At 48.2% G+C, this 57,671-nt stretch carries 43 protein-coding genes and 1 tRNA gene (2 of these 44 cut by a window edge); 14 read left to right on the top strand and 30 right to left on the bottom strand.

Features of this window, described 5'->3' with window-relative positions:
• The 9 genes from ACTTHR_RS02425 to ACTTHR_RS02385 form a co-directional block, all read right to left on the bottom strand.
• On the bottom strand, positions 1 to 778 hold the 5' portion of the coding sequence (locus tag ACTTHR_RS02425) for an FKBP-type peptidyl-prolyl cis-trans isomerase (RefSeq protein WP_442605057.1). 86 nt of this gene lie to the left of the window's left edge; the window shows 778 of its 864 coding nt (coding positions 1-778); it begins with the start codon at positions 776 to 778; its stop codon lies off the left edge, out of view.
• Between the two features lie 20 nt (positions 779 to 798).
• Positions 799 to 1,614: an FKBP-type peptidyl-prolyl cis-trans isomerase gene (locus ACTTHR_RS02420; protein WP_442605056.1), complete on the bottom strand. Its 816-nt coding sequence runs from the start codon at positions 1,612 to 1,614 to the stop codon at positions 799 to 801.
• A gap of 20 nt (positions 1,615 to 1,634) precedes the next feature.
• Complete coding sequence (locus ACTTHR_RS02415) at positions 1,635 to 2,231, bottom strand: FKBP-type peptidyl-prolyl cis-trans isomerase (RefSeq protein WP_311140491.1); 597 nt, start codon at positions 2,229 to 2,231, stop codon at positions 1,635 to 1,637.
• A 312-nt stretch (positions 2,232 to 2,543) separates the two neighbouring features.
• Entirely contained in the window at positions 2,544 to 4,532 is a 1,989-nt protein-coding gene (locus tag ACTTHR_RS02410) for a DUF4954 family protein (RefSeq protein ID WP_442605055.1), read from the bottom strand.
• Positions 4,533 to 4,558: 26 nt separating this feature from the next.
• Entirely contained in the window at positions 4,559 to 5,533 is a 975-nt protein-coding gene (gene miaA, locus ACTTHR_RS02405; RefSeq protein ID WP_442605054.1) for a tRNA (adenosine(37)-N6)-dimethylallyltransferase MiaA, read from the bottom strand.
• 45 nt (positions 5,534 to 5,578) lie between these two features.
• A complete protein-coding gene (locus ACTTHR_RS02400; RefSeq protein WP_442605053.1) occupies positions 5,579 to 7,075 on the bottom strand; it encodes an IMP dehydrogenase in 1,497 nt (498 codons plus the stop codon).
• 66 nt (positions 7,076 to 7,141) lie between these two features.
• Positions 7,142 to 7,615, bottom strand: coding sequence for a DUF4293 domain-containing protein (locus ACTTHR_RS02395; RefSeq protein WP_004332932.1), 474 nt, complete (start codon positions 7,613 to 7,615; stop codon positions 7,142 to 7,144).
• Positions 7,616 to 7,659: 44 nt separating this feature from the next.
• Positions 7,660 to 7,995 carry a DNA-directed RNA polymerase subunit omega gene (locus tag ACTTHR_RS02390; protein ID WP_281676720.1) on the bottom strand — a complete coding sequence of 112 codons (336 nt, stop codon included), beginning with the start codon at positions 7,993 to 7,995 and terminating at the stop codon, positions 7,660 to 7,662.
• A 39-nt stretch (positions 7,996 to 8,034) separates the two neighbouring features.
• A complete protein-coding gene (locus ACTTHR_RS02385; RefSeq protein ID WP_442605052.1) occupies positions 8,035 to 8,865 on the bottom strand; it encodes an outer membrane protein assembly factor BamD in 831 nt (276 codons plus the stop codon).
• A 516-nt stretch (positions 8,866 to 9,381) separates the two neighbouring features.
• Between ACTTHR_RS02385 and ACTTHR_RS02380 the strand changes: the two genes are divergently transcribed.
• The 10 genes from ACTTHR_RS02380 (at position 9,382) to ACTTHR_RS02335 (ending at position 20,425) form a co-directional block, all read left to right on the top strand.
• On the top strand, positions 9,382 to 9,819 hold the full coding sequence (locus ACTTHR_RS02380) for a DUF4494 domain-containing protein (RefSeq protein ID WP_004332793.1): 438 nt from the start codon (positions 9,382 to 9,384) through the stop codon (positions 9,817 to 9,819).
• A gap of 26 nt (positions 9,820 to 9,845) precedes the next feature.
• A complete protein-coding gene (locus ACTTHR_RS02375) occupies positions 9,846 to 10,526 on the top strand; it encodes a YggS family pyridoxal phosphate-dependent enzyme (protein ID WP_442605051.1) in 681 nt (226 codons plus the stop codon).
• Between the two features lie 58 nt (positions 10,527 to 10,584).
• The gene (locus tag ACTTHR_RS02370) at positions 10,585 to 11,562 is read left to right on the top strand and encodes a dihydroorotate dehydrogenase-like protein (protein WP_004332807.1); all 978 of its coding nucleotides are present in this window, start codon (positions 10,585 to 10,587) and stop codon (positions 11,560 to 11,562) included.
• Positions 11,563 to 11,737: 175 nt separating this feature from the next.
• The gene (locus ACTTHR_RS02365) at positions 11,738 to 12,706 is read left to right on the top strand and encodes a DUF5106 domain-containing protein (protein WP_442605050.1); all 969 of its coding nucleotides are present in this window, start codon (positions 11,738 to 11,740) and stop codon (positions 12,704 to 12,706) included.
• A 228-nt stretch (positions 12,707 to 12,934) separates the two neighbouring features.
• A complete protein-coding gene (locus ACTTHR_RS02360; RefSeq protein WP_442605099.1) occupies positions 12,935 to 14,134 on the top strand; it encodes an OmpA family protein in 1,200 nt (399 codons plus the stop codon).
• Positions 14,135 to 14,167: 33 nt separating this feature from the next.
• A complete protein-coding gene (locus ACTTHR_RS02355; protein ID WP_424777088.1) occupies positions 14,168 to 15,370 on the top strand; it encodes an OmpA family protein in 1,203 nt (400 codons plus the stop codon).
• 472 nt (positions 15,371 to 15,842) lie between these two features.
• Positions 15,843 to 16,907 carry a hypothetical protein gene (locus ACTTHR_RS02350; RefSeq protein ID WP_442605049.1) on the top strand — a complete coding sequence of 355 codons (1,065 nt, stop codon included), beginning with the start codon at positions 15,843 to 15,845 and terminating at the stop codon, positions 16,905 to 16,907.
• 15 nt (positions 16,908 to 16,922) lie between these two features.
• The gene (locus ACTTHR_RS02345; RefSeq protein ID WP_442605048.1) at positions 16,923 to 17,870 is read left to right on the top strand and encodes a hypothetical protein; all 948 of its coding nucleotides are present in this window, start codon (positions 16,923 to 16,925) and stop codon (positions 17,868 to 17,870) included.
• 11 nt (positions 17,871 to 17,881) lie between these two features.
• The gene (locus tag ACTTHR_RS02340; RefSeq protein WP_442605047.1) at positions 17,882 to 19,096 is read left to right on the top strand and encodes a hypothetical protein; all 1,215 of its coding nucleotides are present in this window, start codon (positions 17,882 to 17,884) and stop codon (positions 19,094 to 19,096) included.
• A 48-nt stretch (positions 19,097 to 19,144) separates the two neighbouring features.
• Positions 19,145 to 20,425, top strand: a complete 1,281-nt coding sequence (locus ACTTHR_RS02335; RefSeq protein ID WP_442605046.1) for a hypothetical protein — start codon at positions 19,145 to 19,147, stop codon at positions 20,423 to 20,425.
• A gap of 73 nt (positions 20,426 to 20,498) precedes the next feature.
• Here the strand turns inward: ACTTHR_RS02335 and ACTTHR_RS02330 are convergent, their stop codons facing one another.
• From ACTTHR_RS02330 to ACTTHR_RS02310, 5 genes are all read right to left on the bottom strand, one after another.
• Positions 20,499 to 20,696 carry a FeoB-associated Cys-rich membrane protein gene (locus tag ACTTHR_RS02330; RefSeq protein WP_442605045.1) on the bottom strand — a complete coding sequence of 66 codons (198 nt, stop codon included), beginning with the start codon at positions 20,694 to 20,696 and terminating at the stop codon, positions 20,499 to 20,501.
• A 39-nt stretch (positions 20,697 to 20,735) separates the two neighbouring features.
• On the bottom strand, positions 20,736 to 23,261 hold the full coding sequence (gene feoB, locus ACTTHR_RS02325) for a ferrous iron transport protein B (protein WP_442605044.1): 2,526 nt from the start codon (positions 23,259 to 23,261) through the stop codon (positions 20,736 to 20,738).
• 215 nt (positions 23,262 to 23,476) lie between these two features.
• Positions 23,477 to 26,062: a TonB-dependent receptor gene (locus ACTTHR_RS02320; RefSeq protein WP_442605043.1), complete on the bottom strand. Its 2,586-nt coding sequence runs from the start codon at positions 26,060 to 26,062 to the stop codon at positions 23,477 to 23,479.
• A gap of 265 nt (positions 26,063 to 26,327) precedes the next feature.
• Positions 26,328 to 27,608 carry a phosphopyruvate hydratase gene (gene eno, locus ACTTHR_RS02315; protein ID WP_424777096.1) on the bottom strand — a complete coding sequence of 427 codons (1,281 nt, stop codon included), beginning with the start codon at positions 27,606 to 27,608 and terminating at the stop codon, positions 26,328 to 26,330.
• 269 nt (positions 27,609 to 27,877) lie between these two features.
• A complete protein-coding gene (locus tag ACTTHR_RS02310) occupies positions 27,878 to 28,081 on the bottom strand; it encodes a hypothetical protein (RefSeq protein ID WP_004332892.1) in 204 nt (67 codons plus the stop codon).
• Between the two features lie 313 nt (positions 28,082 to 28,394).
• Between ACTTHR_RS02310 and ACTTHR_RS02305 the strand changes: the two genes are divergently transcribed.
• The 4 genes from ACTTHR_RS02305 (at position 28,395) to ACTTHR_RS02290 (ending at position 36,718) form a co-directional block, all read left to right on the top strand.
• On the top strand, positions 28,395 to 31,175 hold the full coding sequence (locus tag ACTTHR_RS02305; RefSeq protein ID WP_442605042.1) for a carboxypeptidase-like regulatory domain-containing protein: 2,781 nt from the start codon (positions 28,395 to 28,397) through the stop codon (positions 31,173 to 31,175).
• 32 nt (positions 31,176 to 31,207) lie between these two features.
• Positions 31,208 to 32,443: a DUF4876 domain-containing protein gene (locus ACTTHR_RS02300; RefSeq protein ID WP_314813400.1), complete on the top strand. Its 1,236-nt coding sequence runs from the start codon at positions 31,208 to 31,210 to the stop codon at positions 32,441 to 32,443.
• A gap of 13 nt (positions 32,444 to 32,456) precedes the next feature.
• Positions 32,457 to 34,064, top strand: a complete 1,608-nt coding sequence (locus ACTTHR_RS02295; RefSeq protein WP_442605041.1) for a DUF6850 family outer membrane beta-barrel protein — start codon at positions 32,457 to 32,459, stop codon at positions 34,062 to 34,064.
• Positions 34,065 to 34,153: 89 nt separating this feature from the next.
• Positions 34,154 to 36,718 carry a leucine-rich repeat protein gene (locus tag ACTTHR_RS02290; RefSeq protein ID WP_442605040.1) on the top strand — a complete coding sequence of 855 codons (2,565 nt, stop codon included), beginning with the start codon at positions 34,154 to 34,156 and terminating at the stop codon, positions 36,716 to 36,718.
• A gap of 1,127 nt (positions 36,719 to 37,845) precedes the next feature.
• On the opposite strand, the gene uvrA is transcribed toward ACTTHR_RS02290, so the two are convergent.
• From uvrA to ACTTHR_RS02210, 16 genes are all read right to left on the bottom strand, one after another.
• Positions 37,846 to 40,713: an excinuclease ABC subunit UvrA gene (gene uvrA, locus ACTTHR_RS02285; RefSeq protein WP_442605039.1), complete on the bottom strand. Its 2,868-nt coding sequence runs from the start codon at positions 40,711 to 40,713 to the stop codon at positions 37,846 to 37,848.
• Between the two features lie 301 nt (positions 40,714 to 41,014).
• Positions 41,015 to 41,719: a phosphatase PAP2 family protein gene (locus ACTTHR_RS02280; protein ID WP_442605038.1), complete on the bottom strand. Its 705-nt coding sequence runs from the start codon at positions 41,717 to 41,719 to the stop codon at positions 41,015 to 41,017.
• A gap of 14 nt (positions 41,720 to 41,733) precedes the next feature.
• Entirely contained in the window at positions 41,734 to 42,525 is a 792-nt protein-coding gene (locus ACTTHR_RS02275) for a tetratricopeptide repeat protein (RefSeq protein WP_442605037.1), read from the bottom strand.
• Entirely contained in the window at positions 42,522 to 44,324 is a 1,803-nt protein-coding gene (locus ACTTHR_RS02270) for a BatD family protein (RefSeq protein WP_442605036.1), read from the bottom strand. Before ACTTHR_RS02270 ends, ACTTHR_RS02275 begins: the two co-directional genes overlap by 4 nt.
• On the bottom strand, positions 44,318 to 45,019 hold the full coding sequence (locus tag ACTTHR_RS02265; RefSeq protein ID WP_442605035.1) for a tetratricopeptide repeat protein: 702 nt from the start codon (positions 45,017 to 45,019) through the stop codon (positions 44,318 to 44,320). Before ACTTHR_RS02265 ends, ACTTHR_RS02270 begins: the two co-directional genes overlap by 7 nt.
• Positions 45,016 to 46,032 carry a vWA domain-containing protein gene (locus ACTTHR_RS02260; protein WP_281676743.1) on the bottom strand — a complete coding sequence of 339 codons (1,017 nt, stop codon included), beginning with the start codon at positions 46,030 to 46,032 and terminating at the stop codon, positions 45,016 to 45,018. Before ACTTHR_RS02260 ends, ACTTHR_RS02265 begins: the two co-directional genes overlap by 4 nt.
• A 20-nt stretch (positions 46,033 to 46,052) precedes the next feature.
• On the bottom strand, positions 46,053 to 47,030 hold the full coding sequence (locus tag ACTTHR_RS02255) for a vWA domain-containing protein (protein WP_442605034.1): 978 nt from the start codon (positions 47,028 to 47,030) through the stop codon (positions 46,053 to 46,055).
• Complete coding sequence (locus tag ACTTHR_RS02250; RefSeq protein WP_442605033.1) at positions 47,027 to 48,034, bottom strand: hypothetical protein; 1,008 nt, start codon at positions 48,032 to 48,034, stop codon at positions 47,027 to 47,029. The genes ACTTHR_RS02255 and ACTTHR_RS02250 overlap by 4 nt, the downstream gene beginning before the upstream one ends.
• Positions 48,035 to 48,071: 37 nt before the next feature.
• Complete coding sequence (locus ACTTHR_RS02245; RefSeq protein WP_004332889.1) at positions 48,072 to 48,974, bottom strand: DUF58 domain-containing protein; 903 nt, start codon at positions 48,972 to 48,974, stop codon at positions 48,072 to 48,074.
• 18 nt (positions 48,975 to 48,992) lie between these two features.
• Positions 48,993 to 49,985 (bottom strand): AAA family ATPase, encoded by a 993-nt coding sequence (locus ACTTHR_RS02240; protein ID WP_004332781.1) that lies wholly within the window; start codon positions 49,983 to 49,985, stop codon positions 48,993 to 48,995.
• Positions 49,986 to 50,294: 309 nt separating this feature from the next.
• Positions 50,295 to 50,367, bottom strand: a tRNA-Lys gene (locus ACTTHR_RS02235).
• A gap of 358 nt (positions 50,368 to 50,725) precedes the next feature.
• Positions 50,726 to 52,939, bottom strand: coding sequence for a polyribonucleotide nucleotidyltransferase (gene pnp, locus ACTTHR_RS02230; RefSeq protein WP_276773876.1), 2,214 nt, complete (start codon positions 52,937 to 52,939; stop codon positions 50,726 to 50,728).
• Between the two features lie 412 nt (positions 52,940 to 53,351).
• On the bottom strand, positions 53,352 to 54,323 hold the full coding sequence (gene ribF, locus ACTTHR_RS02225) for a riboflavin biosynthesis protein RibF (RefSeq protein WP_442605032.1): 972 nt from the start codon (positions 54,321 to 54,323) through the stop codon (positions 53,352 to 53,354).
• A complete protein-coding gene (locus tag ACTTHR_RS02220) occupies positions 54,311 to 55,609 on the bottom strand; it encodes a murein hydrolase activator EnvC family protein (RefSeq protein ID WP_276773880.1) in 1,299 nt (432 codons plus the stop codon). The genes ribF and ACTTHR_RS02220 overlap by 13 nt, the downstream gene beginning before the upstream one ends.
• 12 nt (positions 55,610 to 55,621) lie before the next feature.
• Positions 55,622 to 56,443: a DUF4292 domain-containing protein gene (locus tag ACTTHR_RS02215; RefSeq protein ID WP_442605031.1), complete on the bottom strand. Its 822-nt coding sequence runs from the start codon at positions 56,441 to 56,443 to the stop codon at positions 55,622 to 55,624.
• Positions 56,444 to 56,452: 9 nt separating this feature from the next.
• Positions 56,453 to 57,671, bottom strand: the 3' portion of a protein-coding gene (locus tag ACTTHR_RS02210) for a tetratricopeptide repeat protein (RefSeq protein ID WP_442605030.1). The gene runs 533 nt beyond the window's last position; the window shows 1,219 of its 1,752 coding nt (coding positions 534-1,752); the start codon falls outside the window, past its right edge — the gene reads right to left on this strand; the stop codon is at positions 56,453 to 56,455.

Genomic DNA, 57,671 nt, shown 5'->3' with positions numbered 1-57,671 from the left:
CTTGCTCGCCGTATGCGAGTTCGTAGGGGATAACAACCTTTACTTTTTCACCTTCGGCCATGAGGAGGAGCATCTCTGTCCAGCCTGGGATTACTTGAGTTACACCAAACTCTACAGGTTCTCCGTTGCTAGCGTCGAACTCGGTACCATCAACAAGAGTTCCCTTATATTCAACCTTTACGCGGTCTTGGGGTTGGGGCTTCTTAGCTCCCTCTTTGGCAGGGGTGAGCACCTTGTATGCAAGACCCGTAGCTGTGGTTTGTACGCCGGCTTCTTTCTTAAACTCTTCGATGAACTTGAGTCCCTTTTCCTTATTAGCTCCGAACTTTTCTTCCATCTTCTTAGCTTGGAGTTTCTGTTCGGCTTCTTGCATGTAGGTTTGCATGTCTTCTTGAGACCATCCTTTGAGGAATGCAGTGTCCCCCATGATACCGGCCTCAAAAGCCTTTAGGAAAGGACCGGTAGCGATCTTGTCTTCATTAAGGCTTTGACCGATTTGGAATCCTGTAAGCATACCGGCAAGATAGGCATACTGAGCAGAGTCTGCACTCTTACTCATACCATCTTTTACCCCTTTGAGGAACATGGTGGTATCCATAGCCATCCCTTGCGCATTTGCCATGGCAAGTTGCTGTGCCATTTGCATACCAATCATGTAACCACGAGCCATACCTAGGCTGTCGTTTGCAGGATCAGCGTTTTTGGAGGTACCACCATTGCAGGCAACCATACCCAACATCATTGCCGTACCTAGTACAGCAGAAAAAATCTTTTTCATATTACGTTATCAGAAAGTTTTTATTTCTTCTTGAGTTTTGTTTTTGAGGTCGCTTTGGCCTCTTTGGAGTCTGCTTTTGGGGCAGCTCCCTTATCGTCTACTTTAGAAATATCCGATACAGGTATGGGTTCTCCCTTGATTACATCAAGCATCTCAATCTCGAAAATGAGTACAGAGTGTGGGGGAATCTTGTTGCCGGCACCACGATCGCCATAGGCAAGAGAAGCCGGGATGTATAGCTCCGCTTTGGCACCTTTGCGCAAGAGGCAAAGCCCTTCTGTCCAACCCGGGATTACTTGTAGGGGTGAGAACTTGATAGGCTCACCGTGGCTATAAGAGCTGTCGAACTCGGTGCCATCGATAAGTCGCCCACGATAGTGTACCTGCACGGTATCTTCTACAGTGGGTTTGATACCCTTACCTTCTACCAAGATCTTGTATTGTAGACCACTCTCTGTTACCTTCACTCCCTTTTTCTTCGCATTCTCGGCAAGAAACTTTTCGCCCTCAGCCTTTCTTGCTTCAGCCTCGGCTATTTGTGCAGCTTCAAAGTAACTATTGAGCTGGTTACCGGCATCTTCGGGGGAGAGTTGTGAGTTGCCCGAGAAATATTCGGTAATAGACTTGAGTATGATTGCTTTGTCGAGGTTTTTACCTCCGGGCGCACCCTTGAGGGTCTCTTCGATAGAGCGACCCACCATAGTGCCTAAAGCATACGAGGCCTGCTCTGCAGTTACCTTTTTCCCTTCTGTAGTTGTAGCCGTCTGAGCCCAAGAGTGGGTGTGTACTGCAGCCAAAAGGAGAGCGGCAGTGGACAGCGTACGATAGAGTTTCATAGTCGTTTTATTTTGAGGAGTTACTGTTTGTCTTCGATACGAAGGAGCTGAATTGTGAAGATCAGGGTCATGTTCGGCTCGATCATTTGTCCTGCACCGCGCTCTCCATAGGCGAGTTCGGCTGGGATTACCACACGCCACTTAGAGCCTACCGGCATCATTTGGAGTATTTGCGTCCAACCGGGAATAACGGCGGTAACCGGGAAAGAAGCAGGTTCGCCCCGGCGGATAGAACTATCGAATATCGAACCATCAATAAGGGTTCCTTCGTAGTGAACCTCTACCGTATCGGTGCTCTTGGGGAGAGCGCCTTCGCCCTTCTCTAAGATCTCATATTGCAGCCCGTTGGGGAGGGTCGTTACCCCTGCTTTCTGCTTATTGATCTCTTGGAATTCCTTACCGGCTTTGAGGTTTAGTTCCTTCTTTTCGTTTTGTATTCTCTGGAAAAACTCGTTGAGTACTCCCTGAGCCTCTTCGTAGGTCATCGAGGGTTCTTTCCCTTCAAAAACCGTATTCATAGCTTCGGAGAAATCTTCCATCGAGATGCTGTGAATACCCGTGCTTCTGAAGTTATTGGCCATGCTGAGACCTAGTGCGTAGCTTACTTTATCTTTCATTGCTTTATCCTTTTAGAAAAGTCCTAGGGCTCTTATTGCCCCACAAATCTCTGCAAAGTTACCCATTCTTTGTATATGAGCAACTTGTAGCAGAGTAAAATTGTATCGATTGGTAATTCCCTATCTACAAAACCTCAAAATATTACTGCCTAAATCTTTTTTGATTCTAGGGCTAAATCAAAAATTTTTCCATCCTAAAACTCCGAGAAAATTGCCTGTGGGGGAATAAAAAAGAGGCTGACTTTGAATCCAAAATCAGCCTCTGATTGGTGTGAAAGATGGTGGTGAGCTCTCTAGGCGAATGCTCTCTTTTTATCCGAGAAGTCGCTCTTTTAGCTTTTCGGCTTGCTCTATATATTGGGAGAAGTCACGTTTGAGTTTCCCGACAAAGTCTTGCTTTATAAGGTCTTGTCGCACGGCCAAGAAATCTTCTTCTGCCGCTTTTTTTGCCTCGGGTAGGGGGAGAAGCCCAAAGCCAACAGAGCTACGCGAGGGAGATAGTTCCTTGCGACCATCCGAGAAAACACGCTTTTGCAGGAGCTGCTCTGCCGTGGGGATAGCTTGGATAAATGCGCGAAGAGAATCCTCTAGATCATCTGATAGGAGCTGACGAAGTAGCCGTAAAGCCCATTCCTTCTCCTCCTCTTGGCTTAGGGCATGTTGCTCTAGAGATTGCTTTATTTGAGAGGGAGACATACCTCCCTTAGTAACCTCTTTGCGCCATGCTAAGTAGCCCTTTTCGCTGATGGCAAAGCCCATAAGGTCAAGTACCGGAGAGGGGGATTCTGAGGGATTTATCGCTGATAACTCCTCAAGAAGTTGGGGTAAGGTCAGCGAAGCCTCCGAGTAAAGAAGTCGCCCGATATAGGCGGAGAGCAGGGCTTGGTACAGCTGGATGCCGTAGGTAATATCCCCTTCTGCAATAGCGCATCCTCCCATTAGATGGTGGTAAGATTTGCCTTCCTGGGCGAGATCTTGGGCGAGAGAGAGTTGCTTCCACCCCTGCCATACGCGGTACATGATGGCGGGTTGCCAAAGGCGGAAGACCAGACGATCGTCGGGTAGAGTAGAGGTGCGATTATCCCGTAGGGGCCACTTCTCAAAATCTCTCCAAGTACCGATGTGCCCAATCGTTACGGCAGGTTGTATTTGCATTTCCCCGCCATCGCTTGTGAGTACAGCGAAGGGAAATTCGGCAGTGTCTGGGTGGCGGTAGAATCTCCCCACCAGTTTGCTGAAAGCTCCTACGCGAGCCGGCCAAAGCATATAGGAGTCGCTAGAGCATTTTACGCCTCTCTCCATGAGTCCATGATGTATAGGGCCTAGACGGTATTGATGGTTGCTTTGGTTGGTACCGCTACCTGCATTGAAAAAGGAAAAAGCTCCCCCAATGAGTAGGGTCGAGCGATGCATGGAGACCGTATAGGGGCCGAGGAAAGCAGCCGATGCCTCTCCGTTGCTTAGGTTGCTATTGGCAAAGATGAGGGAATCATGAGCCGAAAACCCGCCATCGAGCCTACATCCCTCCCCTACATAGCAGTGATGTAGCGAGCAATTACCTAGAAGGGTATCATCCTCTACAATAAAATGCTCCGAGACGATGCTCCCTTGCATCTTTACGTTGCAGCCTATGTATCCCTCGGCGAGGTGCTGCACGCCGATAATTGTTGAGGAGTGCTCTGTTGAGATATCCTCCAAAATACCAGATTGGGCAATCAAATTATCTTTGCCAATCACGGCATATCCTCTCTCTTCTACCTCCGAAGTGGCAATCTCTACAGCCTCTTCCCATGCTTGCATCAGGGCTTTATCGGCCTTGCCAAAGACCATACAATAGGCAACGGCTGCCGGTAGATGGCGTACAATACGTAGGGCACGACCCCCCGTCTCGTCGAGTACGGAGACTTTCGTCCCTACGCCACAAGAAGAGCCCTGCCGAGCCGTGAGGGAGAAAACGTGGCTGATAATGCTGCCTTCGCCAATGCTGTAATTTGAGATTTTATTGCCAATATGCCCGATGTAGACCTCGTTGCCTATACGACAATCTTCGATGATGGCATGATATATTCCGGTTGGTCGGGAAGCAAAGTCCGGTCGGGAAGGAGTTGCCCCTAGCGTAGTCCCGAGGTGGCATTCCCCTCTAAACTCTACAAATTGGTAAGCCGTAGGGGTGAATTTTTCGGGTACAAAGATGAGACTCCAATCGGTGGCACTACAATGATTGGCCTCTAGTTGTGCAATTTCTTCTGAGGAAAGATGGCGTAGCGTGCACACTGGGGTATGATCCGAGTTGTGAGGCATGGATATGTCTTAGGATAGCGAAGATGTTAGTTGAGTTTGCCCTCTCGCTTTGAGGCGATGTACTCCAAAGCCTCTTGGCATAGGCGATCGGTGGATTGGGTCCCGTCTAAGTAGTGGAGGGTGTATCCCCGGCGTTCCATTCCTCGGAACCATGTCATTTGACGCTTTGCAAACTGACGAATGGCGATCTCTAGCCGAGCAATCATTTCTTCACGGCTTAGCTCCCCAAGGAGGTGTTGCGTGATAAAGCGGTATTCAAGTCCGTATTGGATGAGTCGCTCGGTGGGTACTCCCGAGGTAATCAATTGCTCTACTTCTTCGATAAGTCCCTCCTCAAGACGCTTCTTGAGACGCTCTCCAATGCGACGGACGCGCTCCTCTCGGGGCAGTTGTATACAGAGGATTAGAGGGGAGTTTTGAGCTTCGTTGCCCTGGGTTTTGACCGTGGCGTTCGATTTTTTCCATGGGTCTTGCTCCGGGTAGCGAGCGTAATAGGCGGCTATCTCAATAGCTCTAATGGTACGACGAACGGAGCCAATATCGGTGCGGGGAGTCCCCCCATATCTTCGTAGAATATCTTTGAGATCTTCGTGCGAGAGGTTGTAGAGTTCCTTGCGTAGTCGCTCGTTTTGTGGCGCATTGGAGAGAGAGTCGCCTCGGAGGGCAGTCTCTACATATAAGCCTGTCCCTCCCACTAGAAGGGGAGTCTTACCACGATTGAGTATGTCTTGGTATGAAGTGCGAAAGGCCGCCAGCCAATGGAAGAGATCGTACACCTCTCCGGGGTTGGCAATGTCAATCAGATGATAGGGAATGGAAGAGCCATCCTGCAGGGTATATTCGCTCAGGTCTTTTCCCGTACCTATATCCATTCGCCGATATACTTGTCGGCTATCGGCACTGATAATCTCACCAGAGAGAGCTGCTGCTATCGCTACCCCTAAAGAGGTTTTCCCCGACGCTGTGGGGCCAACCAAGGTGATAAGGTGATGGGGAACCATGGGCTGCAGCTCTCTCTTGTGATTGAGATGAATGTCTCCGGTAGACTATTCTTTGAGGATAACATCGTGTGCTCCTCCCTCTACAATAGAGGTGGAAGAGACGAGCGTTATCTTGGCATTCCGGCGAAGCTCTGCCAAATTGGAAGTGCCGCAGCTACTCATGGTGGCTTTGATCTTCATCAAGGTTTGGTCGAGATTGCCCTTCATCGGGCCGGCATAGGGCACATAACTATCCACACCTTCTTCGAATTTCATCTCTTCTTTTACATTACCGCCGGTATCATAGCGTTGCCAGTTTTGAGCACGGTTGGAACCTTCGCCCCAATACTCCTTGACTATGTTTGCACCGATCTTTAGCTTGCGAGTGGGGGACTCATCGAAGCGAGCAAAGTAGCGCCCCATCATCAAAAAGTCGGCTCCCATGGCCAATGCGAGTACCATGTGGTAGTCGTGAACGATACCTCCGTCGCTACAGATGGGAATGTAAATGCCGGTCTCTTCGTAGTACTTGTCGCGTTCGCGTGCTACCTCTATTACGGCTGTAGCCTGACCGCGGCCAATCCCTTTTTGTTCGCGAGTGATGCAGATAGAGCCTCCTCCAATACCTACTTTTACAAAGTCGGCACCTGCCTCTACTAAGTAGCGGAAGCCTTCTCCATCGACCACGTTACCTGCTCCCACTACCACGCTATCTCCATATTGTTGGCGGATCCACTTGAGGGTATCTGCCTGCCATACGGAGTAACCATCGGAGGAGTCAATACAAAGCGCATCGGCACCTGCCTCTATAAGAGCAGGAACACGCTCGCGGTAGTCGCGAGAGTTGATACCGGCTCCCACAAGGAGTGTCTTGTCTTCGGGGTGCGATAGCTCTAGAGGGTTCTCTTTGTGACTATCGTAATCTTTGCGGAAAACGAAGTAGAGGAGATTTCCCTTCTCGTCTAGGATGGGTAGGGTGTTGAGTTTGAACTTCCAGATAAGATCGTTGCACTCGCTCAATGTCATGCCCTTAGCTCCCACGTGGAGGCGCTCAATCGGGGTCATAAATTCGCTGATCTTGCGATCGAGACTATCCGTACTCAAACGATAATCTCGCCCGGTAACGATACCCAATAGCTTGCCGTGCGAAGAGCCGTCATGCGTTATCCCAATCGTAGAGTGCCCTGTTTTGTGTGTGAGGGCTACTACATCCGCCAGCGTTTGGTCAGGGCTGAGGTTGGCATCACTCGTTACAAAACCGGCCTTGAACTTCTTGACACGCCGTACCATATCGGCCTCTTCCTCAATCGTCTGCGAACCATAGATAAACGAAAGCCCCCCATTGCGAGCCAATTCGATAGCCAAGGTGTCATTGGATACCGACTGCATAATCGCCGATACGAAGGGGATATTCAGACGGATGCGCGGTGCCTCTCCTCGCTTAAAGCGCGAGAGTGGGGTTTGCAGTACAATCTTATCCGGGGTGCTCTCGGGCGTGGTAAGCCCCGGCACCAAAAGGTATTCACCAAAAGTGTGTGATACGTCTTTGAGGAAAATAGCCATACAGTGGAGTGTCGTTTTTTATTGAGGTGTAGGGATAGGTGCGCTTATTGTGATTGGAGGGGAGACTTAGCGGATGCGGCTACTGATGCGTACGAGGATCTCGTCTTTTCGTACCCCTCGGAAGGCTAGGTAGAGCAAAACGAGGGCGATAAAGGGGAGACCCAAAGCAAACTTGATACTAAAGTCCGCATCGAGAACGGCCTTGAATTGCCATGCTCGTACTGCAAAATCAATGATATAACCTATGGCGAGAAGCATGCTGAACACACACAAACGCATCTGGATTTTCCTCTTCTTAAAGAGGAAAATTGTGGCGAATGATATCATTGTGATAAGGGCGCCGAGGACAAAAAGATCCCATGTAATAAGCCCTTTGCCAATGGAGCCATCAGTGGCGTTCTTTACCCACAGGCTGTACATTTCGAAGTTTTCTGCACCCATAACACTCTGCGTGGAGAATAGTGCAAGGGGCAGGAATAGGGTTAGGGTCATAGCTACCCCCGCAAGGAGCAACCAGAGAGTTTGTATTCTTTGCCACATAATATAGAGAAGGATCCCGAAGCCGGGATAAGATTTAGTTTGAGTTATTCTTCTTTTCCTTTTTCACTTGCCAGACGGAAGTATAGCTCATCGTTGTCGTACTCGGCAGTGGCTATCAAGGTCGGTTTGGGAAGACGTTCGTAGCAGCGAGATACCTCTATCTGCTCTGCGTTTTCGTATACTTCTTCTAGGGTATCTGTGCCCTTATTGAACTCTTCTAGTTTGCTTTTTAGCTCCTCTTGCTGGTCATGCGCAATTTGATTGGCACGCTTAGCAATGACCATAACAGTCTCGTAGAGGTTCCCCGTTTTTTCTGCCATTTGGGCGGTAGAGCGGGTAATAGCTTCGTTGGGTACAGATAGTTTTTTCTTCGATTCCATTCTAGAGTCTCTATAGTTATATCGTTCTTTTTCTTTTGTTTAGGCTTCTTCTGAGAGTAGAGGCTGGATGCGTTTGTAGATGCGATCCGCCTCTTTGGTGTACTTCCCTTGGGGAAATTCGTTTACGTACGCGAAGTATCGATCAATCACATTGCGGTAGCGCTCTTGTTGTTTGGAAACTACACTGTTGATCGCTTCTTGGTAGGTAGCACGTAGGATTAGGATGTAAAAGTCTTCGCGCCACTTGCTATAAGGGTAGTCTTTGAGGGCATTATTGGCGGTTACTACTGCACTTTGGTAGTTATTCCCAAGGTACATACCCATATCGTAGTAGAGTGTTGCACTCTTTAGTTCCTTGTAAGCCAACTTGTCTTGTAGGTCGAAAAGCATGCGCTCGGCATCCTTTCTGTAGTCGCTGGTGGGGTAAAGTTCGATGAATGTTTGCAGCTCTTGGATGGCTGTGTAGGTCACATTCTGATCCAATTGAGCTTCCGGGGAGGATATGTAGAAGGCCTCTCCTGCACGGAATCTGCACTCCTCAGCCTTTGCTCCCTTGGGATAATTCGTATAGTAACGGCGAAAACTCTCTGCGGCGATGTCCCCATGCTCAAGAGCTAGCTCCGAGATCCCGAGCATATAGAGAGCCTGGGCTCCTTCGCTTGTACCCTCATAGGCGGGTACAACGTCCACTAGAAGCTCCGAAGCCTTGCTCCATTTTTTCTGATTAAAGTACTTCTTGGCATAGTCGTACTTAAGGGAGGTATCGTTGCTCTTTTGGATGCGAGCCATCTCTCCACAGCTGCTGATTAGGAGGGAGAAGAGCACTAGCCCCCCCGTTACAAGGAGCTTTACGATTTTATCTTTTGTCATGCACTCTTATATTATAGGTGTACATTCTCTTATATGCTTTGTGGTGACATGAAGACCACTTTCGAAGACGTTCCCATCTCAAGGAGAGGGATATATCCATTGAGATTACTTGGTGTACAAATATCTCAATGTGCAAAGGTACAATTTATTGTGGTAGCCCGTATAGCTTTGTTGCTGCTTTTGTGCTTAGAGGATTCTAGCCATCTCTTCCTAGGGATTGTGGGGAAGTCTATAAAATTTGCTGCCCTATTTCCCGTCCGTTTTTACCCAATAATGGGGGAGCTTGCTGCCTGTGAAATAAAAAAATATAGACCTAAAAGGAGCCGAGAGTTAGGCAGGCTTTTTTTGAGGTTTCACAAGTGAAGAAAAGAACGGAACTCGGGAGATTTTACCCCCTTCCCCGAAACCGAGAGGAGAATTACCTGATTCTCTTATCTATCCAAAATATCTACCTTTGTAAGAAATAGTGTGGGGAGGCATAGAATATCCCCAACGGATGAATGAATTTTATAGTCTATGAATAATTGGTACGAGTGTTCAGTTCGTTATGAAAAGCTAGCAGATACGGGGCTTTCTAAGCGGTCTGCCGAGAGTTATCTGGTAGATGCCATGTCTGTAACAGAGGCAGAAGCACGCCTCGTTGAGGAAATAACCCCTTTCTCCTCCACGGGAGAAATTGTAATTAGCACCATTAAACGTGCCAAAATAGCAGAGCTATTCTTGAACGATAATGACGAGGACGATAAATATTATCGTTGCAAAGTGCTCTTTATCGTACTTGATGAGAAAAACGGAGTGGAGAAGAAAACGCCCGTGACGATGATTGTGAAGGCGAGTTCGCTTGCTAATGCCGTGGCTGTGATAGAGCGAGAGATGTCGCGTACAACTCACGATTACTCCATCGCCGCTGTGGTAGAGACTAATATCATGGACGTGTTTACACTCCGAATTTAAGCCTTGCTCCTTTATCCTATCCCTTAATGGCAACAATTCAAGAACGGCTCGATCAGATTCGTCCACAGATCCCTAGCAATGCAACTCTTGTGGTTGTATCTAAGTATCATACAGTGGAGGAGATAAAAGAGGCATACGAAGCCGGAGTACGAGACTTTGGTGAGAATCGTGTGCAGGAGTTGGTGAGCAAGGTGGATAAGTTGCCGGAGGATATTCGTTGGCATCTTATAGGCTCTTTGCAACGGAATAAGGTTAAGTATATAGCTCCGTTCATTACTTCCATACAGAGTATAGAGTCGCTTGCTCTATACGATGAGGTGGAGCGACGAGCTGCTCAGCACAATCGCACGATAGATTGTCTTGTAGAAGTCTATGTCGCTCAAGAGGAGACCAAGAGTGGGGTTCCTTATGATGAGGTTGAGGCTTTTTTTGCAGCCCTGCTAGATCGGCAGGCTGAGGGGAATGCACACATTCGCCTGCGAGGCTTGATGGGGATGGCTACCCATACCGATAGCGAAGCCGAGATCCGAGCCGAGTTCGCGAAGTTGCGGGACTTGTTTTACCGCTTAAAAGAGGGAATAATGAGTCAATACCCTTGCTTTGATACCCTCTCTATGGGAATGAGTGAAGATTGGTCTATAGCCCTCAGTGAGGGGAGTAATATGGTGCGTATCGGTACCGCTATTATGGGACCACGAGCTTATTAAGAGTCCCTTGTTATGCTATAAATACAGAGAAGAAATAATTTTAGAAAGAGACGAAGATATGTTAGACTTAACTTCAAACTATGCGGGCATCGCTTTGCGCAACCCCATTGTAGTAGGTAGTTCGGGGCTTACCAATAGTGCCCAGAAAATAGAAAAATTAGTAGCTGCCGGTGCTGGTGCCGTTGTGCTCAAGTCCCTCTTTGAGGAGCAAATAGATGCACTCTCAAAGTCTATGACGAGCGAATCGGATTATCCCGAGGCTGCTGACTATATTTCCGGTTACGTAAAAGCCAATGAAATCAATAAGTATCTTGATTTTGTTCGCGACGTGAAAAAGCGTGTGAATGTACCCGTAATCGCTAGTATTAACTGCTATAAGGCCGGTGATTGGACGAACTATGCAAAGCAAATTGCAGAGACGGGAGTAGACGCTTTGGAGGTAAATATTATGCGTCTCGAGGGTAAGGTTTCGGCAGATGCTACTCACTTGGTTAATGACTATGTAGCTATCATTAAGGGAATTACAGGGGCGGTTAAAATCCCCGTACAAGTGAAATTGGCAAAAACATTCTCTTGCCTCCCTGCCATGGTAGACAAACTTCGCCTCGTGGGGGCAGCTGGTGTTACCTTGTTCAATCGTTCTTACCAAATGGATATTGACATAGAGAACGAACGTATTTCAGGTGGCGAAGTATTCACTACTGCTGTTGATCTCTCCGATACACTCCGCTATACGGGTCTTATTGCTGGTCAGATCGCCAACTTCCCTGTGTCGGCATCTACCGGTATTCACACGAGTGAAGGCGTTATTAAGGCTCTTCTCGCAGGAGCTTCTTCCGTACAGATGTGTTCTGCTCTCTATAAGAATGGTGCTCAATACATCCAAGAGGTACTCGCCGGACTTACTGCATGGATGGAGCGTAAGCAGTACAATGCTGTGCATGAGTTCCGTGGTAAGCTCAAGGCCGATCAGGGTGCTGATGCAACGCAGTACACGCGTATGCAGTTTATGAAGTATTTCACATCGCACGAATAAATACAATATTCCAGAGGAGATAGAGACGAGAGTGGTGCGCCCTAATGAGTGCCTCGCTTTCGTCTCCGCCCATCAAAAGAGGGAGATCTCCTCATTCTCTAGGAGTCTAGATCTTTCTTAATTGAGAGATATGTGGTGTTATTGAAGAAAGATATTTCCTATAAAACTAATAGATATGAATAGACGTCGTCTTACACAGATCCTATTATTAGGGCTCTTCTCCATGATGGGGCTTTCATCGTTTGCGAGCTGCCAAAGTTGCAAAAATGGGCATACGATGGAAAAAGACTCATTGGAGTGCGTGGATACCTCTGATATAACACCGGCTTTCCCCTCGCCTACAATCCCCATGACTATCCAGAACGTGGATGAGCGAGCTGCCTATTTTGTTGCTCATTTTTGGGATGAATGTGATTTTAATGACCCTGAACTCACAAAGCGTCCTGCACGAATAGAACAGTCTATGGCGAACTTTCTTGGTATTGCCACTCGCCTCCCTCTCGAGCAGGTAAAGAAGCCTATGCTTCAGCCTTTAGAGTCCTCCCGAGGGGAGCTCTTTTCCCTATTTGTCGATCTATACGAGAAGTACCTTTTTGAGCCTAATTCGCCCTTCTTCAATGAGGAGTATTACTATCCCATTGTAGAGTGGATAACCCATTCGCCTAAGGCTTCTCTCGCCCAGTTGGAACGTGCAAAGCATCGTCTCCTTCTAATGGCACGCAATAGGGTTGGTACGCCTGCCGAGCAATTCTCATTTATCCAGCCTACAGGCGAGGTGGGGCGGCTTAGTGATATGCGAGGAAAGCCTACATTGCTGTTCTTCTATTCGCCTGGTTGTCAAAGTTGTAAACGCGCTGTTGAGGAACTTCAGCAGGATGCTTTTTTCCAAAATAGAGTACAGGCAGGTCGCCTTAATATCCTATTTATAGACTCCGAAACGGACTCAGATGAATGGTCTCGTACCATTGACGAACTCCCTTCTTTTGGGATCAAGGGATTTAACAGTGATGGTAGAATTGTAAATGTTCCCCTCTACGATTTGAAGGCTAGCCCTACACTTCTTTTATTGGATGCCAAGGGAATTGTACTCCTCAAAGATCGTTCCCTTAGTGAGATTAGGGAGTCTCTTGAGGAACTCCCCTAGGGCTTTCAACTTTTGCAAAGTGCATTATTAAATAAGAAAGTACTACTTTTGTATTTAAGAATGGCGATTCTACTTGCGTTATACGTAAGGATTGAGGACGATAGGGCGGCTTATCAAATAGTTCCATGTTGCCCATTTCGAATTAACTCTTACCTTTGCGCAGGAAAACATAGTATAGAGTTGACAAGAAGAACAAAGAAAAATGCTAACAATTTGAATAGTAAAATTATGAAGGTAAAGTACTTACTGCTCTCATTGATGGGAGCTATGGCACTCTCAGCAAGTGCCCAGACTACGGCGCCGGAAAACCAACTTCCTGCTCGTAAGACAGCTTTTGATCGTTCTGGGGGGCACTGGTTTATCACTTTGCAAGGTGGTGTTAGTGCACAATTTATTGCTGGCAACGAAGCCCAAGACATCGTAAAGCGTCTCCACGTTATGCCTACCCTCTCAATCGGTAAATGGCATAATCCTTATTTTGCAACCCGTTTGCAACTTATGGCTGGTCCTACGCCTACATACTATAAGAACGCTGCTAATGATATTGTGACCAACAATACTGCAATGGCTGGTGCTTTCTTTGATTTTATGTTTGACGTAGTAAACTATTATTCTAAGTACAACGCTAAGCGTGTATTCCACCTCATTCCTTTTGCAGGGGTAGGGTACAACTTCAAGTACTACAATGACTTTAAGGATTTCTCTAGCTTCTTCTCTATGAGTGAACCTTATCGTCATTCCGTAGCTGCTAACGTTGGTGCTCAGATGGCTTTCCGTCTTGGCAAGCGTGTAGACTTCGTGCTTGAAGCTCAAGCTATTTACAATAACCTCAATATTGTAAAGAAGGATTTCGATTATGCAGACGCTAGCGCAACTTACATGCCTGTAGGTGTGAAGGCCTACAATGGGCTTCTTGGTGTAGTGACTGCCGGTCTTAACTTCAACCTCGGTAAGGTAGAATGGGAAACTATTACTCCTATGGACATGGATCTTATCAACGATCTTAATGGTCAGATCAATAGCCTCCGTGCAGAAAATGCAGAGCTTGCAAAACGTCCTGTTTCTTGCCCCGAATGCCCCGAGGTTGTAGCTCCTGAAGCAAAGGTTGTTGCTGGATTAAGCGAAAAAGCTATCACCTTCAAGTTTGACTCTGATAAGCTAACTCCTAACCAGGAAATCGTACTTTACGAAATCGCTAAGTTCGTGAAGGAAAGCAATCAACCCATCACTGTAATCGGTTTTGCTGACGTAACGGGTAATGCAAATTACAACCTTGCTCTCTCTGAACGTCGTGCTAAGGCTGTTGCAAACATCCTTACTACTAAGTATGATGTTCCTTCGGACATGATCAATGTAGAATGGCAGGGTGAGACTGAACAGTTCGATACTCGTGCTTGGAACCGCGTAGTTATTGTTCGTTCAAAGTAATAAATCACTAACCAGAAAATTAGAAGAATAGATATGAAAGCTAAAGTATTAATGCTCGCCCTCATGGGTAGCTTCGCACTGTCTCTTGGTGCACAAGCTCAGCAGGAAGTAGCAACTCCCAATAAATCTGGTCACAAGACTGTATTCAATCGTGATAGAGGTTGTGATCACTGGTTCCTCGAAATTCAGGGTGGTGTTGGGATGCTTCCTTTTGGTGAAGCCAACAATAAGGCTTCTCTCACAGATCGTATTTATCCCATCGTTCAGCTTGGTCTAGGCCAATGGCATGAGCCTTGGTTCGCTACTCGTGTACAGCTCGGAGGCTGGAATATGAAGGGTTTTGTTATGGATGCTGCTGGTACAAATCAAGCATACAATAACCTCTTCGCAGTAGCTCACTACGACTTCATGTTTGATGTTGTAAACTACTTTGCAAAGTACAATGCTAAGCGTGTATTCCACCTTGTACCTTACGTAGGTCTTGGTGCTGGTTACAAGCATCATACTACTACTGGTGGTGCCTTCGGCGATGTTTTCGACGCTACTAAGCGTGTTGCTGGTGCTACAACTAACGACTTCGGTGGTGTAGTAGATGCCGGTGTTATCTTCAAGTTCCGTCTTGGTCGTCGTGTAGACCTCAACCTCGAAGCTCAAATGTTGGCAACAAAGACTAACATGATGGGTACTTCTTGGAAGAAGCAAGGTGCTGACCTTATGGCATTCGCTACAGCAGGTCTTGGCTTCAACCTCGGTAAGCCTGAGTGGGATGTTCTTACTCCTATGGATTGGGCTCTCGTAAATGATCTCAATGGTCAGATCAATAACCTCCGTGCAGAAAATGCAGAGCTCGCTAAGCGTCCTGCTTACTGCCCCGAATGCCCCGAGGTTGAACCTTCTCAGACTACAGAAGTGAAGACTGTTGTAAGCAATGTTGTTTACTTCCGCATTGCTAGCGCTAAGATCGATCAGAATCAGTACATCAATATCTACAACACTGCTAGATATGCTCTTGAAAACAATAGCAAGATCTACGTTGTAGGTTATGCTGATGAGGCTACGGGTAACCCTAGCATCAACATGACACTCTCTGAACGTCGTGCTAAGGCTGTAGCTAAGGCTCTTGTAGAAAAGTATGGCGTATCTGAAGATATGATCGAAGTTGACTTCAAGGGTGACACTGTACAACCTTACGAAACCAACGAGTGGAACCGTGTAGTTATCATGACTGCTGAGTAAAACTCCTCTGATAGATTACTCTATCATCACCTAATATAGGGTGCGTCTCAAGTAGGCGCACCCTTTTTTCTTATCTCTTCTACCTTAGTGAATAAAAAATTCTACCTTTGTGCCGAGGTGTTTTTTGCACCTCATATTAGGCGAGAACTCTGGATATAAAAGAGCTCTTGTTGAGAGGAAATGTTAGATATCTCGTCTGATGTACATTAAATAAAGGAGGAGAGACTACTATCAAGACAGCTTGTAACTCTAGGCGGAGCTCTACTGCAAGGAATGAGTAGGTCGTAGGAGATAGCTTTCGAGATCGTTTGCAACTAGAGTATTGGAAAGAGCCTACTTCTTAGAGGATTGTATCCACCTATTGATAGGGGACCTCACTAGATTGTGGTTGTGAGTACAGAGAGACTCATTCGCTCTCGCTCCACTCTCGATAAGAAACTCCTTCGTAGAAAAGAATTAATCAGCAAATAAAATGAATTCAAAAGGACTTCTCAAACTCTTTTCACTTCTTGGTTTTATTGCCTTTGCGGCTGTTAGCTGCTGGGCTACTGCCGAGTCGTTACACCTTTTGTTGCCCAATTGGCCCTCTATTTTATGTTGGATTGTAACCATAGGGTTCTACGTAGTGGCGTCCTACGGCACCAAGATGATTGTGGATAGTTTGAACCAATCTATATATGTGGAGAAACGTAGAGCAAAGTTTGTAGGGGGTATTTTGTTGGCTCTTTTCTTCTGGATTGTATGTAGTTTCCCCACCAATACACATACGTTTTTTTACCGGAGTGCTATTGTGGATGTCGTGATAGATGACATCGCCGCTACTCGTACCTACTTGCAAAATCTCGCGAGTGATGCTAAGGGCGAGAGCGAAGTGAAAAGGGTGCAGGATAGTGTAAGTGCTATTGTGAATGCCCAGCTCATTGCATTGGAAGGCGAGATTGATAATCTTGCAAACCCCGGTTTTGGAGATCGTGCAAAGTTCCACCTTGCCAAGATTGCCCAGACTTTACAGGTAGCTCAGATCCCAACTCTTTCGTATACGGGTAGTACTCCTAGCCAGATTAAGAGCCTCAAAGAGCAGTATCGCAAGACCATTGTAGAAATGCTGGAGAGAAGAAAGATGGAGATTGCTCGCCAGATGACCAATGTACAAGCTCTTGAATATAAGCCGGAAGCTGAGGAACGTCTTCGGGAACTGGAGACAATGTCCGCCAAAATTACGGATATGGCCAATGCCAAGAAGATTGACGAAGATCTCATCAATCAGACGGATATGGAGCTTAAGAAGTCCTATGCTACAATTAAGAACTATCAGCACTTTGTAGAGATAAAGCCCGAGGACAAGGAGGTGTACCTCTCGGAGCGTCCTGTGACAAAGACTTCTCGCATGCTTAGCGTCTTTGATGTTTGGAAAGACTTCTTGGGAGGAAAGTATGCAGGCCGTGGTATTATCTTCTGGGTGATACTCTCGTTCCTTGTCGATATAGCCGCCTTTATCTTTTTCGATCTTGCTTTTAAGAAAAGAGAATCCCTTTAATACACCCTTCACACTATGGCAAATATCAATTTTGATAATAATGAGGAGTTGCAATCTTCACCCTCTTTGCAGCAAGAGGAGGTAGCTACACAGGCTCCCTCGGTAGTGGAGTATTCGCAGCCATCCTCTTACTCGTCTGAGTCGAATATCGGACTTAGCGAGATTGAGATGAACGATGCGAACAAGATAAATGTAACCATTGCCGATACAGAAGCTCCGCTGCTTATGTTGTTTGGTCCCCCCTCGTGCGGAAAAACGATGACGCTCATTCGTCTCACTCGTTACTTGCAGAAGAAGGGCTATACGGTAGCTCCTATCCCCAGTTTCCGCCCAAGTTACGATAAGAATTATCGGGAGTTGTGCGAGAATTTCAATGCCATGATCAATAGTTCTGATGCAGCTAAGGCTACAAGTAACGTGAGTTTTATGCTCGTTGAGGTGCTTAAGGAGGGACGTCGAGTTTGTCAGATCCTAGAGGCTCCCGGGGAGTATTATTTCAATCCGGAGAACCCCATGGCAGACTTCCCGGCCTACTTCAATAAGATCATCAATATGACAAGTCGCAAGATTTGGCTTTTCTTCTTGGAGCCCATTTGGCGAGAAGATCAGGATCGAAGGAACTATGTAAAGCGTATTGAGATGGTCAAGAATAGGAGTCGTGCACACGATAAGGCGATTTTTGTTCTCAATAAGATTGATAAGACGAACTATGTAATTGCTCCGGGGCGAGTGCATCGTCAGCAGGCTCTGCAGCAGGTTAGTTTTCTTTATCCAAATCTATTTGTTCCATTCCGCAATACTAACCCCATAACCTCTTTCTTCCATCAATATAATTTTGATTTTGTCACGATGCACACGGGCGACTATGTGGCGGCTGTTGATGGTACGCTCACCTTTCAGGAGGGACCTGAGGAGTACGTGGCAGAGTTTTGGAAGATCATTCAGCGTCATATTAGAGGATAGTTGATAGCATTATGCAGTTTGAGATATTTGTACACGGTACCCCAAATGGCCAGCAATTGCTGGGTAATTCTTCTGAAGTTTTTGGTCGGTTTGTTCAAACTTTTTACGCTGCAAATACTTCAGAGATAGCTGAAAAGCTACGAGTGGATAGGCTGACTATCGGAGAGAATAGTGCCCTATTTTATTCGTTGGTGATAGCTCGTGGCGTTTTGGGCGATGATGGCCGAGAAGGCGGCTATGTAGCGCTCTCTTTACAGCTCGATTCCCTAGCTCGTAATACAGGTCAGATCTACGATCTACTCAAGGCTCTCTATCTTACCAAGGTGCTCGGGCGCATAGTTCGCACGAAAGAGGGGGGGAAAGTGCAGTTTGTTAGCTCCAAACTCTCTTCTTTAGGAGGGAGTTACATCTCCGAATTAGAGCAGTTTGTTGCTAACTACATCAAAGAAAATATCGGTCTTGCAGGCTTTGCTCCTATCCCTCGGGAAGAAAAGAAGGAAGCTTCTAGGGCAGGTGTCGTGCGGATCAATCGCTTAGATCTTGCAGAAAGTCGTGTAGTGAGTCTTCTTTTACAAGATAATTCGGTTGAGATTTCGGACGAATTCCCTTCCCAAGCGCTAGCGAGTCAGGTGGAAGAATTGCACCATAAACTAGAGGCGTCTGAGTCTGGAGCGAGTAGGAAGCTAGCCGAAATGCAAAAGGCTCATGAGCAGGCTACGACTTCTGTAGAGCAGCAATGGCAGAGCAAAATAGATCAGCTTGCTCAAGAAAATGCTGCCGATAAGAAGAAATCTCAAGAGCAGATACGTACTCTTACGGAGGAAAAGAATAGTCTCGCAAAGCAGGTAGAGCAGATAAAAACAAAGCTCCAGACCCAAGAGGTGCATGAGTATCTAGTCCATAACGAGTCTGACCTAAAGAGACTCGCTCAGGCTATTCTCTCTTTGTTTGGGCTTGGGCACTCTCAGCAATCTTCCGCAACTGGTAGACAAGAGAAATCAACCTCTAAGGCTGCCTCTTTGGGCCGATGGATGCCTATTGCCAACTTAGTTTTAACTCTTATATGCGCCCTGTTGCTCACAGTGGTTTTGGTCTTTTTTCGTCCTAGTAAAGGCGATAATATGCCTACCCCTCTACCTATTCAACATGATACAATCTATTTGGAAAAATCCGTAATAGACTCTGCCGATCTCTCGGCTTGCGATTCTGCTACACTTGTGCACTAGGTCGCTAGCTCCGTTTTTCTCCCTTCCATGATCTAGACTTATACCCCAATGAATTGTTCTGTCTACCTCTTCTCCGGAGCCTCTGCACAGCACGATCAATACCCTAACGACTCGCTAGCACCGCTTTTTAAGCGTTTGGTTGCGCTCTGTACAGAGCCAAGGCAGCTCGTGATACATCGGGAGGGCGAACTTGTGTTCTACGCCTATATATGCCTTCTAGAGCCGACATCTAGGGAGTATCTCGGCTTTGCTTTACTTGTAAATGGAGAGCAAGTCACGGGGCATTTTGAGCAGCTTCTTGAGTTTTCGGAGGCTCAGATACAGCGTTTAGCCCTTGAGAAGACATTGCTAACTCTCGATGATTATGGTCGGCTTAGGCGTACAGAGCAGCCCTTCTCTTCCCAAGTTGCTTTGTTGGATAGGGTAGTGCACCACCTGAGGGGGGAGGCGCTTGCCTTGCATATTCCTCTAGAGATGCTTCCGCCTACCAACTATAGTATAGAGGGAAGTAGCTATTGCACGCTACCTCTTGCGGAGGGGGATAATGCGATTCTCTCTGCCACGGCAAGATATGGAGTGGTAGCAGTGGTGCGTAATGAGGTCTATCAAGACTCTTCCCTTAAGCAGTATAGTGAGCAACTTAACCGCCTATCAACGGAGCGAGACGCTGCTCGAGGGGAGCTTTTGACGCTAAAAAGTGAGTATGAAAAGTTGTTGCGCCAAAAGAAACAGTATAAGAAGGTCTCGATTCTAACCCTATGTGTCGTGCTTTTAGTACTCATCGGGTTGGGAGGTTTCTTCTTCTTAGGATACAATTTGCGCTTAGTGCAGCAAGATGCCAAAGAGCAAACTTCCCAAAAAGAAATGCTTGCGAAGAGGAACGAAAAGCTGGAGCAGGATAATCAGGAGCTTGCCTATTCGTATCAGAGGGAGCAGCAAGAGCATCGCGAAGCGCGGTCTTTACTCGAAGGCCTGGCACAAGATATGCCGATTATTATCAAGGGGGCTGGCGTTGCAACTACAAGTCAAACCTCTGATAGACCCAACGATTTTTCTTCGAAAGCGCGGGTAGATCATTGCCTGTGGATTGCTATTGAGTATAAAGAATTGGAGGAAGCTACGATAGATCTAAGGTGTGATGTGTATCGTACGGAAGATCATTACTTAATGGCATCTGTAGAGATTCCATTGCAAACATTGCTTCTCGGAGAGGGGGTTCGTACTGTACTAAGTCCCGGTCTTGTAGCTGATTGGAGAGAGGGTTCCTATCGTATTGAAGTTCTCAAAGGGGAGCAACTCGTTTATTCTAAGCCCTTCCGCCTTATCTAGTTCTACCTTTCTAGCCCCCCTTTTTCGTTTCCCTTTGTTGATTGGGAGGCTTTTGGGGGCGGAGGTTGTAGGGCTAGGCGTCTTTGTCTTTGGCTTTCGTCTCTCTTTTGGGAGGGGTGGGGGTGTGACAGCAGCCCGAGCATCCCGGGCAAGAAGAGCCCTTTGTGCCGTCTTGTTTGTGCCGCGCTGAGAAAATGCGCCATAGGAAGCGAAAAGCTGCAGCTACGGCAATAGCTACAATAACGTATACGAGTATCAGCTGTATAGTCATTCTCTTTAGAGGGGCTTTATCTTCTTACCACAAATCCCTTTAGAACCCTAACCAAGAGCCAATCTGGTAGACCAAAAACGAGGTTACCCATGCGAGGAGGCAGGTGTAAACCATCACAAAAAGACTCCATTTATAGCTCCCTGCCTCACGCCCTACCGCTGTTACTGTAGCGATACAGGGGAAGTAGAGCAAAACAAATACCATGAAAGAAAGGGCGATAAGTGGGGTAAATGCACGGGTTCCATCGGGGCGTACTTCTTGCTTGATGCGCTCAGATAATTGTACGGAAGCCTCGTCACTATCATCGCTATTACCCGTATAGATAACTCCCATTGCACCTACCACTACCTCTTTGGCCGGTAGACCCGATAGGAGTGCGATACTCATCTTCCAATCGAAACCGAGGGGTGCTAGTGCAGGCTCTATGGCCTTACCCATCTGTCCCAAAATAGAGCCCTCTTGTTGCTCAGTATGCCCTACAAGACGGATCGAATCAATGATTCCTTCTCTCTCTTTAGCGGAGAGAACTTCAGCATTGTTTAGTACTTCGGTAATGCGAGCTTCTGTGCGTTTTTCGACCTCGGCGCGCGGGAAGTATCCCAAAAACCATATAATAATGGAGGCTACTAAGATGATGGTCCCCATTTTTTGTAGGTACTCTTTCGCCTTGTCCCATACGTGGATAAGTACGGACTTGTAGGTGGGGATACGGTAGGGAGGCAACTCCATTACAAATGGGATATCCTCTTGTTTGAAAAATAGCTTGCGGAACAATCGTGCCAACAATACGGCAAGGATAATCCCCAATAGATACAATCCAAAAAAGACAATACCTGCATGGCGAGGGAAGAAGGCACCGGCTAGGAGTACATATACCGGTAGGCGTGCATTGCAACTCATCAGGGGAGTTACCAAGATGGTGATGAGTCGGCTTTGGCGGCTCTCTATGGTCCGAGACGACATGATGGCCGGAACGTTACATCCGAAGCCCATAATCAAGGGGATAAACGACTTGCCGTGTAACCCCATCTTGTGCATGAGCTTATCCATCATAAAGGCGGCGCGCGCCATATATCCCGTATCTTCCATTACCGAGATGAATAGATAGAGGATAAGGATCTGCGGTAAGAATACAATAACTCCGCCTACACCGCTTATAATCCCCCCTACAATGAGGTCTTTTAGGGGGCCATCGCTGAGCAGACTCGATACTCCATCACTGATATACTGAACGAGTGTCTCTATCCAACTTTGAGGGTAGGCCCCGAGTATAAAGGTGCACTCAAACATCAAGAAGATGAAGACGAGGAAGATGGGAAATCCTGCAATAGGATTGATGAGCAAGCGGTCTATACGGTCGGTTTTGGTACGTACGATGCTTTTGTGGGGACGTAAGGTCTCTCGCAGTGCTCCGGCTATGTAACCGTAGCGTCTGTCAGTTATAAGAGTTTCCGTATCCTGCTCTCCCAAACTGGTTTTCATCTTATCCAGCTCGTAGCGCACCGCCGAGAGTATGAAGCCTCCCTTCTCCCCAAAATGGGCTGTAGTTTGCTCCATCTCCGGGTCTTTCTCAAGGAGTTTGACTGCAATATAGCGAGCCGGGAGTTGTTTGGCAAGGGGGAGATGCTCCTCGATTTTTTGCGTAAGGCTTTCGATAGAAGGTTCTAGGATGGATCCGTAAGGGATCTTGATGTCTCGATCGGATGTAGAGGGGTTTTCTGCAAGATGTACCACGGCATCAAACAGCTCAGATACCCCACGGGCTACACGACCAACGGTAGGCACCATCGGAATATCAAGCAGTTGAGAGAGGAGTTTGATGTTGAGTTCGCTTTTGCTTTGCTCGAACTCATCAAACATATTGAGGGCTACAACCATGGGGAGTTTCATCTCCTTAATCTGCATGGTTAGGTAGAGATTGCGCTCTAGGTTGCAGGTGTCTACTACATCTATGACGATGTCCGGACGCGTTTCCGGGCTGGAGAGAAATTGACGAATGTAGAGTTCTTCGGGGCTATAGGGCGATAGCGAATAACTCCCGGGAAGGTCTACGATCTCGATGCGGTAGTCGCCGTGGTCGAAGTGTGCCTCTTTGGCATCCACCGTTACTCCACTGTAATTGCCTACATGCTCATGGGCGCCACTGGCAAGGTTGAAAAGTGAGGTCTTGCCGCAGTTGGGGTTTCCCACGAGAGCCACTCGCAGTTTTTTGCGTCGGGAGCTAGAGGGGCTAGAGGAGTGAGCCTGGGAATCGTTATTAGTAGGTATTGGGTTGTCTTGACTTTCATCGGCTAGGACTTCGAGTAGAGGCTCGCTCGCTATTGATTCTTCGGCTACGGTCTCCACTAGTTCCACATCAATGAGGGCAGCATCCTGCCTTCTGAGGGAAACGTTGTAGTCCATAATGCGGTAGTACACAGGGTCTTTGAGGGGGGCGTTCTGTACAACTGTCACACGTTTCCCCGCAATAAAGCCCATTTCGAGTATCCTTTTACGGAATGCTCCACGCCCTCCCACCTTCTGGATAAGGACTGTTTTCCCTGTTTTTACATCAGACAACTTCATAGAGCAAAGTTACCGCACAAATCGCAAAATACTATGCCTCTTGACTACCTACTAATAGGGATTTTTCAGGGTTTTCTAGGTTAATATTCCTTTTATAAAGGGGACGAAAAAGAACCCTTGCAGCACCACAAAGGGAGCGTACTGCAAGGGCTCTTAGGGGAGAAGGGGAGAGCGTTTTTTCGTTGTCTCTCCTCCTAGAGGATTTACCTACCCACTTAGAAACTTAGTTTCATACCAAGGAAAGCGGAGCGAGGCATTGTGGGGCCGTATATATAGCCTGAGTCGCGGTCGGCTCCCTTATCATAGTCCGATTGCATGGCATTGAGTAGGTTGTTCATGCCCGCATAGATCTGGAGACAGGTGCTGGAGAAGAAGTCGAAGTCGTAAGAGAGTTTGAAGCCCATATCGAAGAATGTGGGGGTCTTCTTGAGTTCGTCTATACGGATTTCGGTATCTTTTTCCAGTCCACCGGCAACGAGATAGTTCTGAAGGGCTTCTTCGTCGAAACCCTGGGGATAGCCGGAGTTAGGCTGCTGTGTGCTACCATATTTGATAGCGTGGGGTACGTACATGGGGCCTGTAATAGTACCCGTGAGTGCTATATCGAAGTTTTTGACAGGGGTAATACCCAGTGTAAAGTAGCCATAAGCGGAGGGAGTTCTGGTGATGATGTTGCTCTCTTGCTTCTTGTTTACGGCTTTAATGGGGTTACCGAGTTCATCTGTTGTGTCGAAGATAAGAGGGAATCCCTTATCGTCGAAGTCTGCACGTTGCCCCCATTCTTCGGGCTTGTCGTAGCGATTCTTTGTAAGTGTGAGTCCGCCTTGTAGCTGTAGGATGCTCCATGTTAGTTTCCCTTCTAGGTTGGCACCATACACAGTAGCTCCCTCCCCATTCTTACGATCGTACATCATGATACCATGCTCAACCTTCTTAAGCTCTGTCACAAAGACGTCTTGTAGCTTGTTGTAGAATCCCTCTACAAGTAGGTTTGCTTTTACGGCACCCCATTGTGCATAGAGGTCGGCACTGGCGTTGATAGAGTGGCTGGTCTCGGGGCGGAGATCGGGGATATTGTATACCTTTTGCACTTCGCCATTAACTACGCCCACGTGAAGGTCTTCGTCAAATACCTGAGGAGCACGGAATCCCTTGGCGTAGGAGAGGCGGAAGTTCACGTTCTTAGTTGGGTTGTAACGCAGCGTAGCACGGGGGCTAAAGATAGGCTTACCTACAGCCGAGTTTTCGTCAAGGCGAGCTCCCAAAAGGATGCTAAACATATCGTTTTTCCACTCAATCTGAGCAAGTTGGCTCCAGTTGTTGATTTTCTGATCAATCTTTGGGAATAGCTCAATTAGGTTGCCCTTGCTGTCTTTTTCTGCGAGCCAATTGCGGAGGGGCATTACATCGCTGAGGTGATCGTAGACGTACTCTGCACCAATAAGTACCTGAGCCGGCATGAAGAGGAGGCGATCAAAGTCGTAGCTATACTGCAAGCCTCCCATGTAGGTATTGCCTTTGGATACACCATAGTTGATACCATATTTTTCGGCGGGGATGGGGAATCCTAAACGGCCGAGGCGGTTCCCTTTATCGTCTTCTAGCTCACCAATGCCCCCATAATAGCTTTTGCGGTTTACGATTTGACCGGAAATATAGGTGAGAAGGTGGTGCTTGTAATCGCTAGAGAAAGCATCAAACTTGGCGTTGGAGCTGAAAATGCTATGGTCTACGTGCTCCGAGATAGAGGCAACGTGGTCCGGCCAATCAATATGATCACCCCCGCGGCGGAACTCCTGTATCGTGTGGAACTCTGCCGTTAGCTTGGTATAGTCTGTGGTGCGGAGGAAAGCGCGAGTACCCAGAGAGCGGCTGTTGAGGCGTCCGAGCTCACTATACCCATCATTGTTGGCATCCCATTCTTGGCGGTAGCGGGTTTGCCCAAAAATCATGGCACCTGCTCGGTTGTCGTCGCTTACGAGGGAGGCATTCATGCTGATGTTGTTATCGGGGTTTTTCATGCCCGTAAAGGTGAGGCTCTCTCCAAAAGAAAAACTATTACCCACAGGCTCTTTGGTAATGATATTAACGACACCACCGATAGCCGATGAGCCAAAGAGGGCAGATCCCCCACCGCGTACCACTTCTACGCGATCGATCATGTTGGTAGGGATTTGCTCGATACCATACACGCCGGCTAGGGCACTAAAGATAGGACGGCTGTCGATAAGAATTTGGGTATAACGCCCATCAAGCCCATTGATACGTACTTGGTTAAAACCACAGTTTTGGCAGTTGTTTTCTACACGTACCCCGGGTTGGAAAATAATCCCTTGTGCGAGGTTGTTGGCATTGACGCGGCTAAATACCTCTTCGCCCACTACATTTACAATAGTAGGAGCTAGGCGGCGTAGTGTGGCTTGGCGGTTAGCTGTTACCACTACCTCGTCTATGTTTACGGCATCTTCGTAGGCTTCAAAGTTTACCTCCGTCACCTTATTCTTTTCTACTACCACGGTTTTCTCTTGGCTTAGGTAGCCAACGCCACGCATGATAAGAGTGAGTTTGCCCGGCTTTACATTGCGCAGGAAATAGTGCCCCGTAGCATCGGTACTCGTCCCAAAGTTCGTGCCTTTGATTTGGATGGTAATACCTGGTATATGCTCTTGGGTTACAGCATCTACCACATGGCCTATGATGTTGGCATCGGTAGGTACAGGACGTTTTTTTTCCGGGGGGGCTGCATTGACCCCGGCTACCGTGATCAATAGACACAGTAGCGAAATTGCGAATCTTTTCATTCTTCTATTTTCTGTAGTTTATTCCGTTTCTGGAGATGAATTTGGCCTATACCAAATAATCGGCTGCAAAGTTACAATGTTAAATGCGCCGATAAAATACCTCTAAATAGGTATTTTGAGGGTTCTTTTTACCCCCTATACCCAAAAAGCACTAGCCCATTGCATTACAGCAAGACTAGTGCTTTAAGTTGCAGAGGCTTTTGCCTCTAGTGTGTGGTCTCTTCGGTAAGAAGGGGATGACCCCTCACTTTCCTAGGAGGGAAGTTTAGCGAATGCGCTTGTAGCCATATACGGCACGCTCTCCGAGTTCTTCTTCAATACGGAGGAGCTGATTGTACTTGGCAATGCGGTCGGTACGGCTGAGCGAACCGGTTTTGATTTGCCCAGAGTTGGTGGCAACGGCAATGTCGGCAATAGTGGTATCTTCCGTTTCTCCCGAGCGGTGAGACGTTACCGAGGTATAGCCGTGGCGGTGAGCCATGTCGATAGCATCAAGAGTTTCGGTGAGAGTACCAATCTGATTTACCTTGATCAGGATCGAATTGGCGCAGCCTTCTGCGATACCCTTGCGTAGGAAGTCTACATTGGTCACAAAGAGGTCGTCGCCCACGAGTTGGCACTTAGAGCCGATAGCCTCTGTAAGTTTGCGCCAGCCTTCCCAGTCGTTTTCTGCCATACCATCTTCGATGGAGTCGATGGGGAATTGCTCGGTAAGCCCCTTGAGGTAGGCTACTTGCTCCTCCGGGGTACGTTTAGCTCCATTGGCTCCTTCAAACTTGGTGTAGTCATATACACCCTCTTTGAAGAACTCACTCGAAGCGCAGTCTAGGGCAATGGTAACATCCTTCCCTGGTTCATAACCTGCAGCGCGGATAGCCTCAAGAATGCTATTAAGAGCGTCTTCTGTACCATTGAGTGCAGGAGCAAAGCCACCTTCGTCACCTACGGCTGTGCTAAGACCACGAGCCTTGAGTACTTTTTTGAGGGCATGGAATACTTCGGCACCCATGCGAAGTCCTTCTCGGAAGCAGCAGGCTCCCACGGGGCGAATCATGAACTCTTGGAAAGCAATAGGGGCATCGCTATGCGACCCTCCGTTGATGATATTCATCATAGGAATGGGCAATACATAGGTGTTGGTTCCCCCGATATAGCGATAGAGAGGAATGTCAAGTTCGGCAGCAGCAGCCTTTGCTACAGCGAGAGATACTCCGAGCATGGCATTAGCTCCGAGGTTCGACTTGGTGGGCGTACCATCCAATTCGATGAGCTTTTGGTCAATGGCGCGTTGCTCAAGAGCCGACATACCAAAGAGGGCAGGAGCAATGATTTCGTTTACATTCTGTACTGCCTTTAGTACTCCCTTGCCACCGTAGCGATTCTTGTCGCCATCGCGCAATTCAATTGCTTCGTGTTCACCCGTAGAGGCACCGCTAGGAACGGCAGCACGACCGATGAATCCACTATTGAGTACTACTTCTACTTCTACTGTAGGGTTGCCGCGAGAATCCAATATCTCACGACCCGTAATCTTTACAATCTCCATTTTGATTTACGATACTTCTTGTATTTCTTATCTTCTTGCTACAAAGGTAGCTAAAATACTATTATCTAAGTGATTCTGTTTTTCGGGGAGAGGAGAGAGGTCCCATGCAGGCAAAACTGCAAAAACTCCCGCCCCATAGCTTTTTCATTCTAGGGCTGCAACAAAGTATTTAATAGAGGAGGGTGCCCTCAATATCGGACGGAATTTTTCGCGTTTCCCCTAGGTGGAGAAAAGGTCTAGACCTCCTTTGAGGGGGATGTATAGCCGTCTTATTTTCGGAAATTGCGGCGTGTAAAGTAGAGCACGAACAGCAAATTGAGGATGAGTAGCCCTGCTCCCATAAAAACGTATTGGGTCATATCGCCCGACACTTTGGTTAGCAATATGATGGCTGCTACCACAATGAGTACCGCTAGAGCTAGTACAACCCAAGTGACTAGGTTACGTGCTTTCTTTCTTTGAGTTCCTCCCATTTCTAACTAGAGTTTACTTGTTTATCTGTGAACAAAGATACAAGAGAGCAACCACTCTGCCAACAAACCTCGCAAGAATTGTGATTCAAAGTTCGAATAAACCCTGTTTGATTGCTTAGGATTAAAAAGGGGATATACCCTTTCCTTTTAGCTTTTTAGGAAAGATGTACTAAGGGTAAGATACCAAGAAGTGGGAGGATAAGTCAGGGGATAAATACCTATAACTGGGGGGCTAAAAATATCTTTCTATTTTCTTGTTGAAAGTAATTTTGCAGCGAATATTCTAGCATATTATCCGTTAGTACAGATAGATTTGTTTATATCCTTGCGTATCAGTCGTATCATATATTTCTTTCTTCTCTCTCTCGGTTCTATTTTGCTTCTTAGGGCGCAAGAGGGAGGGACGTCTGTTTTGCACGTAAAAGTAATTGATGCAAGCAGTAGAGAAAGTATTCCGGAGGCTTCTGTCGGATTTCGGTATGATCAGCGTCTATTGGGAGCTACTGCCAACAAAGAAGGTGTAGCGCACCTTAAAGGCATACCTCGGGGGAGTACGGGGCTCCTGCAGGTGCGTTATGTTGGTTATAAGGAGTATAGGCAAAAAATTGAGGTAGAGCGCGAGATGCAAATTACTGTGTCACTACAGCCTGCAACCGAGTTAGGAGAAGTCGTCGTTACGGCACGCGAGTCCTTTAAGCCTACCACAGCCGGAATTATCGGTCGTCAATCGATTAATTTGTTACAACCTTCTACCTTTTCAGATCTTCTGGCTTTGCTTCCCGGAGGGATGACGTCTTCTCCTCACCTTGCAGAGAGGAATACGATTCGATTGCGAGAGGCAGAGGCTCCAATATCAGGGAACTATCGTACTTCCTCAATAGGCACTGCCTTTGAGATTGATGGAGTCCCTCTTAATACCGATGCTAATATGCAGAGTTATTCCAATAGTGTATGGCGTGCTGATAACCAACGCCGTTCGGGAGGGGTGTTCAATATTGGCTCGGGTGTGGATATGCGCGGAATCTCTACTGATGATATAGAGGAGGTAGAAGTTTTGAGGGGTATTCCTTCTGTAGAGCATGGCAACCTAGTTTCGGGGCTTGTTCGTATTAGACGTAAAATGAAAGCAACTCCGCCTAAGGTGCGTATCAAATCAGACCCGAAGAGCAAACTCATATACCTGGGGTCGGGTTTTCAATGGCGAGAACAAAGAAGTGTACTTAATCTATCGGCGGATTATCTTGATAGCAAGATTTCTCCAATCAATAGTTTTGAGAACTTTCGTCGTCTCACCTTGTCGGCCCGTTATGTTCATAAGTTAGAGTCTCCCAATTACCAAGGGTCTTGGATGCAAACCCTAGACTATGGAGGTACTTTTGACAATGAAAAGGTAGACCCTGAGCAGCAAAAAAATGAGCAAGACAAGTTCTTTAGTAGTAATAACCGTTTTGCTCTCTCCGGGGAACTTAGTCTTAAAGCTAGGCAGTCTATGCGCTTAATCAATCAGATTGATGTGCACTACAATCTCGCCGCCCAACGAGATGAGGTCCGAGAGCAACGCTATGTTTCTACGGTGCGCATTAACCCGCTGACTAAGGTGCCGGAGGGAGAGAGTGATGCTTTTTTTGCCCCCAATAGTTACTTAGCTAGTGTCGAAGTCGAGGGGCGTCCTGTAACGGCTTTTCTAAAGTCGGTACTTCGCTTTGCTTCCTGGAGGGGTAATCAAGTGGCCGTGGGGACTGAATACTCATTCTCAAAAAACTATGGGAGAGGTTCTGTTTACGATGTAACTCGGCCAATTGATCTAGGGCTCCCTACACGTTTGCGTCCTTTCTCTTTAGTCCCTTCTGAGCATAAGATGGCTCTGTTTGTAGAGGATAAGGGGCGATGGCGCTTGGGAGAACGTTCCTCGTTGGAGGCTGTGGTAGGGGGGCGTTTGCAGGTGATGTCTGCACCGAGGGCTTATGCCGTAGCATGGAAGCCCTACCTCGACCCGCGGATCAATGTACGTTATGAACAAAAATTTTTCTCTTCGGAGAGCCCTCTCATTATGGGGCTGAATGTAGGCTTAGGTCAGCTATCTATGCTCCCCTCCTCTGCTTACCTTTATCCTGCTCCCGACTACTACGATATTGTTGAACTCAACTATTATGCCGCAGAAGAGAAGTTTCGGAGGATACATTTCCGCACTTATCCCCTAGATCTTGCGAACTATGCTTTAGAGGCCCCTCGTAATCTGAAAATGGAAATTCGTTTGGATGCCTCTTATGCCGGTTATCTTCTCTCTGTTACTGCTTTTAGAGAGGATATGCGCAATGGATATCGCCAAATGGCCCGTATTGCCTCCTTTGCATACAATAAGTACGATGCCACGGGGATAGATCCGAATACCCTAACTGCTCCTCCCGACCTAGGGGCTCTCCCGGTTACTCGCGATACCACCCTTTCCCTCTACGGGGTTACTACCAATGGTAGCCGCACCCTCAAGAGAGGGATAGAATGGCAGATTTCAACTCCTCGTATTCCCTTACTATTCACTCGCTTTACCTGTAATGGGGCTTGGTTTGTTACCCGTTATGAAAATAGTATCCCCTATCTGGATAGACCTGATGTTGTATTTAATGGGGAGGAGTTGCCTGTGATTGGAGTGTATAAAAACGATACTGGTTATACTAGTTCCAGTCTTGCCTCAAGCATTATGATGGATACCTACATTCCAAACCTTGACCTCCTCTTTGCAACTACCTTTGAGGCCATCTTCTTTAGTAAGAGGTTAATTCAGCCACAGGCACGTATTCCTATTAAATACATTGATAAGGAGGGCGTGGAACACCCGTTTACCGAGACGTCTTTGAGCGATCCCATACTAAAGCAACTTGTACGGTCAGGGAGCAAAGAGCCTACACTCATGCATACTCCGTTTGCAGGCTTTGTTAACTTCAAAGCTACGAAGCAATTTTTTTCTCGTAGGCTCGGGATTGCCCTTTTTGTTCATCGTCTTATTTCAATAGAACCGCTTTACGAGAGATCGGGTCGTACGATACGACGCTCTTCCACTCCCTATTTTGGCATGGAACTTAACATACAACTATAGTTGAAAATAACAGCTTAAACAGATAAATCAAAATGAAAAAAACAATTCTTTTTTCCTTACTAGCTCTCTGCTTATTTGCCGTCAGTGCTTGTCAGCAAGAGAGCCCAAAAAATCAATCGAAGGTAACCTTATCCCCTTCTCTCAAAGACTTTAATACCCCTTACCAGCTCGTAGAGCTTACTGTCACCTTCAAAGAAGTAAATACCGGTAAGAGCTATGAAGCAAAACAACAAAATGGGAAAGTGATGATTGACCTCCCTTTTGGCCTCTATAATATCAATGCCATAGGGACTATTACCTATGCCGTAGATGGCAAAGAAAAGCGCGCTTCTGTGGTCGCTACTCGGCCTAATGAAACTATTAATTCTCCCGAGAGTAACATTACTCTAGATCTGTTGTTTTCGGAGCAACCGGATCCCGGAGAGGGTGATATACGCTCTCTTGTCATCGCTGAGATCTTCCCCTCAGGGACTCTTACTCCAAATGGAGATAAATATATTGGCGATCAATACTTCCGTATCTATAATAATTCTGATAAAGTTGTCTATGCCGATAGTCTCCTTATCCTAGAGTCTTCATTTAATACGATACTCGTGCAAGATATAGAGCCTAAACTCACAGAGACTTGCTTCCCCGTGCAAGCTGTGTACATGATTCCCGGGAATGGAAAGGATGTCCCCGTTCAGCCGGGAGGTTATCTTACTATTTGTGACCAAGCTGCCAACCATAAGAGTATCAATAAGAACTCAATAGACCTCAGTAACGCGGATTTTGAGTGGTATGATGAGACTCCTGCAAACTCAAGGGTTAAGGACGTGGATAACCCTGCCAAGAACCTAGAGAAAATTTATTGCTATACGCGTACTATTTGGAGTCTGCACGATCGTGGTGGGTCTTCTTACGCTATTGCAAAGATGAACACTTCTAAGGAGGACTATCTTGCCAAATACAAGGCAAAGTATATTTGGAAGGTCCAAATGCCCGATGGTACTATCAAGAATGTAGATAAAGAGACCTATTTTGTTCCCACTGATTGGGTGATTGATGGGGTAAATTTGAGTATTCTCTCCCTTGATAAATGGCTTGTGATGCCTACGGCTTTAGATCGAGGATTTACCTATATCTCTACAATAGATCGTGACCCACAGCGTTACGGGAAGAGTGTGGTACGCAAAACCGGAGCCATGAAAAATGGTATTCAACAGCTAGTCGATACCAATAATTCAACAGAGGACTTTGCCCCGCAAAGTAAGGCAACTCTTCTCTAAGGGATTCTGAGTAATGACTATGATAGAGAAGTTGCGTACGGCGCTTATTTTACTGCTTTTGCCTCCTATTGTGGGGGTTGAATGGTCTGCGGTAGGGGCGGAGACAAGTCTCTTTCGCTCCCCTCAAGACTCCCTGCAGAGGGCTATTGAGGAGCACCATTGGGCATACCAAAATCTGATAGCTCCCCACTATGAGGTGCCATCTCTTTTGGCTTTGCAGTACGCAACTTCTCTTTCTAGTGTCGAGACCCTTTTTTCTTCTCGCCGTGGTGCCGGTATCTCTCCCCTTGCGGAAGGAACGTCTCGCTCCCAATTTCAGATCAACTGTACCTCGTTGTTTCATCTCGATTCCCTCTCTTCTGTATGGGGGCGTGCTACCTATATGTCCGCCTCTAGCCAAAATGTACAAGGACGTGAGACAGCGCACTATCCTCTTACGGCTCCTTATGCCTCTATCGATACGATCGGTGGTTTCTTCGATGGTGAGTGTTACACCTTCAGTGGAGGCTATAGTCATGCCTTTCCCTCTCGCTGGAGGTGGGGTATTGAGGGAGGCTATGAAGCCTATCAGGAGAGTAGAGATCGGGATCCTCGTGTCCTGAACACCTCAGGAGATCTTACGATCAAAACGGGAGTCTCGTATAAGTTCCCTTCATACTACCTGGGACTTTCTCTGTCGGGGCGCATCTATAAGCAGGTGCATCAGATGAGCTTTATGAATCCTTTAGGAGCTCAGTTTGTTTTTAATCTTCTGGGGTTTGATGAATATTCTCTTCGCTTTTTGGGTAATGCAGAGGCTAAGGCCTTTAATGCTTATGGCTATGGGGCTGAGGGGGATCTGCTGCCGGTTGAGAAAAAACAGGGTCAGCAATTTTTTGCTACCGCTAAGTACTATTACTTGGGGATGGAGTTTACACTCAAAAAACGCAATGAATTGCGTTTGTCATACCTCCATCAGCATCGACTGAATTTGACAGTAAGTTATCTATCAACAACCCCTTTGGGTGTGTGGGCATTGAGTAATAGATTTGACTTGGAGAGGAGGTTCGGCGATGAATCTATATACGGAATGCAGGAGGGCATTTCTTATCCTTTACTCTCTGTGGAGAGCAAAAACTATCGTAGTCTCTACCTGAGAGACGACTTAGAGGGCGTTTTTTCCTTCCAGTCTAGGAGGATTCTTTGGGAGTTGCTTCCCTCAGTTCGTTTCGAGCTTTTTCGGCAAGAACGAAAGTCTTCCGGAGCTTTGGAACAATATTCACACCTTACCCCCGGGGTTTCTCTTCGCTGTCGGCATGCAATAGATCGGCAGCACCGTTTTACTCTTCGTTCCCAGGTCGGTTTGGGACATCGCTTTGGTCTTCGGGATGTTCTTCTTTTCGGGCCTCTTCCCGTAGACGAGTTTTACCATCCTTTTACGAAGAAATTGCGTTCATTGGCAGAGATGAATCACAAAATACAAGTAATGAATCAGACACACATCAGGACCTCTCTAGGGGGGGAATATCTGCTGCCTTCTCGGCAGGCATCCCTCTATGCTCAAACAAGTGCTGCTCTATGCTACTTTAGCAGCAGGGTAACACTTTACAAACTACAGGTCTCTTTAGGTCTTCTATTTTAGCAGAGAAATAAAAACGTATAGAGTAGCGATTCTGTCTATTCTAGTACGTAAGTTAAGTACGTTAAACATAATTCAATCAACAAACAAGTATGCGCAAGAAATTATTTACGTTGCTGTTGAGTTTTATCGCCCTTGCCACATCATTTTCTGTGGCAAAAGCTCAGACTCAACAATCAATCAGTTTAGGAGATTTTTCCTCGACGACAGTACACTTCCAGGGGAGTATAGGGCAGAAAGCTCCTTTCGATTTCGATTATCAGTATAGTCGCTCACAGCAGCTCTATACAGCAGAAGATCTCGTAGGGCTTGAAGGGAAGGAGATTACAGAAATCCACTTCCGAGTTTATAATCAAGAAGGGACTTCTTTCGAGCCTGATTACTCTATTAAGGTGCGTCTCTACCTCTCTAACATAGAGGATACTGAGTTTAAGAAGAAGAGTGGAGAGAGGAACTATCCTTGGAAATCTATTGATGCCGATGCCGATTTGTGTGCAACAGCAACCTTCAATATTGATTTCGATGAAAAACAAGAACAGGATTTTGAACTTCATGTGAAGCTTGACAAACCTTTCCTCTACACCGGGAAAAGCATTCTGATGACTGTTGAGGGGGAGGCAAATATGCCCCTAGCAGCAATGGGACAGACTTATACCGATTTTTATTGCTATCCCAAGAATGTAAAGGGGATGCCTATTCGTACTCTCTATAAAGCAACTGATAACAAAGATCATGATCCGGAAGGAGGTTGGGGAGAGTATTCTGACGGTTCTGGATTAAAGCAAAGAGCTGTACTCAAGATATTCTATAGGACGAAAGAAAACGAGCCTATTGTAGACCCTCTGGATCCCATTAATCCTGTTGTAACCCTGACAGCCCCAGGGAACCTTAGTGAGCAACTCAAGGGAATTGCTGAGCCTCATAAGTGCCAGACTTTGACGATCAAGGGCGAAATGAATGCGACCGATGTCGAATTCGTATCTCTACGCATGGGTGGCTTGACCAAGCTGGATATGAAGGAGGCTTCTATCCAAGAGAATGCCCTGCCTAGGACCGCACTCTCGAAACATCCTAATCTAGAAGAGGTAATCCTCCCCCAGAGTCTAACCCTTATCGGGGAGTCTTCATTGAGTGATATGCCTAAGTTGACTCGCGTGGTAATGGGCGATAATGTAACTGAAATTGGGATGAATGCTTTTGCTTTGAGCAGGGCTTTGTCTGATGTCGTATGGAGCGGAAAACTAGAGATTATTCGCTCTGATGCCTTCCTCGAATGTAAGGGACTCCAGAGAGCTGATCTCCCCGGTAGCGTCACAACAATAGAACAAGGTGCATTTTCTAAGAGTGGCTTGGTGTACTTCAAGACGCCAGAACTTCTTGAGAAAATCGAACGTATGTGTTTCTACTCTTGCAGCGAACTCAAAGAGGTATACCTCACAGAAAAAGTCAATAGCATTAACTTTAAATCTTTTGGAGAGTGCACGGCTCTTACCAAAGTGACTTCAATGAATACGACTCCTCCCACGGTCTATCGTAATGCTTTTGATAAGGTAGCACTGGCAACAGTCATCCTGTATGTTCCTACACAAGATCTTGTGGCTACTTACAAGGAAGCTGCTGTATGGAAGACGTTTGGGAGCATTGTTCCGTTAGTCTCTTCCGACGTATTCCATAAACTTTCGTATAAGAATGAATATGAGGGTGGTACCCTTAAGGTCTACAATGGCGAGGAACTCCTGCCGACCGAAGCTAGCGTGAAGGAGAATGCCTCAGTGCGCCTCGTAGCAGAAGCGAAAGAGGCTTACCTCCTCAAGGGATGGCTTATTAATGGGAGAGAAATCGAAGCTACGGGACTCGAGTACACCTACGAAGTAAAGGCTCCTACTACTGTAGAGGCTATTTTTGCAGAAGCCTACAAGCGTTATAAGGTTGCCTTCCAAGCTAATAACCCCGAGTATGGTAAAGTAACGGCTACTATCGGCGGAGTGGAAATCGAATCAGAAAGCCTGCAAAAGGCCGATCAGGCAGTTGTCTTTACGGCTCATCCCGAAAAGAACTATCACCTTAAGCACTGGATCGTAAATGGGGCAATGACTCCGAAGCAGGGCGAGGCTACCCTGGAAATTGTGCTTAATAGACAGACACTTGTGGAAGCAGTTTTTGAGCGTGACGAGATATACTATCAGTTGAGCATCTCTATTGCTGATAATAATGGGGGTGTATCAGCCTCTATAAATCATGGGACTATCCCTTTGAATTCCAAAGTGAAGGAAGGGTCTGTTGTGGAGATTTTGGCAGAACCCAACGATGGTTACGAGTTCGCTTTTTGGACCATCAATGGTAAAGTGGTAGAGGATACAAGCAATCCGATCTCAATTACAATTGACAAAGACTATCGCGTCCAAGCTTCTTTCAAGGAGGAGACCGCCCTCAATCAAGTCGCATCTACCGGCAACCTGAAGTGTCAGGTCGTGAACGGAATGCTCCGTGTAGTCTATCCGATGGAAGGAGCTACTGCTATTGTCTACAATCTTAGAGGCTCTGTACTCGCTAAACGTGTAGTGCGAGATGGCGAAGTATGCTTCTCCCTTGCAGAGGGCGTTTACCTTGTACAGATAGAAGGTACTCAAGAGGTTGTTAAGGTGCTCGTTCGCTGAACTTAGAGTATCATCCCTCCCTCTTGGGGGAAGGAATGGATATGCAAGGGTGTTCCCAATTTGTTTTGGGGCACCCTCTTTCTTTTTCTCAAGGCGAAGATGGGGAATTCCTTGTCTGTTGGAGCCGGATGGATGGGGGTAAATTGCATCCCTGATGGCGGACTTGTTAATTCGTTGTCCTTGAGTTGGTTATAAGTTCTCCTCTCTTGCTGAGATTTTCTTCCGCATGAAAAATAATTTGCGTCCGCACGAAAATAAATTTCCTTCCGCACAAAAATAAATTTTCTTCCGAACGAAAATATTTTTTCTTCCGAACGAAAAATAATTTGTGTCCGCACAAAAAATAATTTTCTTCCGCACGAAAGATTCCGAGTGGCTGCGAGATGGCTCGGTATCTTTTGCTTGCTGTGTCGTGTGGGCATTCACCCCGTATCAGAGCCACAAGCACGCACTTAGACAAATTCGGGAGGAATGGTAGGTTTGTGTTTGTTCATTTACCAGTAGAGGAATAGGGTGAGCATAATTTATCACTCTTCAGAATAAAGAACCACCCGAAACAGCTTGGCTTGTTTTGGGTGGTTCAATAGTTTGTTGCTTACTATTTAGCTCGATTAGAAGCTCATCTCTTTTTTAAAAATGTCCCTATAACAAGCAGGGCATAAACAACCATTCCACCTACGGTGATCCCAAAGAGGAGAGTATCCTTATTAAAGGAAAGATAGAGCGAAATTAAAAAGTACATCAAAAACAATACAGCCCTTACACTTTCCAAGAGAAGCGGTTCTCTCTTCTTCCTATTGGATAGAAATAGTTGAAATAGATTCATGGCAAAGTCGTCTCCCAATACTTGAAACTATAAGCGGCAACAGAAAGACTCGAGTAAATTAACTCTTTCTGTACCAATTCGCTACTTTCGATTTTTTCTTCTGGCAGTTTAAGCGAGTTGTCTTTAGAGCAAGAAGAACTCATAACAAACAACATTGTACAAAGGGTGACAACACATGAAAAACAGATTCTTTTCATAATACCATACTACTAATTTGGTACTAAATCATATCGGGAAATACACTATTAAATTCCCTTGTGCCAAAGGTATAAAATCAAATTGAAATACAAGGGGCGCATCTCTACTGCAGGAGAGGGGCAAGGAAGGGTGAGGTCTTACCCTCGGGGTAACGGGCTACCATCTCTTCGGGGGTGCCGGCAAAGAGCAGCCTGCCGCCCCCACGACCGCCCTCGGGCCCCATCTCGATCAGATGGTCCGCACTCTTGATTACATCCAAGTCATGCTCAATAATCAGCACGGTATTCCCTTTGTCCACAAGTTGATTCACGAGAGATAGCAGTACCCTAATATCCTCAAAGTGTAGCCCCGTAGTCGGTTCGTCTAGGATATACAACGTATTGCCGGTATCCTTTTTGGTGAGTTCCTCGGATAGCTTTACACGCTGACTTTCGCCCCCCGAAAGGGTTGTGGAGGGCTGCCCTAGCTTGATGTACCCTAGCCCCACCTTGCGCATAACCTCCAGACGGCGGTGCAATTGGGGAATATTCTCAAAGAATTCGGCGGCTTGGTTTATGGTCATCTCCAGCACATCGGCAATGGTTTTGCCCCTATAGCGTACCTCCAGTGTTTCTCGAGTATAACGCTTGCCATGGCACACTTCGCAGGGGATAGTCACGTTGGGTAAGAAGTTCATTTCGAGGGTACGATAGCCATTCCCTTTGCAGGCTTCGCATCTCCCGCCGGCTACATTGAAGGAGAATCTCCCCGGTTTGTAGCCGCGCGCTTTGCTCTCCGGTAGGGCAACAAATATCTTGCGAATCTCGGTAAATAGCCCCGTATAAGTAGCCGGATTGCTACGAGGGGTGCGCCCAAGAGGGGATTGATCTACTACTACCAGTTTGTCGATATTCTTCACCCCTTCGATAGATTGATAGGGGAGGGGTTCGCGTTTGGAGTGGTAGAGTTGCCTCGAAAGTAGGGGCACGAGGGTACTATTGATGAGTGAACTTTTGCCGCTGCCCGATACTCCCGTCACGCAAATGAAGGTGCCAAGGGGGATTTGCGCCGTTACATTCTTTAGGTTATTACCTGTGGCCCCTTGTAGGGTAATGCTCTTGCCATTCCCTTTTCGCCGTGTGGAGGGCACCTCAATTCGCTTTATTCCATTCAGATAGTCGGCCGTGAAGGAGTGGGCATGGGGTAGTTGTTGGGGTACTCCCGAGAATACGACGTTGCCTCCCAGGCGTCCTGCTCCAGGGCCCATGTCGATTAAGTAATCGGCAGCCAGCATCATCTCTCGGTCGTGCTCCACTACCACTACGGTATTCTCTCCGTCTCGTAGTTTCTTTAGTGAGGTAATGAGCCGCTGATTGTCGCTGGGGTGCAGCCCGATGCCCGGCTCGTCTAGGAGGTAGAGGACCTCCACCAGTCCGGTACCAATTTGAGTGGCTAGTCGGATGCGCTGGCTCTCTCCGCCCGAGAGGGAGGAGGCAGAACGGCCTAAGCTCAGGTAGTATAACCCCACATCGAGGAGGAAGCGAATGCGCACCTCTATTTCCTTTATGATCTCATGCCCTACGGGTTGTAATTTTTCGGGAATGGCTTCGTGGATTTGGGGCAAGAGGTCGAGTAGCTCGTTGAGGTCGAGGTTGGATAGCTCGTGTATGGCCCACTTGCCAATGCGGTAATGCTGAGCAATGGTATTGAGCCTCTTGCCGTGGCACAGGGGGCAGGGGGCTGTTACGAGGAATTGCTCCGCCCATCGGCGAGTCAGTTCGGTAGCTTCGTCACGACTGGCTTCCATGATGATAGCATCAATTACGCCCTCAAATCGGTCGCTCTTGCTGCCTCTCTCTTCGTGCGACTCGCCATAGAGTAGCGTGTCCATTACCTCCTCGGGGATCTCTCCCACAGGACTATTGAGATCAAGTTCGTGGGGTTCTAAGATGCGTTTGAGTGCTTCGTTATAGTATTTAACGGCTGCCGGTGTGAGGGGTTTTATTCCCCCTTTGAGGATACTCAGCTTGGGATCGGGCACTAACTTGCTGTTATCTATGCTACTTACATGCCCTAGTCCTCGGCAGGTGGGGCAGCACCCTTGGGGGGAGTTGAAGGAGAATGTGGCAGGGCTTACCTCGGGATAGGCGATACCACTCTCCGTATCCATCAGTTTGGTGGAGAGGTGCCGCAGTTGCTCGTCCCCCCGTTGGCGAATGTCGAGCATACCATCACCCTGCCTTAGGGCTAGTGAAACGGCTTGACTCAGTCGGTCCCGTGCCTCCTTCTTTACCACGAATTTATCAATGAGTACGGCAATATAGTGCTTGCTGTAGCGGTCAAGTTTTAACCCGGGGTAAAGCTCAATTAGTTCGCCATCGGCATAGACATGTACGAAGCCTTTTTTGCGAAGATCTTCGAATAACTCTCGGTAATGCCCCTTGCGATCTTTCACTACGGGGGCAAGAATCTCTACCGCTTTGCCGGCAAAATCTTGCATTACGAAGTCGATGAGTTCGGCTTCGCTGTACTTCTGCATGGGCTTCTCTGTGATGTAGCTGTAGGGTGTGGCCACTCGGGCGTAGAGAAGACGGAGAAAATCGTAGATTTCGGTAACAGTCCCCACCGTGGAGCGAGGGTTATTGGATGCTGTCTTTTGCTCAATGGAGACTACGGGACTGAGTCCATCAATGCTCTCTACTTCGGGTCGGCTGGAGGAGCCAATAAAGCTACGTGCATAGGCCGAAAAGGTATCGATATATCGGCGTTGCCCCTCGGCAAGAAGTACGTCAAATACAAGAGAACTTTTACCACTACCACTCAGCCCCGTGACAACAGAAAGTTTGTGACGGGGTATGTCTACGTCTATGTCTTTTAGGTTGTGTACACGTGCTCCTCGTATGCGGATAGCTCCGGCTTCAAATACATCGTCTTGCGGTTGAGCGGTCTCCGATGGGGAGGCCGAGGGGCTTGGGAGGGTCTGATTCTTCATCTCTTGCGTTTAGCTTTCCCACAAAGATACTCAAAAAAGCCTGCTTGATTTCCAATCCGAAACCAGCCGAAAAGAGGAGGCATTTTCAGCTGATTTGGGATGCGACTTTTGGGTGGAAAATGTTTTGATTTTAGGCAGGAAGTTTTTTGTTTTAGCCCTAGGATTTTCGAGAGGTAGCCCTCCTTGGCAGAATCACCCCCCTAGAGAGGGGTTTGGCTCTCGAGAGGGGTCGCTTTAGAAGGGGGCAGAAATAGTATCGCTCCAACGAGGAAGCTACTCCGAAGGGGGCTTGGGATGAAGGTTAGTAGTAGTGGGTTTGTTGCAGGATTTTGACTACCTCTTGGGCGAAGAAGAGCAGGAAAAAGAGGTATCCTACCAGTACCCCTCGCCAAATAGGCAGGGTTGCCCGAAAGGTTTCGTGGGGAGCGCGTGGGTGAGGCCGCGGCATCCACTTAGCACGTACCCAGCGGTACAACAAAAAGAAAATCCATCCATTAAGCAACCCAATAAGGCTACCCGGCACTACATCCGTGATAAAGTGCATCCCCAAATAAATGCGACTATAGACTACAATTACCGCGAGGGAAAAGACGATAATAGAGTACCAACGATCGCGAAAGGCGAGAGCGGTGAATAGCGCAATAGCCATAAAATTGGCCGCATGACCCGAGACGAATCCAAATCCGCCGCCTAGGTTCCCATACGCATTCAGCACCAAATCCTTTGTATAGGGGTGATGGGTGGGGCGTAAGCGGGCGCAGAGCGGTTTGATTAAACTAGAGGTCTCTTGATCTGTAAAGGCGATCATCAGTACTACAATGCCGATGAAAAAGAGAGCCTCTTTGGCAGGGCGTTTGTAGAATAGCCAAGCAATGAGGGCAACGATTACTGCCGTCCAAGTCCATCGAGCCGAGATGAGGTGAAAGAAAGCATCTAGGTAGGGGGTGTGGGGACTATTGAGGGCAAGAAAAAGCTCACGCTCCCAGAGGACCAATTGATCAAGCATAGTAGGTAGTGGGGTTAGGGATTTAGAGAGAAGGGATAGATGGCTAGTAGAGCCTTAGAAGAGACCCATCCGAGCGTCCCATCAGGTAGCGTAATGGCTACTTGTCCGTTCTCTTCGGGGAGGTCTTCGAGCTTTATTTTACTTCCCTCGTGCAGTACAAATAGAGTAGTCGCAGCCCCCGTTGGAGCACTTTTAGCAGCCACTTGCCCCTCTATGACGATAGCTTCGCTTCCATCCCGATAGTTGTGTACAAGGCTTCGGGTCACGAATCCACAAAAAATAAATAGCACCAGACTTGCCAAACTCGTATAGAACGCTACCTGCCGTATCACCTTCTTGCACATGAAAATAAAGGCGAGGGTGGCAACTGCCAAGAGGATAAAAAGGAAGAGCGAGATCACCATCCAGGCTGTGGGCGGTAGGGCATAGCAGATAGAGTGCCATACGCTTTGCGAATAGGAGGTATAGTACTCCAGACGGTCGCTGGTTTGGCTTGCGGCAATTTGTAGGTTGTGCTGTACGTATTTGTCTCTAGGGGCAAGTCGGAGGGCTCGCTCGTAAGAGAGGATAGCCCAGCCCAGCTCCCCATTGCGGTAATAGGCGTTGCCCAAATTGTAGTATAGGGCAGCGGATGGAGTAGTCTTGGAGGCTAAGAGCAACTCTCGGTAGCCCTCTATCGCTTGGGTGTATTGCTCTTTGTCGTATTGCGCCTTTATGTCCGCTTCGTTGGGGACTACGCCGGCGGTGTTTTGTGCGTGGGCAAGCGCGGAGACAAATAGGCAGATGAGGAGGAGAAATCTTTTCATCGGATGGTACATTTAACGCTTTCTATTGCTTCTATTGCCTCGTGAGCTTTGTGTAGTATTTCTTGCCGTTGTAGAGAGGAGGCGTCGGGTGCAAAGCGAGCAAACTCGGCCTGCGAGAGCGTCTCCAATAGCGAGTTGATGGTCGCTTGTGGGTAGTGTGCCGCCTGTAGTTTAGCGGCAATCTGTTGCCGGCTGAGTTGACTTTGATCCAAGAGTAACTTATCTGCAATATAACCTTGGAGTGCTGCTAGGATCGCTTGATAGAAGTCCGCATCCACCCCCCCAGTCAGCAATGTTTGGGCTTTGGCAAGATGTTTCTGTGCCACTTTGGCAGCTCCGCGAAGTCTCTTGCCCACGACATCTTTTTGTTTTACTAAGTAACGGCGGTACCCCCAAGCAAAGAGTATCGAGAGCAGGGCGATAAGCAAATAGAACGCAAGGTACCACACACTACCGATAAAGCGTAGGATGCTCCCCGAGTCACCCTCCTTTAGGTTTTTGAGGCGAGCAATGTCGTTACTGAGAAGCTCCACATCGGTGTGGCTATTTTGGTCGTACAGCCCCGTGCTTTCTCCCTTTGCTACTTTGAGTGTGACAGGGGAGGTGGCTATGGTTTCGTACTTGCTGGTTTGAGGGTCGAAGTAGACAAGTCGGATGGCAGGCAGGGTGAAATCCCCAACATTGCGAGGCACGGCATAGTAATCTATCGTGCGAGTACCTACCACTCCGTCGGTTGTAGCTTGTAGGTTTGCTTCGCTCTTGGGGTCGAAGGCTTCGAAGCTATCGGGCCATTGTATCGTGGGCGACGTGATTAGTTTTAGGTTCCCGCGCCCCGATATGGTGAGCCTCACGGTCATCTGTTCGTTGGTCTTGATCTCGTTGCGATCGGGTACTTCCACTTTGATGGAGAAGTTGCCCACAGCTCCGTCGAAGCCCTCGGGGGCAGGCTGAGGTAGCTCTCGTATGTTGAGGGGAATGGCAGGACTGAGTATTTTCTTGCGTACCTGACTGATGGAGGAGATGCCAAAGTAGTCGTCCTCATTGTCTATTTTTTGCTCCACCGCAGCTATGAGATCGAACTCCCCTTGGGGGATATTGAGCGAACCACTGCGCTGTGGGAAGATGAGGGTTTGGTGCAAGACGGCACTATAATAGTTCTTACCGTTGACCTGCTCTAGGGAGAGTTGTACGTTGCGACTGCGCTCGATAGGTTGTTCTATGAAGCCGTCGTATTCGGGGAATTTGACATTCTCGAAGTCGATATTCGCGTTGCGTGTATAGAGTTTGTAGGTAACAAGTATCGCCTCTTGTTCGTAAGCCGTGGTCTTGGAGGGAGTGGCACGGATGAACATATCCGTAGCTTTCGATACTTGGCTTTGGCTTTTCCCTCCGTTTTTGTCATCGGATAAGATACGGATATTGAGGGGTTGTGTGTAGTAGGTTTTGCCTTTCACCTTGATGGAGGCTTTCCCTATGCGAACGGTGCCGGTGCGCTCTGCAAGATAGGTGCCGGTGTAGGTGACGCTTATCTTTCCGTTGATGTTGGCTCTAGATACGGCGTTATTGGGGGGGAATAGTACCGAAGCTCCCTCTACTTCGGGAGCTGTAAAGTCGGTTCCATCTCCATTGCGGAGAACGAATTGCACACGGATTTTTTCCGACAGAGAGACGGCACTGGGAGCTTCTGCTCGAAAGGTCGTTTGAGCTAAAACACTCTGTGGCACCCAACTCAAAAGCACAATGAGCGGAAGCCAAAAGCACAATAGCTTGGTACGTATGGGGCGAAGTGGGGTTACCATCTTTTCTTATTCTTGTCTTGGCGTTGCTGTTGCCCCTGCTGGCGTCTTGCCTCGTAGCGTTTCCTGCTTTCGTCTTCGTCTTGCTGGTACGCATCGAGGATTTTTTCTGCCGTTTTGGGGTCTATTTTTTCATTCTTCTGCGGCTGCTCGGGTTTCCCCTGCTCCTTGTTTTGTTCTTTTTGGGGCTGAGGCTTTTGCTCCTGCGGCTGCGGTTGAGGTTGATTTTGTGCGCCTCCTCCCTTGTTTTTGTCCTCGGGGGGAATCTGCTTGAGAGCTAGAGCGAGGTTGTAACGCGTCTCATCATCCGTAGGATTGAGGCGCAGAGATTGTTTGAAACTCTCGGCCGCCTCGGCAAATTTCTTCTGCTGGAGCTGGGCGTTGCCGATGTTGTGGAAAAGCTGTGCCGCTTGATTCACATCCTCCAGATGCTCCGGTTGGATACGACCATACTCCTCAAGAGCCTCTTTGTACTTGCCCTGTTTGTAGAGGGCATTGCCGAGAGAATAGTGACCAATGGCAAGGGTGGAGTCTTGGGCTAATGCCTTGCGGTAGGCAGTCTCGGCAGTGGCATACTCCTCTTTTTTGAGAGCACTATGTCCCTTACGGATGGTCGAACGAACCTTCTGTTGCCCCTCTGCCGGGAGGGCAAGCACTAGTAGGGCAGCTATGTAGAAAATACGGAACAACTTTTTCATGTTCGATCAAAGAGTCTAAGTCTGGCAAGGAATCTATTTTTGCGTAATTGGATGCACTCCATAGCGACAAGGAGCAGCAATGCGGCAAAAACAAACCATCCGAATAGCTCGTGTTTGGTCTCTGTAGAGGCGTTTACTACGGCTTGTGGGAGCTTTTTTAGCTCGTCGTATATTTTGGAGGAGAGCGAGGAAACGCTCTTGCCTACGAGCATCCCGCCATCGCCGGCTTGTGCTATCTCTTTGCACATCTCGGGATTACTCTTCGAGAGTACCATCTTTCCTTCTTCGTCCATTAGGTAGCCATTGTCTTGAGGAATGGGGGCTCCCTCTTCGCTACCAACGGCAATGGTATATACCTTTACGCCTTGGCTCTTGGCTTTTTTGGCCGCCTCTAGAGCATCGCCCTCGTGGTTTTCGCCATCGGTAAATAGGATGATGGCTTTGCCCACATCGTGGCGGTCTGAGAAGGAGCCTAGCGAGAGATCTATGGCAGAAGCAATGGCGGTTCCTTGGTTTGATAACATGTCGGGATTGGCATCGTCGACCATCTTTTTTGCCATAGCTAGGTCAGTAGTGATGGGGAGCTGCATATAAGCATTGCCGGCAAATACTACGACTCCCACTTTGCTCTCGGCCAGGTAGTCGAGGAGTCGATGGATGGTTAGTTTGGCAAATTGTAGTCGATTGGGCGAAAGATCCTCCGCTAGCATGGAGTTGGAGATGTCCAGAGCAATCATGGCTTCTATGCCTTTCGCTTCTCCCGGATTTTCCTTGCGTTCTTGCAATTGAGGGCGTGCCAGTGCGGCTACGAGGCAGGCTATGGATAGAAGCATAAGCCCGTTGCGAACAATACGGCGCAGGGTAGATGCCTCGGGCTTGAGGGCTTTGAGTAGGGGCACTTGGGCAAATTGACGCTGAGACCTTCGTCGCGAGCGGTATCCCCATTGTGCCAGCAAGACAAGGGGTATCAGTACAAAGAGTAAATAGAAATACTCGGGTTGGACAAAGTACATAGCGATAATACTTGGGGCGACTAGGGATTAGTACGGAGATAGGTACAGCGAAGTACAAAGGACAAGAGGAGAAAGAGGAGGGTAGCTACAACCCAGCCAAAGTAACGCTCCTCGTAGGCTTTGAAGTTTTGGGTCATCAGTTTGCTTTTCTCCAGAGAGTCAATTTCGTCGTAGATCTGATTGAGACTTTCGTTGTCGGTAGCGCGGAAGTAGGAGCCGCCCGTAGTCTGGGCAATCTCTTTGAGGGAGGCTTCGTCAATCTCCACTTTTACGTTGTCAATAACGGTACCAAAGGCGGTTGCGTGGGGGTAGGGAGCCTCGCCACGAGTGCCGACAGCCACTGTGTAGATGCGTATCCCTAGGCTTTCTGCCAAAGAGGCTGCCATAGATGGGGCAATGCTACCTGCATTGTTGGTACCATCGGTGAGGAGTACAATTATTTTGCTCTTGGCATGACTCTCTTTGAGCCGGTTGCATGCCGTGGCAATCCCCAGCCCTATGGCGGTACCATCTTCGAGGTAACCGATCTCTACCTCGGATAGGCGATTGAGAAGGGTTGCGTGGTCGGTGGTAAGGGGGCATTGGGTGAAGCTCTCTCCGGCAAACATCACAAGTCCGATATTGTCGTTGGGGCGATTGCCAATGAATTTCTGAGCTACCTCCACAGCCGCAACAAAGCGATTGGGTTGCAAGTCCATGGCCATCATACTGCCGGATGCATCTATGGCGAGCATAATATCTATCCCCTCCACATTGTCTTTTTGCCAACTATTGGTGTTTTGTGGGCGTGCTAGGGCAATGATTAGAGCCGCTAGAGCCAGCATTTCTAAGGCGAAGGGGAGATGCCTTATGTGGGTGCGGATTCCTCCCGATTTGAGTCTGTAAAACGCCGATAGTACGAGGGTTGCGTGGCGCTTTTGCAACAATAGAATGTAAGCGGCCGTGAGTAACGGAATGAGCAGTAGCGCCCAAAGAAAAGACGGATGGACAAAAGTCATGCGTTGCCTCCCTTCTTTTCTTTCTCCGTTGTGTCTGTCTTCTCTTGCGATGCTTGGTAGAGGGCTTGCGCCACACGGAGCCAATGTTTACTATCGTTTTCGGCTTCGCTAGGGGTGTAGACTACCTTGGCAAACTTGGCGAGATCCACTCTTTCTGTAAGTTCATCGAGCTTCTGTTCGTTTACAAGAGAGTGGAATCCGGCTTGGGAGAGCGCTCGGAGCAATTGTCGTGAGGTCATCTCCAGGGTATCTATCCCGGTGGTTGTTCGCACGAATGTACGGGAGAGTATATCAAGCTCTGTATAGTACTCTCGTTGCAATCCCTGCTCCGGTAAGTGCCGAGCATTGAGGGCCTCGAGAGCCATTTCGTAGCGTTGTAATTCCGAGAGGGAGGGAGTGGGCGATGGTGGAGCAGGGCGTAGCGCAAGTTTTTCTTTGCGGCGGCGGTAGTATTTGTAACCCAAAAAGCCTCCGATCAAGACGAGCAGGCCTAGCAACCAAGGTAGAGCCATGAGGAATATTTCGCCCCAAGTGTAGGGGAGTGCCCATACCCCTTTGATGTCGTTGAACTGATCGGGATGCTCCATATCCACCTTGGGCAGATTGACTTTGAGGGTGAGAGGATTCGCAAAAGACTCCTGATCTCCTACCCGTACCCCAAAGGCCGGGATTACCACAAGGGTTGAGTCAAACGAAGTAACAGCCATACGAGCATGGAGCTCCTTTGTGGTATTGTCTACGTCGATGGTGTCTGTGATCTCAAACGAGAGCGCTTCGGCACGGAGTTGAGCTGTGTCTATTGGGTTTATAAAATAGGTGTTCTCTAGATCGCTTGTGCGTATTACAATATCGATAATAGCGACCTCTCCTATTTGTATTTCATCGGGAGCAATGCTTGTTGTAATCTTCGCTTCTTGGCTATGTAGAGCTTGAGGGAGAAGCGTAAAGAGCAGTAGTACAACTCCCCAAAGATGCTTAGATAGGTTGTGTGCGTGTCTATTCATAAACCAATAACCTCGATACTCCGTATTCATCTTGCCTCTAGCGGTGCGAGAATATTTTGAGCAAAGCGCGTACAAAATCCTCTCCGGTGGCAACTTCGGCATAGTCTATGCCGTAGAGTTTCATGGAGTTCCTACGTTCCTCTTGTGCCATGGAAAAACCCTCGGCATAGGCACGACGCACTTTTTTCGAATGGGTGTCAATCCAGCGTGTAGCCCCAGTCTCGGGGTCTTCAAACTGTACCAATCCCATTTTGGGCAGTGCCTCTTCTCGGGGATCTCGCACTACAATGGCGATTAAATCATGCTTACGTGCAGCAAAACGCAGGGCATTACGGTAGCTTTCTGCCTTGCCGTCGGTCATGAAGTCACTAATAATGAAAGTGGTGGAGCGCTTTTTGACAATGCGACTGAGGTACGTTAGCGGGATCTCTAGGTTGGTACCACGACCTTGGGGGCTAAAAAGCAGTATCTCGCGTATGATGTAAAGAATATGTTTTTTGCCCTTACCAGGGGGTATATACTTCTCTACCGTATCAGTAAAGAGGAGGACGCCCACTTTGTCGTTGTTCTCAATAGCCGAGAACGCGAGGGTAGCGGCAATCTCGGCAACCAACTCGCGTTTGGTCTCCTCTTGCGTCCCAAAGTTGAGACTCGCGGACATGTCGATGGCGAGCATCACAGTCAGTTCGCGTTCCTCTTCGAAGATTTTGATGTAGGGATCTCCGAGGCGAGCCGTTACGTTCCAGTCAATGTCGCGTATATCATCGCCCACTTGGTACTCGCGCACCTCACTAAATGCCATACCCCGACCGCGGAATGCCGAGTGGTATTCTCCTGCAAAAAGCTCTTGTGACAAGCCACGCGCCTTGATTTCCACACGGCGCACACGTTGCAATATATCGCTCTGGAGCAACTGTGATTGGGTACTATTTGTGGGCATAATGCCTATCCTCGCCTCTTAGGGCACTACTACCTTATTTATAATCTCCGTAACGATGGTATCGCTGGAGAGTTCGTTGGCTTCGGCTTCGTAGCTCAGGGCAATGCGGTGGCGGAGTACATCGTGTGCCACGGCTCGTACATCCTCGGGGAGTACATAGCCTCTGCCATCTATAAAGGCATAGGCGCGAGCTGCGAGAGATAGGTTGATGGAGGCTCTTGGAGAAGCCCCACAAAGTATCATAGGACGGAGGTTCGCCAAACCTACTTGCTCGGGTTCACGTGTTGCAAAAACAAGGTCTACGATGTAGCGAAGTATCTTATCGTCTACATAGACCTTGCGCACGACTTCGCGCGCGTGGAGTATATCGTCGGTCGTCACTACGGGGCTGATCTTGGGGAGAGAGCCCTGCATATTGAGGAGAATAACGCGCTGCTCCTCTTCTCGGCTTGGGTAGTCAATGTGTACCTTGAGCATAAAACGATCCACCTGAGCCTCGGGGAGGGGATAAGTACCCTCTTGCTCCAATGGATTTTGGGTAGCCATTACGAGGAATGGCTTAGGAAGGGGGTAGGTAGTATCTCCGATGGTTACCTGACGCTCTTGCATCGACTCGAGTAGCGCACTTTGCACTTTGGCAGGGGCGCGATTGATCTCATCTGCCAAAACGAAATTGGCAAATACAGGACCTTTCTTTACCACAAACTCCTCTTTATTACGGCTGTACATCATCGTGCCCACTACGTCCGCAGGGAGAAGGTCCGGCGTAAATTGGATACGACTATAATCGGCACGAATAAGGTCGCTTAGCGTCTTAATTGCAAGGGTTTTGGCAAGCCCGGGTACACCCTCTAGCAGGATATGCCCATCGGCAAGTAGCCCAATAAGGAGGGCGCGCACAAGATGATCCTGACCAACGATGGTCTGTCCCATACCTGTGATTATCTTTTCTACAAAGCGGCTCTCAGCCTTTATTTCGGCATTGAGTTGCTGCAAGTCTTGTTGTTCCATAATCAGAGTCTGGCTGTATTTTACAGAGAATGACAACTTCCGAAGAGGCAATGCTCACTGGTTACCACCCACAATCGTCTCTCCGAGAGGGGAGGTAGGAATGCCTCTTTCCGGATACAAAAGTACAAAAGTTATTGTGACTCTTGGGGCTTCGCTAGGGGAGACTTCCGAGAGGGGGAAGGGGTGCCGTTAATACTTCCAAGGGCAGGAGAGAAGCGATATTCTCTCTCCCAGTTCATTGTAATAGGGGGATTCTCCTCTTTGGGTACAAAAAAACTCCAAGGGAAATCCCTTGAAGTTTCTCTCTTGTGAACCGCCTGGGGCTCGAACCCAGGACCCCAACATTAAAAGTGTTGTGCTCTACCTACTGAGCTAGCGATTCAACCCTAAAAAGTGACTCTCGGGGCTGCATCGTAAGAGCTCTTACAGCACTATCTGCCGCCCAATCACCGTGCAAAGGTACTACTTAATTTGTAACTTACAACACCTTTTCCCCTGCTTTTTCGTGATTTCTCTTCCTATCCTTTTGCCTTTTTGGACTGTAAGGGTTTGTCCTCTAGGTTGTTATTTGTCTCTTTTGGGGCGAAAGAAGCAGTGTGGTTGTAATAGAAAAAAGAGAGGAAGTATGGTTGCCTCCCTCTCTTTCTATCTTTAGTGGAGCTAATTTCCCCCCTCTTGCCGGACTATTCTCTAGCAACCTAGAGAGACAGGAGTAGAGGAGAAAAGCTCATTGCATTACCTTAGTCGTGATGGTTTTCGTTGCGATCTTCGCGTGGACGACGGTCTTCGCGGCGAGGACGATCCTCACGACGGGGGCGACGCTCAGGCTCTACATACCCTTCCGGTTTGGGGAGGAGTACACGATGCGATAGCTTAAACTTGCCCGTTTTGGGGTCGATCTCTAGAAGTTGGATGCGGATATTATCCCCTTCGTGGAGGTTGGTATCTTCGATCTTTTCGAAGCGACGCCACTCTATTTCGCTGATGTGGAGCAAACCTTCCTTACCGGGGAGGAACTCAACGAAGCAGCCGTAGGGCATAACGGAGGTAACCTTACCATCGTACACTTCTCCTACTTCGGGCATAGCCACAATACCGCGTACCATAGCCAAAGCTGCATCAAGAGATTCTTTGTTGGCAGAGGAGATTTCTACATGACCTTCACCATCGATTTCTTCAATGCTCACCACAGCACCACTCTTTTCTTGGATGCCTTGGATGATCTTACCACCAGGGCCAATGATAGCTCCAATAAACTCTTTGGGTACACGGAGCTTCTCGATGCGTGGAGCTTGGGGCTTGAGGTCGGGACGAACGGCAGGCATAGCCTCCTCTATCTTGCCGAGGATGTGCATACGACCCTCACGAGCTTGTGCCAAAGCACGCTCCAAGATTTCGTAGCTCAAGCCGTCTACCTTGATGTCCATTTGGGTAGCGGTGATACCATCGCGGGTACCTGTTACTTTGAAGTCCATATCTCCGAGGTGGTCTTCATCCCCGAGGATATCGGAGAGAACGGCATAATTTGTTCCCTTATTTTCACTGATAAGCCCCATGGCAATACCCGAAACAGGCTTCTTGATCTGCACCCCAGCATCCATCAAAGCGAGTGTACCGGCACAAACCGTTGCCATAGACGACGAACCATTGGACTCGAGAATGTCGCTGATTACACGTACTACGTAGGGGTAATCAGTGGGGATCATACGCTTGAGGGCTCGGAACGCGAGGTTACCATGACCGATCTCGCGGCGGCCTGTAGCACGTTGAGGACGAGCCTCTCCCGTAGAGAAGGGAGGGAAGTTGTAGTGGAGGAGGAAACGCTCTTTGCAGCGGCAGAGTACGTCGTCTACCAATTTTTCGTCGGCCTTGGTACCGAGGGTTACTGTTGTGAGCGACTGAGTTTCTCCACGAGTGAAGATAGCTGAGCCGTGAGGCATGGGCAAGCAGTCGGTCTCAATCCAGATGGGGCGGATCTCCGTTGTCTTACGACCATCGAGACGCTTACCCTCATCGAGGATGGCGCGGCGCATTGCTTCCTTTTCTACATCGTGGTAGTAGCGAGCAATCATGGACTTTTTAGCCGCCAATTCCTCTTCTGTAAACTGAGCCTTGTATTCTTCTACAAGAGCTTCGAATGAGGCGGCACGCTCATGTTTGTTTGTGCCACTGGTGGCAATGGCATACGCCTTGGTATAGCACTTATCGTGTACGTCTTGGCGGAGGGCATCGTCGTTTTCTTCGTGGCAGTAGGTGCGCTTAACGAGTTTACCTACAGCTTCGGATAGCTCAAGTTGGGCCTGGCATTGCTTCTTGATCGCTTCGTGGGCTACCTTAATAGCCTCGAGCATGTCTGCCTCTTGTACTTCGTCCATCTCGCCCTCTACCATCATGATATTATCAATGGTAGCTGCCACCATCATATCGATATCGGCATTGGCTACTTGCTCATAGGTAGGATTGATGAGGAACTCTCCATTGACGCGAGCTACACGAACTTCGCTGATAGGCCCTTCGAAAGGAATGTCCGATACGGCAAGAGCAGACGAAGCGGCCAATCCTGCAAGGGCATCGGGCATATCAACGCCATCGGCGGAGAACAACGTTATATTAACAAATACTTCTGCGTGATAGTCTGCAGGGAATAGGGGGCGTAGTGCACGGTCTACAAGGCGGCTGGTAAGGATTTCGTAATCAGAAGCCTTGCCTTCGCGACGGGTGAACCCGCCCGGGAAGCGACCCACAGCAGAATATTTTTCTTTGTAGTCTACTTGTAAGGGCATAAAGTCGCAATCGGGGGCAGCATCAGCAGCTGCACAAACAGTTGCGAGCAATACGGTATTGCCCATGGTTACGGTAACGGCACCGTCGGCCTGTTTGGCCAATTTTCCCGTTTCAACCTTGATCGTACGTCCATCACCAAGGTCAATCGTCTTAGATACGGGTGTAATCATAATCTTTTTCTTTTATCTTGCATCTTAAATATATCCTAGGCAAAGGTACGCAAAATGCCCTATCCGTAGTATCTTTTCTCGGACTTATTCGCTGGATATGACATGTGGCATGAAGTGCAACGGCGTTGCAGAGGGGAGGCGTGGGGGCTGCTTGTCTCTCCTTTCTCCGTAAAAAACAGAAAAAGTGGAGGCTGAATTTTTTTTCGTTGCAGCCCAAGAAATATTTTCTTTTCACCTAAGAATGGGAAGCTTTTCTGCCCTAGAGTTTTTTGTCTTAGGGCAGTAACTCTGAGGCTTTATGGCCTGGGTGGAAAGTTCTTTTGGAGGTGGGGAAGTTTTGGAGAGGGGTTCCCTTCTTCTTGCCCCTCGTAGTTTTAGAAGGGGCTGTAGGAGAGTGAGAGGAAAATACTCGCTAGAGTGAGAGGAGCCCTCGGGTGATCTCTGCATCCTTCCGTAGGGCTTGTGATAGCTCTTCGTAGGAAGAAAAACGGGCTTCGCCTCGCGTATGGGCGATGAGCTCCACGGCGATCTTTTTGTCGTAGAGATTACCTTGGAAATTGAATAGATTTACCTCAATGGTGCGTTCCAACCCGTCGGCAATGGTGGGGCGATTGCCGATATAGAGCATCCCTCCGTAGCGAGCTTCGCCCAAATGTGCCCACACGGCGTACACTCCGAGAGGGGGGATTAGCTTATGAGCATCCTCCGGTTGGATATTTGCCGTGGGGAATCCTAGCGTTTTTCCTATGCCTAAGCCTCCCTTTACCTCCCCTGTGATGCGGTAGTTATACCCCAAGAGTTGATTGGCAAGAGAGAGATTATCGGCTCGTAGGAGCTTGCGTATCCGGCTCGAACTGTAGGGCTTCCCCTCCTTTTCGTCGAAAAAAGGCTCTTGAGGGAGCACGCGCACGCCCCATTTCTCCCCCAGACTTTTGTAGTCCGTTGGTGGATCTCCTGCCTTGGGAGGGCGACCGAAGTGATGGTCGTAGCCCATGAGGAGAGTATGAACGTGAAGTTGCCGGGTGATGATATGCCGGAAAAACTCTTCGGCAGAGAGGGCTGCCAATGCCCAATCGAAGGGGAGCAGGAATAGGAAATCTACTCCTGTTTTGGCAAGGAGTTGCTCTCGCTCGGTATTGCTATTGAGTTTCTCAAAGGGATGATCGGGGCGAACCACCATAACCGGTGGGGTATCGAAGGTAATCACGGCAGAGGGGAGCCGGAGCCGTTGTGCCTCGTGCTTGAGTTGCTCTATAAGGAAGCGATGCCCCCCATGTACCCCATCAAAAACTCCAATGGTGGCTACAACTTGCTCGGGAAGAAGCTGAGGGGATTCGCAAGATAGCTCCCCCGAAGGCAGGCGAACGAACTTTATCGTATCCATGCTTGGGGGTTTTGTTTGCTACGCTCGTGCCATACTTGGAAGTTGAGTATGGCCTTATTGCTAAAGCTATCGATAGCCACCTTACCTAAAACCTGATGCGCCTTTACTTGTTGTCCCTTGCGCACCGTTACGCCTGTAATGTTGGAGTAGACGGTGAGGTAATTACCATGACGGATAATAATGGCAGCCTTATTCCCTTCGATTACGAATACACTGGTGACCTTCCCCTCGAAGACGGCACGTGCACTCGTGCCCTGAGGAACCTCTAGGTCTATACCGTTGTTGTTGGTTTGTACTCGGCTCAATTCGTTGTGTTGCTGCACACCAAAGGTGCCGATGATGCGGTAGTTGTTATTGACGGGTGCGGGAAGATTCCCCTTGTTTTGGGCAAAGCTCCCCCCGAGGCGACGCTCTTCGGCAGTCATGGGATAGCCTCCCTTGGTGGCTGCTTTGCGCTCTTCCGGGACGGGTTCTTTTCCTGTAGCCGTGTCTTTACCCTCGGCTAAGCGTTTGCGTCGCTCCTCTTCTTCGCGAGCTTTGCGCTCTGCTTCGGCTATTTCTGCCGCAATTTGTTGCTCAATCTTGCGGTTGAGGGCTGCTACTTGCTGCTGTTGTTTCTTGCGTTGCTGTTGTAGATCTTTTTCCTGTCCCTGTAGCTGAGTCACCTCTCCTATGCGTTGCTTGCGCTCCTTCTCGAGCTGAGCCTTCTCTTGCTCGCGCTGTACGAGTAGTTGCGATTTACTCTTTCGGTTTACCTCAATGGCTTGGCGAGTATGCTCAAGGGCGGTACGCGTCTCTTTTAGCTCTTGGGCTGCGCGTTTGTGCGCATTGGCATATTGCGAGACAAATCTCATGCGCCTGATGGCTTCGTCGAAGGCAGATGCCGACAAAACAAAGAGCATCCTGTCGGTGCTGCTCTTCCTCTTCTGTAGGGCGAGTACAGAGCGTTCGTAGGCTGCTTTACGCTCTTCCTCCTCTGTGCGTAACACTTGCTCCTGACGTGCGAGAGAGTCAATATCCGAACTAAGCTCCTTGATTTCGTTATCAAGAGCCACTACTAATTCTTGGCGTTGAGCTACCTTCTTTTTGAGGAGTGCCGCCTCTTGCTGTTTTTTATTCTTGTCGTTTTTTACGCGGCTGAGCTCTCGGTCGGTCTTTTCGATGGCCTTGATGACCTCTTTGCGTTGCTGCTCTAGTTGTTGAACTTTCTTCGACTTCTGCTGCGCCACCATGGGGAGCGACGCCAGAAGCGTGAGCATGAGGAGTAGGGTATAGCGGAGTTTCATTGATGAGAAATACTACTGGAATAGGCTAGAGATAAGCTGTAAAGCTTCTTTTATAGTAAGTTGACGATACCCCGAGGGGATAGTCACAATAAGATGCTCGCGCGCCTGCTCGCTACGGCGATGAGAAGAGCCTTCGATCTCCAAAGAGAGCGTACTGGTACCATCTTGCAGTACTCGGTAGGAGCAGCGGTCGGGTAAAAGTCCTTTTTCGTGTGAGGTGTAGTGGGTGTACGTTGCTTTTAGTACCCCTCCATTAACCGGCGAACTCTCCAGGGCATTGGGGCGCATATTCTCTCCTATGTTATAGAGAAGAGAGAGCTTATTTTGGGGGAGTTTTACCAAGGCTTGATGGGGCGTCACCATCTTTTCCACCTCTAGATCTTGAGGGAGATAGCCGAGAAGTAACCCTTCTAGGAGAGGGTAAGATAGGGGGAGGGGGAATTGATCTTGGCAGGCGGCATTGAGCTGCTGATAAGAGGTGCGCAGGTAGGTTTTGTTGTGTTTGTCGATAACAACAATCTCCTCGGGGAGCAGATATACTCGGGCAATCTCGAACAAAACGAAGGGGCGAAGAGAGGCATATATTCCCTCTCCTACCACTACAGAAGCATTGGCATCGAGGGAGATAGAGGAGCCTTCTACCTCTAAAGTAAGATTGGCTTTGACTTGCCAAGGTGCTGCTATGGGGCGTGCTGAGGAAAAAGCCATGGCCTCTCGGGTTTGTCTTGCGGAGGCATTGGAAGTTACGCCCGGGCGACGACTACCGCAGCCCCAGAGGAGCGCGACAAGTGCCAAAAAGCTCAAAACGGATGGGATGGAGAGCGATTGCTTCATGATGGATAGTTACTTAGAAGACTCCATACGTCGCTTTATTTCTTCGATAGCGAGGTCAATCTCGTCTGTGGAGACAAGCTGTTTTACTTTCTGAAGATAGAGAAGACTTGTTTGTAGGTTGCCCACCTCCTCTTGCACCTTTGCATAGTGGTAGTAATAATCTGCAAGGCTACTGATACTGATGCTTGAGGGATCCTCTTTGAGGGCAGCCTCAGCTCTTTCAATAGCTTGGCGCAAATAGATCTCGGCTTGTAGGTAATCTCCTTGCAAGAATAGGGCAAAGCCATAGGTGTCTAGGTACCGAAATTCTCCGGGTTGCAGGGCTACCGCTTTAGAGGCCATCCGCACGGCTTTTTCTATCACAGCGGGTTGCTCTAGCCCGAGTAGGAAGTAGGCGTAGTTATTGAGTACGTTAGGATTTTTTCCGTTGAGCTTGATAGACTCTTCGTAGGCAGCTATCGCCTCGGTATACTTCTCCTGCATGGCGCAGATGTCGCCTACCTGGCCGTAAAGGTCGCCTATCACCTCGGTTTCAGTCGTATCGGTCTGGGCGATCCCTTGGAGGGCCGTCTCTCTGGCTCGTTCTAGCTCTCCGGCAGTCTCCTCTGCCAGGCTCTTGAAAAGGTATAAACTCCCCTCCTTTGGATATTGTTTGATGGCTTGAGGGAAATATTTGTAGACCTCGTCGAACTTCTCTCTTGAGATAAAGTTTTGGAATAATGCATTCCAAAGCTCTGGGTGCCCTGTGGGGAATAGCTCGGTCATTCGCACCAGTTGCGCCTGACGCTCGGAGGGTTTATCCAGCATGTATAGCAGAGACTGGAGATCGAGGTGCGCGTCAAAGTTGGTGGGGTAAGCCGCAAGAAACTCTTTGTAAATGGGGAGGAAAGGGGCTAGGTCTAGGCCTTTGCTAACAAACTCTGAGAGGAAAGCATGGAGTGCTTCTTGCGAAAATTCGGGTGTCATGCCATCTGCTTTCCAAATCCGTTGTAGAACGCTAAATACCTCCGGGTAGCGGTTCAAATCTAAGAGAATGGAGGCCTCGGCATAGCTGATACTGCCCGATGTGCGTTGCGATTGGGGTATCTTTTGCAAGAGATTATAAGCGATCTCTGCACTCAGATTCTGTTTGACATTAAAGAGCAAACTCGTTAGGTCGCTCAGGGAATTTCCGTTGTACTCTAGGGCTGCATCCAGGTAGCGATTCATCGCGTCTGTATCGTGCGTT

The organism is Porphyromonas endodontalis (assembly GCF_052173515.1).
Taxonomy (GTDB): domain Bacteria; phylum Bacteroidota; class Bacteroidia; order Bacteroidales; family Porphyromonadaceae; genus Porphyromonas; species Porphyromonas endodontalis_A.
The sequence above is the reverse complement of the archived record's forward strand: the minus strand, read 5'-3'. Positions and strand labels throughout refer to the sequence as shown.

Bases quoted from the DNA above. Each gene is read 5' to 3' on its own strand.
- ACTTHR_RS02420 (WP_442605056.1), bottom strand. From the start codon at position 1,614: ATGAAACTCTATCGTACGCTGTCCACTGCCGCTCTCCTTTTGGCTGCA.
- ACTTHR_RS02415 (WP_311140491.1), bottom strand. From the start codon at position 2,231: ATGAAAGATAAAGTAAGCTACGCACTAGGTCTCAGCATGGCCAATAAC.
- ACTTHR_RS02410 (WP_442605055.1), bottom strand. From the start codon at position 4,532: ATGCCTCACAACTCGGATCATACCCCAGTGTGCACGCTACGCCATCTT.
- miaA (WP_442605054.1), bottom strand. From the start codon at position 5,533: ATGGTTCCCCATCACCTTATCACCTTGGTTGGCCCCACAGCGTCGGGG.
- ACTTHR_RS02400 (WP_442605053.1), bottom strand. From the start codon at position 7,075: ATGGCTATTTTCCTCAAAGACGTATCACACACTTTTGGTGAATACCTT.
- ACTTHR_RS02395 (WP_004332932.1), bottom strand. From the start codon at position 7,615: ATGTGGCAAAGAATACAAACTCTCTGGTTGCTCCTTGCGGGGGTAGCT.
- ACTTHR_RS02390 (WP_281676720.1), bottom strand. From the start codon at position 7,995: ATGGAATCGAAGAAAAAACTATCTGTACCCAACGAAGCTATTACCCGC.
- ACTTHR_RS02385 (WP_442605052.1), bottom strand. From the start codon at position 8,865: ATGACAAAAGATAAAATCGTAAAGCTCCTTGTAACGGGGGGGCTAGTG.
- ACTTHR_RS02380 (WP_004332793.1), top strand. From the start codon at position 9,382: ATGAATAATTGGTACGAGTGTTCAGTTCGTTATGAAAAGCTAGCAGAT.
- ACTTHR_RS02375 (WP_442605051.1), top strand. From the start codon at position 9,846: ATGGCAACAATTCAAGAACGGCTCGATCAGATTCGTCCACAGATCCCT.
- ACTTHR_RS02370 (WP_004332807.1), top strand. From the start codon at position 10,585: ATGTTAGACTTAACTTCAAACTATGCGGGCATCGCTTTGCGCAACCCC.
- ACTTHR_RS02365 (WP_442605050.1), top strand. From the start codon at position 11,738: ATGAATAGACGTCGTCTTACACAGATCCTATTATTAGGGCTCTTCTCC.
- ACTTHR_RS02360 (WP_442605099.1), top strand. From the start codon at position 12,935: ATGAAGGTAAAGTACTTACTGCTCTCATTGATGGGAGCTATGGCACTC.
- ACTTHR_RS02355 (WP_424777088.1), top strand. From the start codon at position 14,168: ATGAAAGCTAAAGTATTAATGCTCGCCCTCATGGGTAGCTTCGCACTG.
- ACTTHR_RS02350 (WP_442605049.1), top strand. From the start codon at position 15,843: ATGAATTCAAAAGGACTTCTCAAACTCTTTTCACTTCTTGGTTTTATT.
- ACTTHR_RS02345 (WP_442605048.1), top strand. From the start codon at position 16,923: ATGGCAAATATCAATTTTGATAATAATGAGGAGTTGCAATCTTCACCC.
- ACTTHR_RS02340 (WP_442605047.1), top strand. From the start codon at position 17,882: ATGCAGTTTGAGATATTTGTACACGGTACCCCAAATGGCCAGCAATTG.
- ACTTHR_RS02335 (WP_442605046.1), top strand. From the start codon at position 19,145: ATGAATTGTTCTGTCTACCTCTTCTCCGGAGCCTCTGCACAGCACGAT.
- ACTTHR_RS02330 (WP_442605045.1), bottom strand. From the start codon at position 20,696: ATGACTATACAGCTGATACTCGTATACGTTATTGTAGCTATTGCCGTA.
- feoB (WP_442605044.1), bottom strand. From the start codon at position 23,261: ATGAAGTTGTCTGATGTAAAAACAGGGAAAACAGTCCTTATCCAGAAG.
- ACTTHR_RS02320 (WP_442605043.1), bottom strand. From the start codon at position 26,062: ATGAAAAGATTCGCAATTTCGCTACTGTGTCTATTGATCACGGTAGCC.
- eno (WP_424777096.1), bottom strand. From the start codon at position 27,608: ATGGAGATTGTAAAGATTACGGGTCGTGAGATATTGGATTCTCGCGGC.
- ACTTHR_RS02310 (WP_004332892.1), bottom strand. From the start codon at position 28,081: ATGGGAGGAACTCAAAGAAAGAAAGCACGTAACCTAGTCACTTGGGTT.
- ACTTHR_RS02300 (WP_314813400.1), top strand. From the start codon at position 31,208: ATGAAAAAAACAATTCTTTTTTCCTTACTAGCTCTCTGCTTATTTGCC.
- ACTTHR_RS02295 (WP_442605041.1), top strand. From the start codon at position 32,457: ATGACTATGATAGAGAAGTTGCGTACGGCGCTTATTTTACTGCTTTTG.
- ACTTHR_RS02290 (WP_442605040.1), top strand. From the start codon at position 34,154: ATGCGCAAGAAATTATTTACGTTGCTGTTGAGTTTTATCGCCCTTGCC.
- uvrA (WP_442605039.1), bottom strand. From the start codon at position 40,713: ATGAAGAATCAGACCCTCCCAAGCCCCTCGGCCTCCCCATCGGAGACC.
- ACTTHR_RS02280 (WP_442605038.1), bottom strand. From the start codon at position 41,719: ATGCTTGATCAATTGGTCCTCTGGGAGCGTGAGCTTTTTCTTGCCCTC.
- ACTTHR_RS02275 (WP_442605037.1), bottom strand. From the start codon at position 42,525: ATGAAAAGATTTCTCCTCCTCATCTGCCTATTTGTCTCCGCGCTTGCC.
- ACTTHR_RS02270 (WP_442605036.1), bottom strand. From the start codon at position 44,324: ATGGTAACCCCACTTCGCCCCATACGTACCAAGCTATTGTGCTTTTGG.
- ACTTHR_RS02265 (WP_442605035.1), bottom strand. From the start codon at position 45,019: ATGAAAAAGTTGTTCCGTATTTTCTACATAGCTGCCCTACTAGTGCTT.
- ACTTHR_RS02260 (WP_281676743.1), bottom strand. From the start codon at position 46,032: ATGTACTTTGTCCAACCCGAGTATTTCTATTTACTCTTTGTACTGATA.
- ACTTHR_RS02255 (WP_442605034.1), bottom strand. From the start codon at position 47,030: ATGACTTTTGTCCATCCGTCTTTTCTTTGGGCGCTACTGCTCATTCCG.
- ACTTHR_RS02250 (WP_442605033.1), bottom strand. From the start codon at position 48,034: ATGAATAGACACGCACACAACCTATCTAAGCATCTTTGGGGAGTTGTA.
- ACTTHR_RS02245 (WP_004332889.1), bottom strand. From the start codon at position 48,974: ATGCCCACAAATAGTACCCAATCACAGTTGCTCCAGAGCGATATATTG.
- ACTTHR_RS02240 (WP_004332781.1), bottom strand. From the start codon at position 49,985: ATGGAACAACAAGACTTGCAGCAACTCAATGCCGAAATAAAGGCTGAG.
- pnp (WP_276773876.1), bottom strand. From the start codon at position 52,939: ATGATTACACCCGTATCTAAGACGATTGACCTTGGTGATGGACGTACG.
- ribF (WP_442605032.1), bottom strand. From the start codon at position 54,323: ATGGATACGATAAAGTTCGTTCGCCTGCCTTCGGGGGAGCTATCTTGC.
- ACTTHR_RS02220 (WP_276773880.1), bottom strand. From the start codon at position 55,609: ATGAAACTCCGCTATACCCTACTCCTCATGCTCACGCTTCTGGCGTCG.
- ACTTHR_RS02215 (WP_442605031.1), bottom strand. From the start codon at position 56,443: ATGAAGCAATCGCTCTCCATCCCATCCGTTTTGAGCTTTTTGGCACTT.